This is a genomic window from Tateyamaria sp. LSS28 (assembly GCF_059611725.1).
Genome location: NZ_JCAPFI010000005.1, coordinates 338,506 through 394,164, shown reverse-complemented (window position 1 = coordinate 394,164; position 55,659 = coordinate 338,506). Strand labels below are relative to the sequence as shown.

Below are 55,659 nucleotides of genomic sequence, written 5' to 3'. Positions count from 1 at the left end.
TAAAACTTGCCGAGGCGTTTGGCGCCAAGGGCATCATCTGCTCCGATCCGGACGACCTGGATGAAGCAATCATGGAGATGATCAACCACGATGGACCCGTCCTGTTCGACTGTCTGGTTGAGAAACACGAAAACTGCTTCCCGATGATCCCATCAGGCAAGGCGCATAACGAGATGCTGCTGGGCGAGGCCGAGACGCAGGGTGTGATTGATGCCAAGGGGAGTGTTTTGGTTTGATGCAGCGTAGTGTGGTTTCGGTAATCTCAGCAGTTTTCGCACTGTCTGCATGTGACGCGCCGGCTCCTTCAAAGGACGGTCAATCATCCCGCGCCCAAATCTCGTTCATCGACGACCCGCAACTGAAGCAACATTCAAATGTCAAGCTAGATGCAAAGACACGCGCCGCATTTGAAGATTTCAAAGCGGAACCCAACGCTCACGGCGCATTCTATGTGCCACGAGACGGCAGAAGCTGGGGATGGCACAGAAACACCGCCACTGCGGCGGATGCCAAGAAGACAGCCAAGGTGACATGTGAGTTCTTTGCGAAGCGGACCTGTATTCTCTATGCGACATGGGAGGGTGGTTCGACAGATGCGCTTGACGCCCTGCCCGCGCAATACAAAGAGAGACTAGGCAAAGCGCTTCGAGAGAACCGCCTTGGCAACGACTTGGCGTTGGCGGTTTCTCCCATTGGGTCGTATGGGTGGTCATGGAATTACGGGTTTGACGCCGAGGCGAAGGCCAGTGCGCTAAAGCAGTGTAATGAAAGCGTCGACAAGCGGCGCCCAAGTTTCGATCCGCCGCAACGAGAAGCCTACGAGCAGAACGGCGTTTTCGATTGCCGCATCCAATTGTTCTTCTGAAGCAACCTCGAAAGACACCGCCATGTCCGCACTAAAGATCAAAAAAGGCTCCACCAGCCACTCCGCATACAACCTACGCCCCACCTTTTCGGACGTGGAAGAACGACACACCTTGGCGGTACTGGTCGAGAACGAACCAGGAGTTCTAGCCCGTGTCATTGGCCTGTTCTCGGGGCGGGGCTACAACATCGAAAGCCTGACGGTGGCCGAGGTAGATCACACCGGCCATCTGTCCCGCATCACAATTGTGACCACTGGTACTCCGCAAGTGATCGAGCAGATCAAGGCGCAGCTGGGACGGATCGTATCTGTGCACGAAGTCCACGACCTTACAGTCGAAGGACCGTCTGTTGAACGGGAACTGGCCATGTTCAAAGTCTCGGGCCAAGGTGAGAAACGCGTGGAAGCGCTGCGCCTGGCTGATATTTTCCGCGCCAACGTGGTCGACAGCACTCTGGAAAGCTTCGTGTTTGAGATTACCGGCGCCCCGGACAAGATTGACGCTTTTGCTGACTTGATGCGTCCACTTGGGCTGGTAGAGGTGGCACGGACGGGCGTTGCCGCCCTGCCCCGTGGCGACTAGGCAAAGGGTTCGCCCACCTTCAGCAAACGCTTTTCATAGGGTGTTAACTCATCTTCCGTACAGTATCCCGACGCGCGCGCTGCGGCCTTTGCGGCGCCAATGCTCGTACCGAGATGCTCATAGATCATGCGCACGACCCGGTCATTGCTCAGTGTCTCTTGCACGGTACGCGCCACGTACCCAACCCAGACATTGTTTTCAAAAGATGTCACCCGGCTCAGGTAATTGAACGATGCTGTGTGAGACCCCCGACGCGAGATCAGTGCACTCACGCCGTCTTCCTGACGCAAGACCAACCCACGAAACTCGCGCGCCTGCCGCGTGATGGGCATTCCCTGCACACCCAAGGCTGCTTTGGTTTCGTACCCCCGCACAATCGTGGCCCCGTCATCTCTGAAGACGCGTACCAGTCCCGTCACAAATCTGTCGGTGTCCAGAAAGCTGGCCCGGACGAAACGATAAAACCCACTAGGAAACAGGTTCTCATCAATCAGCCCAACCCCGGCGCCGACAAAATCCTTAAGGAGCGGACCGGTAAGTGGATCAGAACCTGACATAATGTTTTGCACAGGTTCAAGCAGCACGCGTGCATCAACATCAAAGAAGTCACAGATGCGTGCCAAGACATCAGGCCGCGGAAAGCTCTCTCCAGAAAGATAGCGATTGAACTGTGTCCGGTTGATACCCAACTGGCGGGACAGCTCGGAAATGGACGGATAGCTTTCGGCAAGAATCCGCAAGTTTTCACCGAACATGCTGCGCAATTCCGCCGGTGATCTGCGCGTTTCAGGCATAGTTGTCTCTTCGTTTTGTGCTCGAATCGGAATGTAATCGTTAATCCGACGCCAATCCGAGCCACTTGCTCAAAACGTGACGCCAATTCGCATCAAAGGTGACGCAAAACTGCTTCTGAACGATACTGTTCCAGACACAAAATGCAAGCGAACGTTACCGACTTAGACATGTCGTAAATGTCTAGAATTGAGTTTGATAAAAACTGTCTAACTCTGGGTAGAGCAATGATTGGTGTCATCCTTTGGAGCGATCCAACAACTGAGAAAGCAGTCATCTGGTGTGAGGACCACGGCGACCTCGCTTTCCTGTCGCGAGACGATTGTGACTCACTGCCGGAAGCATTCTTTGATGTTGGCGACATGGTCGAGTTTGATGCTTTTGCCGAACGCAATCTACGCAAGGTACGGCGCGCGCATCTGCTGCAGCAAAACCATGATACAACCCTACCCGACAGCCTGCACCGAATCAGACACGAGAAACGCGCACTTGTCGATGTCACGGACTCGGCAGAAATCATTCCTTTCCGCCTTCCTTCCAAAGCCCGTCCAGCTCCGGAGCGTATGCCGCAACAGTTGCGCAGTGTCTAAACCTTAGACAACATGTCGGGCACGGAAAAATTCTGTCGAAAATCTGCGCACCTCAACCGCCGTGACACATACCTTGTGTGTCAAACAGCAGGTGGGGAATGCGAATGGAAACGACAACCCTGAGTTCAGTGCGCCGCCCGATTTCGTCTGCACATGGCCTGCCGAACGAACACTACACCAGCCCGGCTGTGTTCGAGGAGGAGCGCGAGGCGCTTTTGATGGCAGGCTGGTCAGGTTTGGCCGTTGCGGCGGACGTTCCGACACCGGGCGATACCGTTCCGCAGACCTTTCTTGGGATTCCCTTGCTCCTGATCCGGGACAAGTCGGGTACAGTACGCGTGTTTCACAACATCTGCCGCCACCGGGGCATGATCCTGGTCGATGCTCCCCGCAAGATCGAAGGGGCCATACGCTGTCCCTACCACAGCTGGTGTTACTCAACCGAAGGACGACTGGTTTCAACACCCCATGTGGGAGGACCTGGTCAGAACACCGCCGATGGGATCGACAAATCCTTTCTAGGGCTGATCGAGGTGCGCAGCCACGTGTGGATGGGCGTCGTCTGGATCAATTTGTCTGGCGATGCTCAGCCCTTTGAAGAGGCCAACGCAGATTTGCTTGCCCGTTGGATTGAGTTTGACAAACCATTGTACCACGGGGGCGAAGACAGCCATTTCCAACTCAGCGTGAACTGCAACTGGAAACTTGCGGTCGAGAACTATTGCGAGAGCTATCACCTGCCGTGGGTACACCCGGATCTCAACACGTACTCGCGGCTCGAAGATCATTACCACATCGAAGCCCCCAATAGATACTCAGGGCAAGGCACGCGCGTTTATCGGCAATTATCTGGTGACGACAATCGCACATTCCCAGACTTCGAGGGATTGAGCGACAAGTGGGACACTGCGGCGGAATACATCACAGCCTATCCAAATGTGCTGCTAGGTGTGCATCGCGATCATGCCTTTGCCATCATATTGGTCCCACAGGGCCCAGGGCAAACGACCGAAAACGTCCACCTGTATTACGCGCAGCCTGACACCGATCCCGCTTTGAGGATGCGCAACGCCGCGCAGTGGAAGCAGGTTTTCGAGGAAGATATTTTTGTTGTGGAAGGTATGCAGCGCGGCCGTCAAACACCGGCGTTTGACGGCGGTCGCTTCTCACCGGCGATGGATGGGCCGACGCACCTGTTCCACACCTGGGTTGCAGAACGGATGATGGCCCATCGCGCGGCGGCCAACGCTGCCGAATGAATGATCTTGAGCAGCGTCTTCTGGCGGCACATACCGATGGCAAACACGCTACTTTGGTCGGTCTGTATCAAGAGGCTGCGACTGCGGCGCCGTCGGAGAATGAACGCGCCTTTTTGCTGACGCAAGCACACGTCTTTGCCTTGGACACGGCACATCCGGATGCCCCGCTTCTGCGTCAAATGCTGATCGACATGGGGCGCGAAACACCGCTTTAACGCGCACCTGCCGCCATTTGCGCATAGATGTGCCAGGATGCGTGCCCAAGCCACGGCAGAACGATCACCAGCCCAAGCAGTCCGGGTAGCATCGCCAGAAACAACAAAACCACGATGACAGCCGCCCAACTTAGCATGGGGACAATGTGGGCCTGCACATGCCCCCAACTGGCGAGGATTGCGGTCATGTAATCCACCTCGCGCGCCAGTAGCAGCGGCAGGCCAAATACGCACATCGAAAAGAAGATAAAGGCAAAGATGCCTCCGACAACGGTGCCAAGCGCAATCATCATCAAGCCATCTATGGTCAGGAAAACATCAAACGATGTCGTGACGTTCACCATGGGTTTGAGGCCCAGAAACAGTGCGAAAATCATGTGCCCCAGAAAAAACCAAAACAGCAGCGCAACCACCATCAGCATGGACAGCCATGGCAGTTGTCTCCCCCGTTCTTCCCGCAGCTGTGCAAGGATTACGCCGATGCCCGCAGGTTGCCCCATCCCGATCCGCCGCGACACTTCGTAAGTTCCAAGTGCACAAAGTGGAGCCACGAGAGGAAACCCGAAAACGGCCAAGATCAGCCAGAACGTGTGACCGGCCCACATTGTCAGTCCAATCAAGCCCCAACCCGCAATGACCGAGGCAATCCCGGTCAACAGACCAAAGCCCGGCGCTGCCCGGAAATCACTCCAACCCGCAGATAATGCATGGCGAATAAATGCAGGCCGCGGCGCATCAAATGGCGGCACACCTGCCGGGAGGCTGGGATACGGATTCGCTTCCATTACATGAGACCCTCCATTCCGGGACGGCGCGCAGGCCAGTCCGTCATATCGTGCCATGCTTGTGCCAATCGCAGCAAGAGCGCGTCGCTGCCCCGGCGTCCAATCAATTGTAGTCCCATGGGCAGATCGCGCGGACCACCAAAACCGGCCGGTACACACACAACAGGCAAGCCAAGCAAACTCGCAGGCACCACGACTTCCATCCAGCGGTGATATGTATCCATCGCCGTGCCACCGATCTCGCGCGGCCAATCAATTGAAACGTCGAAAGGCCACATCTGGGCCGATGGCAGTACAAGCACATCGTAGCTTTCGAACAAGGCCGTGGCGGCCCTGAACCAGCTTGATCTTACCACACTGGCCCTATGCACTTCCATCGCAGACAAGGTGAGACCGCGTTCGATTTCCCAGATCGCCGTGTCTTTCAATTGATCGCGCTTGGCTGGGTCGGCGTGAAGAACCTCAAGGTTCCCGGCGACAGCCCAACTGCGCAACGTAATCCAGGACGACCAAATCGCATCGCGATCAAACGGTGCAGTCAGGGCGTCCACTGTGATGCCCAACCCTTCCATCTCCGTCAACGCCGCTTTGCACAGGTCCAACACACCAGCCTCCATGGGCAACGCGCTGCCCCAATCGCCCAACCAGCCAATGCGTAAGCCGTCGGCACCGCCACCGATCTGTGGCAATGCGGGCGGCGCATCGACACCATGCGGCTGGCGTGGATCGGACCCTGTCATCGTATCCAGAAGGGCTGCCAGATCGCTCGGTGTACGGGCCATCGGCCCATTTGTGGAAAGCTGATGCAAGAAGCTATCGCCCATCGGTTCCGACGGCACGAGGCCCCAGCTTGGCCGCATTCCATACACATTGTTCCATCCCGCCGGGTTGCGCAGAGACCCCATCATGTCCGAGCCGTCGGCGACGCTCAGCATCCCGGTGGCCAAGGCCACCCCTGCCCCACCAGACGATCCACCCGCGCTGCGTTCAGTATCGTAAGGGTTGCGGGTTGCGCCAAAGACCGGGTTGACGCTGTGCGACCCCAGGCCAAACTCCGGCGTATTTGTCTTTCCGATGATGATGGCTCCGGCAGCACGCAACCGGGCCACCATGATATCATCGGATTGCGCCACCTGCCCGGCAAACAAAGGTGACCCCATAGAGGTCGGCAGGCCCTTGGCGTTTGCCAGATCCTTGATAGCCATCGGGATGCCATGCAACCAACCTGCCTTAGTCGCTGCATCAGCCGCGCGCGCCTCGGACATCAAAGCGTCGGCATCTCGCAACGACACAATCGCGTTGACCTTTGGATTGATTGCAGAAATGCGATTAAGCGTCTGCTCCATGAGCGCTTCTGCAGTGATGTTGCCCGCATCCAACTGTGTCCGCAGTGCGAGCGCACCTTGCTGGATCATGTGATTGGCCTCCCTTCGGGTTGGCAGGCCAAAGGCGGGTTACTCCGCCTGCGCCTCTGCCCGGGACTTGCCCGATACATCCAAAGCTAACGTGGCCGCCATCAACCCATCAAGGTCTCCGTCCAGAACACCCTTGGTGTCAGACGTCTCGTAATTGGTCCGCAGGTCTTTCACCATCTGGTAGGGCTGCAGAACATAGGACCGAATCTGGTTGCCCCACCCCGCATCGCCCTTGTTCTCATGCATCTCGTTCACAGCAGCATTCCGGCGGTCCAACTCCATCTGATAAAGGCGGCTTTTCAACGCCTTCATCGCAATGTCGCGGTTCTGGTGCTGGGATTTTTCAGAGCTGGTGACGACAATACCCGTGGGCGCATGGGTGATCCGCACCGCCGAGTCGGTTGTGTTCACGTGCTGCCCGCCCGCGCCGGACGACCGGTAAGTGTCGATGCGAATGTCGGCAGGATTCACCTCAATCTCAATATTGTCGTCCACCACGGGATAGACACCGACGGAGGTAAAGCTGGTGTGGCGTTTCGCGGCACTGTCAAACGGGCTGATGCGCACAAGTCGGTGCACGCCGCTTTCCGACTTTAGCCAACCATAAGCATTCTGGCCGCTGATCTTGTAGGTGGCCGACTTTATGCCAGCCTCTTCCCCCGCGCTTTCGGACTGCAGTTCAACCTTGTAGCCCTTCTTTTCCGCCCAACGGACATACATCCGCGCCAGCATTGCGGCCCAGTCACAGGATTCTGTTCCGCCCGCGCCCGAGTTGATCTCAAGGAAGGTGTCGTTGCCGTCAGCCTCACCATCAAGCAGCGCCTCAAGCTCTTTCTGAGCCGCCGTTTCGGCCAGTGCCTTAATCGCAGCTTCCGCGTCAGCGACAACCTCGTCATCTTCCTCCATCTCACCCAACTCAATGAGTTCGATATTATCTGCCAGATCCTGCTTGATGCGATCATGCGTTTCCATGGCATCCACAAGCATCTGGCGGTCACGCATCAGCTTTTGCGCAGCCTCGGGATCGTCCCACAGGTTGGGGTCCTCGACACGCGCGTTGAACTCTTCCAGCCGGTGCTGAGCCGTTTCAACATCCAGCCGCTGAGCCAACAAAGCCACCGACTTTTCAATCTCTTCGACGACATTCTGAATTTCGGCGCGCATGTCTCATCCTTCTTGGCAGAGCTTCGAGATAGCCCATGCAAGACTGCGCGACAAGATCAGTTGGAGTGCTCCGGACGGTCAGCTTAGTACAGACCGCCCGAACTCAGCGTACCGAAGTTTGCCTTGGGGCCTACAACTGCTTTCTTGCCGGTCGAGGTGGTCACCTGACGGCCACCGCTGCCCACTTCTTCGAACAAGGGCAGATCAGCGCCCATCGCAAATCCACCATCGAAAGTGATGCCGAACGTCGGCTCAAACCCATCCCGGAAACACTCGCTAACCACGTTGTCGCCTGCCGCCGCATCGCTCAAACGCGCACCGGAAAAGCGGTCGATTTTGATGAACATGCATTCCTCAGGCACATCGAATGAACCGCCACCATACTTAGCAATCGCTTCTTGCATGAAGGTGTTGAATACGGGGCCACACATACCGCCGCCAGACGCGCCCTTGCCAAGGCTGCGCGGTTGGTCGTAGCCAATGTAGCAGCCTGCAACGATGTCGCTGGAAAATCCGATAAACCAGACGTCCTTGGCGTCGTTTGTGGTCCCTGTTTTACCGGCAATTGGAACTGGAAGGTTCACGCTTCGTGACGCGGTGCCGCGATCGACCACGCCCTTCATCATCGATGTCAATTGATAGGCTGTCACGGGGTCCATTACGCGCTCGCGATTGGATACCACCCGCGGCGCAATGCCCGGATCAAGGCTGGCCAGTTGCGTGCAGTCACGGCACTCACGTTCATCATGGCGATAAACGGTGCGACCAAACCGGTCCTGAACCCTGTCAATCAGCGTGGGCTGCACCCGTTCACCACCGTTCGCGAACATCGCGTAGGCCGACACCATCTGGTACAGGGTCGTTTCTTCGGACCCCAGCGAGTTGGCAAGGAACAGGCGCATGCGGTCATAAACGCCGAAGCGCTCTGCATAGTTGGCAACAATGTCCATACCGACCTCTTCCGCCAGACGGATGGTCATCAGGTTCCGCGACCGCTCGATACCCGTGCGCAGCGGCGTGGGGCCGTAGAACTTGTTGGACGAATTGCGCGGGCGCCACAAACCCTGCGGTGTGTTGATCTCGATCGGGGCGTCCACGACAATGGTGGCCGGGGAATACCCACTGTCGAGGGCGGCCGCATAGACAAACGGTTTGAAGGACGACCCAGGTTGGCGTTTGGCCTGTGTTGCACGGTTGAAGACCGAGTTCTGGTAGCTGAAGCCACCCTGCATGGCGATCACGCGGCCTGTGTTCACGTCCATGGCGACAAAGCCACCCTGCACGCGCGGCACCTGACGCAAAGTCCAGCGGATGAAAGAGCCATCATTGTCCGCGGTCATGGCCCGCACATGCACCACATCGCCGACCTCGAAATTGTCAAAGAAATTGCCCTGAATCCATTTGATGTCTTCGCGTGGAACAACCGCGGCGGGGTCGCTGTCCGTCCACCCTTCGATACCAACGCGCAGCTGCTGGTCTTCGACCTCCAAGACGACAGCGGGTCGCCATACGCCGTTCAGGTCAATGTCACGGGCAACCGAAACACCTCTGAGGGCCTCTTCCCAGTTTTCAAGCTGATCCGCTTCGATGCTTTTGCCAGTGCCGCGCCAGACGCCCTGCCCCCGGTCATAGCTTTCAAGCTGGCGCCGCAATGCATAGGCCGCGATGGGTTGCATCTCGGCATCGATGGTCGCCCGCACGGTGTAGCCACCGGTAAAGAATTCGCCCTCACCGTAGTCCTCGCTCAGCTGCCGACGAATTTCGTCAGTAAAATAGTCACGCGGCGGCAGTTCAGCCTTGAAGCTCTCGAAGTCGCCGTTTTGCACGGATCGCAGCGGCATCGCCACCTCTGTCTCGTACGTGACGGCATCGATATATCCGTTCTCCATCATCTCTTTCAGAACGAAGTTTCGACGGGATAACAGTCGATCCGCACGTCGCACCGGGTGAAAGTCCGACGGTGCCTTGGGTAAGGATGCGAGAAAAGCTGCCTCATGCGGCGCCAATTCGGTCAGGGTCTTGTTGAAATAAGTCTGACTGGCTGCAGCTACGCCGTAGGAGTTCTGACCAAGAAAAATCTCGTTCATATACAGTTCGAGGATTTTTTCCTTGCTCAGCGCCTCTTCCACGCGGGCGGCAAGGATGATTTCCTTGATCTTACGCTCAGCTTGCCGGTCGCCGGACAGCAGGAAATTCTTCATCACCTGCTGAGTGATCGTCGACGCGCCGCGGACATCCCGCCCGCGACTGCGTACGGCATCGTATGCGGCAGCGCCAATACCACGAAGGTCATAACCGTCATGCGAATAAAAATTCTTGTCCTCGGCCGAGATAAACGCCTGTTTCACCAGGTCCGGAATCGTCTCGGCCGGTGCAAACAGGCGGCGTTCTTGGGCAAACTCGTCAATGATCTGACCTTCACCCGAATAGATGCGGCTGATTGTGGCCGGTTGATATTGGGCCAACGACTCGTGGCTGGGCAAGTCCCGGCCATACATCCAGAATATGGCCCCAATCGACAACGCGACCATGGCAATGCCCATCGTTACGGTGGTGAAAATCCCACCAAAGAAGGAAAGAATGAACCGAAACATGACCGCTCGCACCTGTTTTCAACGGTTGCTTTTGTTCCGGTATACGCGAGGGCGCGGACAGGGTCAAAAGCGAACGGCAGCGCGATATCGCCGATGTGAACGACTACTGTCGGATCAGCGGTTGCATTGCCAGATCATCATCCCGCCATTGCAGAATGCCCGCCGCCAATGCTTCGACCATGACCGCGCGCCAAACAGGGTCGCGCAAGTTGGCAAGGTCACGTTGGTCCGACAGAAATCCGACCTCGACAAGGACAGATGGGATGTCTGCGCTCTTGAGCACGGAGAACGCTGCCTCGCGCCGCGGGCGTTTGTTCATCGGACCACCTGCCGCGGCCATATTGTCGATAAGTGCCGTCGCCAAAGTTTCCGTGCGGGGCATGGTTTCGGTGCGTGCCAAATCCATCAGAACCGAGGCAACCTGATCATCCGTGCCACTCAGGTCTACGCCAGCCAGAATATCAGCACGGTCATGCTGCGCCGCCAATTGCGCTGAGGCCGCATCACTTGCTTCGTCGGACAGGGTATACACCGTGGCACCTCTTGCCTGACCCTGGCTCAAGGCGTCGGCATGCAAAGACACGAAAGCATCCGCACCGACCTGATGCGCCAAAGCAACTCGGCCTGTCAGAGAAACGAACGTGTCCGTGTCGCGGGTCAATACAACTTCGATACCTCCAGCCCTGCGCAATGCGTCGCGCAAGGCCAATCCAATGCCCAGCATCAGTTCTTTTTCGCTGGTGGTCTCGCGCACGGCCCCCGGATCGATCCCCCCATGACCCGGATCGATGACAACCACGAAACCGTCTTCCAGCATTCCGGGCGGTTCGTCTGCAGCCTGCACCCCCCAATCGGCATCACCCGGCGGGCCCGCCAGTTCCGCGAATTCCTGTGCCGAAACCTCTTCCAATGCGATATTCAGAACTGCTCGACCCGAGGAAGGATCGACAGGCATTGCAATTTCTCTCGGCACCATCGGGGCGTTCAGATCCAACACAAGCCGCGACCAGCCAGGTTTGAAAGCTCCAAAACGAATAGCTGAAATGCGGCCCGGCTCTGGTAACAAAGCCTCTGGCGAAACACCGGAGAAATCCACCTCTCGGAAATCAACAACGAGCCGCGCCGGGTCTGACAACGAAAAGACACGGAAAGGCACGCCCTGGCTCAACGATAATGTCAGATCAGTCGAACCAAACCAGCCGTCAGAAATCTCACTTTCAGTGACATCAACTCGCGCCAGACCGGACAGGTCTTGCGCTATGGCCGAGAAGGCAAAAAACCACATCACTACTGCGATCAAGATCGCCCGCATCGCCACTGCCCTTTTCGTTTTGCGTGCAGCATAGCGGCACCCGCTCCTCGCGGGAATCCCCGATTAACGCCCATCCATGAATGTTTTCAGTCGGCGCAGGCCTTCCGCAATGTCATCTGTTGTACGCGCGTAAGAAAAACGCAGGGTCTGGTGCCCCCGGACGGGATCGAAATCAAGGCCCGGTGTTACAGCAACCCCTGCCTCGTCCAGTATCCGCGCTGCAAATGCACGGCTGTCATCGGTCAGGTCCGACACATCGGCGTAGACATAGAATGCGCCGTCAGGTGGTGCGATGCGGGTAAACCCGGCGTTCGGCAATCCTTCCAGCATCAGGGCACGATTTGTGCTGTAAACATCTAGATTTGCCTCCAGCTCGTCCGTTGCATCCATGGCAGCAAGTGCGGCCACCTGACTGGCATGAGGCGGGCATATGAACATGTTTTGAGCCAGGCGCTCAACCACGCGCACGTGATCCTCGGGCACCACCATCCATCCGGCACGCCAGCCTGTCATCGAGAAGTACTTGGAAAACGAGTTGATGACATAGACATCGTCACTGACATTCAGCGCACTGACGGCTTTGGCTTCATATTCGATGCCGTGATAGATTTCGTCGCTGATAAAGCTGGCTCCGGCCTCTTGCGTGGCTCCGACCAGACGCGCCATGGCGGCGCGGTCCAACATTGTCCCAGTGGGATTGGCCGGAGAGGCGACAAGCAAGCCCCGTAAATCATGGGTCGCAAAGTCATCGGGCACAGGTTGATAACGGTTGGCGGCGGCCGTCGGCAAATCGACCGGCGTCAGACCCAGGCCCGTCAGGATTTGCCGGTAACTGGGATAGCCCGGTGCACCGATGCCTACACGATCCCCGCTGTCAAACAACGCATTGAATGCAAGGATAAAGCCGCCCGACGCACCCGAAGTAACAATCACACGGTCCGGGTTCAGATCGATGTCATACCAGTCGCCATATAGTCGTGCGATGCGCGCCCGCAGCGCAGGCAGACCCAAGGCAACGGTGTAGCCAAGAGGCCCGTCATTCATTGCGTGATCCAATGCGCGGATCGCCGCCTTAGGTGCACCGGTCCCAGGCTGCCCTACTTCCATGTGGATTATATGGCGGCCGGCGGATTCCGCGGCTCGCGCGGCCTCCATCACATCCATCACAATGAAGGGATCGACATCGCTGCGTCTTGAGGTTCGCATGGCGTCTCCTATGATCGAACCATGACCTTTCATACCCTGGCGCGGGTGGCGTCAATCCTGATCGTGTCGCTGGCGCTTGCCTTGCCTGCGCGCGCGGTAACCTTGTTGCGAGATGCAGACATGGAATACGCGCTGGCGCAAGTGGCCGCGCCCGTGCTCAAGGCGGCTGGTTTGAGCGCGTCACGCACCAAAATCCTGGTGGTCAATGACAGTTCACTCAATGCGTTTGTGATCAGCAACGATGCGATCTACATCCATTCGGGCCTGATCAGTCGGATGGACCGGGCAGCAATGCTGCAGGCCGTCATCGCACACGAGGCCGCGCATATCGCAAACGGGCACATCACGCGCCGGATCACCAATCTCGGCAACGCGCGCACTGCCGCAACGCTCGGCCAGGCATTGGCAATCCTTGCAGCCGCCGCGGGCGCTGGCGAAGGTGCGGCAGCAATCAGCCTCGGCAGCCAAAGCGCGGCACAGCGCAACTTTCTAAGCCATACCCGGGCTGAAGAGACCGCCGCCGACCAATCGGGCGCACGATACTTGCGCAGTTCAGGCATCGATCTGGGTGGCATGCTGGATGTCTTTCGCCTGTTCCGCGGTCAAGAGATGCTGAGTGCCAGCAGGCAGGACCCCTATGTTCGTTCCCACCCTTTGAGCCGCGACCGCCTGCGCACCATCGAAGGGTTTGCAGCGGCATATGGTAACTCTGGCACCTCAGACTCCGCCACGTGGGACTATTGGTTTGCGCGCGCAAAGGGCAAACTGACATCCTTCACCCGCCGTCCAAGTTGGACACTGAACCGATTGGGAGAAAGTGGCTACCGCGACATTGCATTGATGCGTGAGGCTGCTGCACGACACCAGAACTCGCAAACACGTCGCGCGATTGCTGCCATAGACAAAGCCATCGCTCTGCGTCCGGAGGATCCATTCCTGTACGATCTCAAGGGCCAAATTCTGATGGAAACTCGACAGTTCGCAGCAGCAGCGAATGCGCACGGTCGTGCAGTACAGTTGCGCCCGAACGATGGGCTGCTGCAGGCCGGGTATGGCCGTGCGCTTTTGGCCAGTGGAAATGTCAGCGCGGCCCTGCCAGCTCTCGAACGCGCACGTCGCATTGATTTCCGAGATGGATCAATGTTGCGCGATCTAAGCGTAGCTTATGCGAAATCCGGCCAGCGCGGCATGGCGTCACTTATCACTGCCGAGCGCTACGCCCTGCGTGGTCGGCTCGAAGATGCCGGTATTCATGCAAAGCGGGCCACCGGCCTCCTGTCAGAAGGGTCTGGCCCTTGGCAACGGGCACAGGATGTGGTCCTTGCATCTGAACGCGCAGAAAAGCGCAAGAAACGGAGATAGAGCATGTTCTTCCGCCCCCTCGCAGCAGCCTCTTTTGCCATGGCGCTCGCCTTACCCGCCCAAGCGCTTGATCTGAGCCAGATGACTGACGAAGAGCGGCAAATTTTCCGTGAGGAAGTGCGCGCGTATCTGATGGACAACCCGCAGGTGATTATGGATGCGGTGCAGGTGCTGGAGGAACGGCAGACTGCGGCACAGGCCCAAGCCGATCTTTCACTGGTGTCCGACAACGCCCAAGACATTTTCAACGACGGCTTCAGCTTTGTCGGCGGCAACCCCGATGGGGACATCACCCTGGTCGAGTTCCTCGACTATCGCTGCGGGTTCTGCAAACGCGCCCATGGTGAGGTTGCCAAACTATTGGAAACAGATGGCAACATCCGCCTGATTGTCAAAGAATTCCCAATCCTTGGAGAACAGTCGCTGCTTGCCTCGCGATTCACTATCGCAACCAAACAAATTGCCGGTTCAGAGGCCTATAAGAACGTCAGCGACGCTGTAATGGAAATGTCAGGGGATGTATCGATGCGCACGCTGCGGCGCATGGCATCGACCTTTGGCCTCGATGCCACCGCGATCGAAGCGCATATGGACAGCGAAGCGGTGACGGATGAAATCCGTCGCACCCGTGCCCTGGCCCAAAGACTGCAGATCACCGGCACGCCTACATTCGTCCTGCAAGACGAACTTGTGCGCGGCTTCCTTCCCTTTGATGAGATGCAGGCGCTGGTCGACGAAAAGCGGGGATGACCCGCGGAAGTCTTCGGGGCGCTCAGTTCTTTCAAAAATAAGGCCTATTCTGCCGCTTGCGCCTCGGCTGCGCTTGCGGCGTCCAGTTCCGCCGCTTTTTTCTCGACCTCGTCGACGATGTGATCAACCATCTGATCGTTATCCATCCGGTGGCTTTGTTTGCCTGCCAGATAAACCATCCCGTGCCCGGCCCCGCCGCCCGTAAAGCCAACGTCCGTCATGAGCGCTTCACCCGGCCCGTTCACAACACAGCCAATGATGGATAGGCTCATCGGCGTCTTGATATGCGCCAACCGCTCTTCCAGCACCTCAACCGTCTTGATCACATCAAAGCCTTGCCGTGCGCAGGATGGGCAAGAGATGATGTTCACACCTCGGTGGCGCAGACCAAGTGACTTGAGAATTTCGTAACCGACTTTGACCTCTTCCACCGGATCGGCAGACAAGGACACGCGGATGGTGTCGCCGATGCCCATCCACAGCAGGTTGCCAAGGCCAATCGCGGATTTGATGGTGCCGGACATCAAGCCACCCGCTTCGGTGATCCCAAGATGGATCGGCGCATCCGTGGCCTCGGCCAACTTCTGATACGCCGCGGCCGCCATGAACACATCAGACGCTTTGCAGCTGATCTTGAACTCGTGAAAGTCGTTGTCCTGCAAGATCTTGATGTGATCGAGACCACTTTCCACCATCGCGTCGGGTGTGGGCTCACCATATTTCTCGAGCAGGTGCTTTTCGAGTGACCCGGCATTGACACCGATGCGGATGGAACAATTGTGGTCGCGCGCGGCCTTGATGACCTCTTTGATCCGGTCTTGCGACCCGATGTTGCCGGGATTGATACGCAGACAGGCGGCACCTGCCTCGGCCGCTTCGATCCCGCGCTTGTAGTGGAAATGGATGTCAGCAACGATTGGCACCGGGCTGTCAGCGACGATCTCTTTCAACGCGTTGGACGACGCCTGATCCGGGACCGAAATACGCACGATGTCCGCGCCAGCTTCTGCTGCCGCCTGCACCTGCGCCACCGTCGCCGCGACATCGGTGGTCAAGGTGTTGGTCATGGTCTGGACCGTGATCGGCGCATCGCCACCAACCGGCACCGATCCCACCATGATCTGACGGCTTTCCCGACGGTAGATGTTACGCCACGGACGGATATGGTTAAGCGACATGAAACACCCTGTTCAGCATCGGCGGTTGTCTTGGAAGATAGACAGGAGAAAGCACCCCGGCAATGGGGACGCGAATGACTATTCGCTGATCGCTGTGGATGTTGCTTGTGCTTCGGCGTAGCGGGTCAGTCCCTCATCCGTGCTGACATCAACAGGCAGATACGTCTCTTTCAGACCTGCAATCTCCAGCGGCAAGTTGGATGTCACAGCGCCAGTCGGGCCAACCGGACCATAGAACTTGTTGTTCATTGCGAAGTAGATTGCACCACTCTCGCCAGTGCGCAACGTGGGCGCTTCTTCGGTCAGGGGCGCTTCCCATGTGTCGCCCGCCTGCATCGTTGCTTCGTAGATCACGGTACCATCGGCGGCACGCACGCGAACCCAGGACGGGCGCACGGCAACCATTGTCAGCGCAGGCGCAGTTTCCTCGACCACTTGCGGCACGGTAGGCGCAATTGCCTCCGCCAGGGCGCGATCTACCGCCCCGATAAGCGGCGTATTGTCCGCCGGTTCAGGCGCAGCAAAAGTCCCAATCTCGCGCGGGTCCAAAGTGGCGATTGGCGCATCACGCGCGACAAGCACAGGGACATCCAGCGCTTGCGGTCGGTAAAGACGATCCAGCGCATCCGCACGCGGTGTATCAATCGTGGGTCCCTGCTCGGTCTGGTCCAGGTTTGAGCCGCTCAATGGATCAAGGTCGGACAGAACCACCGGCGTTTGATCCACGGGCGCAACTTGTACGCGCTGCACCTCCTGCAGGACAGAATAGCCGCCAAACCCGATGCCGCCGATCAAAGCGAGCAGCACAAGAGACGATCCAACGGCGCGTGGCTCGATCCTCGACCAAACGGCCTCGCCTGTCGGAACGAACGGGGTCGCAGGTGCCGCAAAAATATCCGCGCCATGCGGCTTTTGCAGCCGATCCTCGCGGGCAGCTTTCTTGACCACAGAAGCTTCGGCAGACATGCCATGAGCAACGGCAAAGCCGCTTTCCGCACAGAACGTGTGAAATGAACGATCGGGGTCCATGTTCAGGTAGCGGGCATAGGACCTGACATACCCGGCAATGAAGCCCGGAGTGTCAAACGCATCAGGATCACAGGCTTCTATGGCAGCGATATAGCTTGCCTTGATCCGCAACTCACGTTGAACATCCAGTAGGGATTTGCCCATCGTTGCACGTTCGCCGCGCATGATGTCGCCTAGGCGCAACTCAAAGTCGTCAAAGCCCTTTGGCTCGACGTCTTCTTCAACTTTAGCGATGTCGGATTTCCGCCCGATCATACAGCTGCCCCGTTATGCCAAGTGATGACAAATCGATCCCACACGATTCGCTTCACCTCTGTTGTTTAACAGACGGTAACATATGGCAACGTTATTTGCGAATATTAGTGAATTATCCTGCGCTCTCGGCGCGATTTAGCGCACAATGAGACCACAGTTTATCCATAGCTTTTACAAGCGCATCGATCTCGTTCGGACCGTGCACCGGCGATGGAGTAAATCGCAGCCGTTCGGTGCCGCGTGGGACCGTCGGGAAGTTGATCGGCTGAACATAAATACCGTGCTCTTCCAACAGCATATCGCTGAGCATCTTGGTGTGAATAGGGTTACCGACCATGACAGGAACGATGTGACTGCCGTGATCGATAATGGGCAAGCCCATGCCTTTCAGTCGCAATTTCAACGCCTTGGCTTGCACCTGATGGTCCGCGCGCAGGTTTTCAGCTGTTTTCAAGAACGCAACCGATGCAGCCGCTCCGGCAGCGACGGCGGGTGGCAGCGACGTCGTAAAAATAAATCCAGGCGCATATGACCGGATCGCATCGCACATCTTGGCCGATGCGGCGATGTAGCCCCCCATAACCCCATACGCCTTCGCCAGCGTGCCGTTGATGATGTCGATGCGATGCATCACCCCGTCACGCTCAGCAACACCTGCACCACGCGGACCGTACATGCCCACGGCGTGCACCTCATCGATATATGTCAGCGCGCCGAATTCGTCGGCAAGATCACAAATCTCTTCGATTGGTCCAAAATCGCCATCCATCGAATAGATGGACTCGAATGCGATCAGTTTGGGCGCATCAGGATCGTCAGCCTCCAAAAGCTCCCGCAGATGCTCGACATCGTTGTGGCGGAAAACACGCTTCGCACCACCGTTACGACGCACACCTTCGATCATCGACGCATGGTTCAATGCATCCGAATAAATAATAAGGCCCGGAAAGAGCTTAGGGAGCGTGCTTAATGTCGCGTCGTTGGCGATATACGCGCTCGTGAACAGCAGCGCCGCATCCTTGCCGTGCAGATCGGCAAGCTCGGCCTCAAGCCGCTTATGGTACACCGTCGTGCCCGAAATGTTGCGCGTCCCGCCAGAACCGGCACCGGTCGCATCAATCGCCTCATGCATGGCTTGCAGCACAATGGGGTTTTGACCCATGCCAAGATAATCATTGCCGCACCACACCGTGATCGGTGCCTTGGTGCCATCAGGCCGCGTCCATTCCGCATGCGGGAACTGGCCCTTCTGACGCTCGATATCGATGAAGGTCCGGTAGCGGCCTTCGTCGTGCAGGCGTTGCAGGGCGGTGTCCAATTTGGCGGTGTAGTCCACGCGAGGCTCCATTTTGGTCTTTGCGTCTATGTTATTCCGCTGACGCAGTATTTAGAATGAATATAGACAGCGAGATTGGGCTTCAATGCTAATCAAATGCGCGTCATGTCGCAGGTCTGGTATTCCCCACCCAGGCAACCTGCGCTTTGACCCAGATCAACCACTGGACACTGCTCCGCTGCACCGTAGTGTTGCGGCAGCAGTCAAACCAAAGGAAACCCCATGACCCTCGACGCCGTTCTGTCCCGCATCGATGCTGATCTGCCCCAAGCGACTGAACGGTTGCTGGAGCTTTTGCGCATCCAGTCGATCTCGACCGATCCGACATTTGCGGATCATTGTCAGACCGCGGCGGACTGGTTGGTGAGGGATCTGCAAAGCATTGGCATCACAGCAGAAAAACGGGAAACACCGGGGCACCCTATGGTTGTGGGTCACGTAGAAGGCGACGGACCGCACCTTCTGTTCTACGGGCACTACGACGTACAACCTGTTGATCCGTTGGAACTTTGGGATCGCGACCCGTTCGATCCACAGATCGAAGAAACGGCCAAAGGGCAAGTCATCCGGGGGCGTGGATCATCTGATGACAAAGGTCAGCTCATGACCTTTGTTGAAGCATGTCGCGCCTGGAAGTCCGAGCACGGCGCCCTGCCATGCCGCATTACCTTCTTCTTCGAAGGCGAAGAAGAATCAGGCTCTCCATCATTGGTTCCGTTCATGCAAGAGAACGCAGAAGAGTTGAAATCCGACCTCGCCCTGATCTGCGATACCGGCATGTTCGAGTCCCGCGTACCGTCCATCGTCACAATGCTGCGGGGATTGCTAGGCGAAGAGATCACGATCACCGCCCCCGACAAGGATCTGCATTCGGGCATGTATGGTGGGGTCGCAATGAACCCGATCCGTGTACTTACCCACGTCCTTGCCTCACTGCATGACGATCAGGGTCGCGTTACGGTCCCTGGGTTCTACGACGGCGTACACGAATTGCCGGATGACATTCGCAGCCAATGGCAAGGCCTCGCCTTTGACCATGGCACGTTCCTCGGCGATGTGGGTTTGTCGGAACCAGCAGGCGAACAGGACCGTACCCCAATTGAAATGATTTGGTCCCGCCCGACCTGCGATGTGAATGGTATCTGGGGCGGCTACACAGGCGACGGGTTTAAGACCGTGCTGCCATCCAAGGCGCACGCCAAAGTGTCTTTCCGCCTTGTTGGCGATCAGGACCCGCTCAAGATCCGCAACAGCTTCAGACAGATGGTGGAGGACGCCCTGCCCGCCGATTGCGAGGTTGAATTCTCAGGCCACGGAGCCAGCCAGGCATCGACGACAGAAACAACCGACCCGGCCTTCGAAGCGGCGCGTGTTGCGCTCACGAATGAATGGAATGTCCCTGCCGCCTATGTCGGCTGCGGTGGCTCGATTCCGATCGCAGGTCATTTCCAAGACATTCTCGGCACCACCCCCATGCTCGTCGGCTTCGGCAAGGATGACGATCAGATCCACTCGCCCAACGAAAAATACGACATGGAGAGCTTTCACAAAGGTATCCGCAGCTGGGCTCGTATCCTCGACGCTCTGACATGATGACGTTCACGACTGCCGAAGACGTCACCATCGCCCATGATATACAAGGCGATGGGCCTCCGGTTCTGCTTCTACACGGTTTTCCGCAAACCAGGGCCATGTGGCACGCCATTGCGCCACAACTGGCCCAGGACTTCACCGTCGTCACCGCCGATTTACGCGGCTACGGTGCCAGCACCAAACCAGCGCAGATGGAGGATATGAGCTTTCGCAACATGGCCACTGATCAACGGGCGCTTATGGAACATCTCGGCTTTGATCAATTCCACCTCGTCGGTCACGACCGCGGCGCGCGCACCGCACATCGCATGGCTTTGGATAGTGCCAACAGCGTCCTGTCCCTCACCTTGATGGATATTGTACCGACCCATTTGCTGCTGAACGAGGTGACGCAGCAGTTTGCGCGCGCATACTATCACTGGTTCTTTCTGGCTCAACCTGCACCGTTTCCGGAAACGCTGATCGGCCATGATCCCGATGCCTATTTCGAAAGCTGCCTAGCCGGTTGGGGCGGTGGTATGGACGGGTTCGACGCTGACGCGCTTGAGGCGTATCGCACGTCATGGCGCGATCCCGATTGCATCCGCACGATGTGCAACGACTACCGCGCCGCCATCGACGTTGATTTCGACCTCGACGCGTCCGATCTTGGGCGATCGGTCGATTGCCCTGCCCTTGTCCTCTACGGCGCAGACGGCGTTATGGGACAATCCTATGACGTGGCAGCCACCTGGGCGGATCGGCTGACAAACATGCAAGCGAAGGGGCTGCCCGGCGGACATTTCTTCCCAGACACACACTCCGTGGAGACCGCAAAGGCCCTTACCGATTTCTTGAGTTCGCAAAAGTAAGGCGCAACTGCCGGTGCGCCCCGCACGTCAAATCACGCCCACAAACCTCTCGGGCAACACATACTGGGTAGCATAGTCCGGGCGGTCGAAATGATAATATCCAGTATCGCCACGCGGTTTGAAACTGCGCTGCATCTTCCGACGCAACGGGCGCATGTCGAACTCATCGACCATTTCGAGCTTGGCGAAGTCTTCGAAAACCTCTCGATCCTCCCCCCGCGCTTCTGCAAACCAGTGGCGACCTATCGAGGCTTCCTTGACAGATGCATTCACCTCATCGGTGACCGCATTGCGGTGATCCATCACGCCGACATATGCACCGAAATCACAGAACTTCAGATGCATCAGGTACAGATCGTCTGGTGTGAACAGCTTGTCGGCCTGCGTGAAATGCCCGCCCCGCGCGATCTTGACTGGGGCAGAGATGATGCAAGGCTTCGAATAATGCGGTGCCGGACGCACATGACGGCGCGGGCCAATGATGTGATCTGTGATCTCGTCCTGTTCGAGATCGATGCGATGGATCACCTCAAGACCAAGCGGCGTCAACACGCGACCATCAGGCGCATCTTCCAGAAAATCCAGCAACGTACCGCCCGCCTCTGGGTCACGCACGACCAGTTCATCCACGTCACCAACGATCACATGACGGTAGTAGCGCCGTAGGCCCCCAACGAGGTTGTTCAGTAGTCCCCAACGCTTGATGTCGAAATTCTTGTGCGGGTCCCCAGGAATGCCGACGATGTTGCACCCGGCGGCCAGCTCGGCCACTTCGGCACCACGACCGTGATTGATGACATAGCAATTCTCGCGCCCAAACATCTCACCGTAGTGGCGCAGCCACGCTTTCAAGAAAAACGCGTCATCGCGCACCATGGTCACGACGGCCACTGTCTGCATCTGCTAAGGTCCTGCTCAAAGGGTTATTTTTGCGCACCCTATCGCAAGGACCCGGCCAAGAGAATCGTTATTTTGCCCCTGAGGCTGCGCATGACACTGCCCCCAGACTTTCCCACGACCGGCCTGCATGTCAGGCGTTCGGGTGAAACGCCGATCACGGGCTATCAGGTTATCGGAGAACGGTCATCGGGCACGAATTTCGTCAAGCGCTTGTTGGGCCGGAACACAAACCTAGTACCAACCGAAGCACTGGGCTGGAAACATGGCTTTCCCCACATGATGGCGATCCCGTCGGACTTGGCAGTGATCGTCGTCACACGGCGGGCTGACACATGGGCGCGGTCCATGTTTTCGAAGCCATGGCACACGACACCCGCCATGCAGGCCATGGCTTTTTCAGAGTTCATTCGCGCACCATGGGACACGATCATTGACCGTCCCCGATACTTCGAAGGGCTGGTCCCGGAAGGCAGTGTCGGCCTGCCTTTGCAACACGACAGGCATCCGGCAACGGGCGCACATTTCGAAACACTGTTTGCCCTGCGCACCGCAAAACTCAACGGGATGTTGTCGCTCCTGAACCGTGACTGCACTTGCGCCATTCTCCGTATGGAGGATGCGCAAGAACAACCACAGGCAACACTTGCTGCTTTGACCTCCAGTCTTGGCTGTGCTCAACCGCATGCCGAATACCGCCCCGTCATCAAACGGCTTGGCTCAAAATTCAAGCCAGCCGTTGCAGATCGCCCCGCCCTGCCCGACCGCTGGAGCCCAGAGGACATGACGCACCTGCGCAGCTCTGTAGACACAGACCTCGAAGCGCAATTGGGCTACATCTACTGATCCTCTTTCATCTTGCCAGGTAAACTTCGGGGAGCGCGAGGGGCTGGCCCCTCGTTCCACCGCAAGGCAATCACAGAGCAATCAGCATGGCTTGGAGGTTGGGAAAAGTGGCGCGGTTGACGGGGCTCGAACCCGCGACCCCCGGCGTGACAGGCCGGTACTCTAACCAACTGAGCTACAACCGCGCATTTTGCCTTTCGGCGTGCCCATTCCTCCGGGACCAGAGAGCAGCAGTGGCGCGGTTGACGGGGCTCGAACCCGCGACCCCCGGCGTGACAGGCCGGTACTCTAACCAACTGAGCTACAACCGCCCGCTGCGTTTGGCGGGTTTATGATCAGCCCCCCGCCCCGTCAAGCGTCTTTTCCCGCTTGGCAGTCGAAATCTGCTGCCAGAATGTCAAAGGCGGCACCAGACCAACGAAACGGCACCATGCGCACCGTCGCCCCAAGCAGTGTTTCGTCGTGGGGGGTGCCCTCTTGTCCTCCCATGCGGACATAGAAGCGGCGGGCACGCGCATTGTCGGCAATCACAACCAGACGCAAGGCGGTGGCGCCCTCTTCCACCAGACACGCAGCCATCATCTTCAGCAGCCGCGCACCAACACCGCCGCTGCGCGCGTCCGGATCGACGTGCAGGTTGTCCAGAAGCGGCACATCCTGCCGCACCACGGCGGCGAACCCCAGCACAGCATCGCCGTCTTCGGCCAGCAAGATCAACCGGTCGGCAGGCCAGCTATCCCACCGCGCGCGCATATTGTCATCAAGCGGCGCACCCAGGGCCTCTGCCGGAACATATGGCGCATAGGACGCCCGCCAGCTTCGCGCGTGCAAGGCCGCAAGCACAGGTGCATCTTCTGGCCCCGCACGGCGCAAGCGTACCGTCATTTGTCCGGCAGTGGAATGAACTCGCTTTCATCCCCGGGCGGTAATTGAAACCGGCCATGCGCCCAATCGCCCGCGCGCCAAGCCTCCTTGGCCGCATCAACGCGGTCCTGTGATGACGCCACAAAGTTCCACCAAATGTACCGCGATCCCTCCAACGTCGCTCCACCAAGAAGCATCAGTCGCGCGCCCTGCTCACCTGCCGCCAGCGAAATGGCGTCTCCGGGACGAAAAACCATCATCTGCCCCGCGTTGTAGACATCTCCGGCTACAGTCACCGACCCTTCGACGACGTAAACACCACGATCCTCATGGTTGTCGGGCAAAGGAATACGGGCGCCTGCCTCAAGAACAGCGTCCGCATAAAACATCTCGGAAAACGTCTGCACGGGCGCCGTCTCGCCCCACGCGTCCCCGAGGATCAGGCGCACCTCTTTGCCTTCCCCTTCCAGAAACGGCAGCGTGTCCTTGGGCGCGTGCTGAAAATCGGCCGGATCATCCTCGGCGTCCTTGGGCAAAGCAACCCAAGTCTGAATGCCGAACAGATTATGCGGTTTCTTGCGGATCTCGCCATCCGTGCGTTCAGAGTGTGTAATCCCGTGGCCTGCCACCATCCAGTTCACAGCGCCCGGTTCGATCCACTGATCCGTGCCAAGGCTGTCCCGGTGATGTATTTTACCTTTGTAGAGGTACGTGACAGTGGCCAACCCGATATGCGGGTGCGGACGGACATCAATGCCTTTTCCAGTCACGAACTCCGCCGGCCCCATCTGATCAAAAAAGATGAACGGGCCCACCATCTGCCGCTTGGGCGCTGGCAAGGCGCGGCGCACCTCGAACCCACCCAGATCACGGGCACGCGGCACAATAACAGTTTCAATTGCGTCAACGGCATCCCCTTTGGGGCAATCGGGATCAAGGGCCGGGTTCCAGCTCATGGCATGTCTCCTTACGCGTCATATGATCAAGATAGTTGGGGTATGCTGACCAACAAGCAATTGTCGTCCACGGCCCCTGTGCATCCAAGCACGATCGACGGCGGCCATGCCCGCATCACAACTCGAGATTGATTCAAAGCGCAACTTCTACGAGTAAATTCCTTTGTGATAGGATCAACCTCCCGTATAACGAGCGCAGGTACCCACAATTGCAGGTACCCAGAAAACAGAGGATAATATGAAGACTTTAGTATGTTTCACAGCGGCTTGTGCAGCCGTTGCAGGGCCGGTTTGGGCCGATAGTATCGTACCCACAGACATGGCCCCCACCTGTGTCGTGTCGTCAGACACGATAAACGGCTGGTTCGCCGGAGGGGCAGTTGCAGAAAACGCTGCCGTCGACGCCCCGGACTCCGTCACATTTACATCGACGTACAACGACGACCCTGACAGATGCGATTTCTACACTTGGGGTGCGCAGATGTTCCTCTGGCTGACATCTACAGACGGCACCAAACTGGTACTGGACAGCCCAAATTTCTTCACGATTGCCCCCGTCGACAGCAGCGGCAACCGCGTGTTTATTGAAAACACCGCATCCACCCCAACGGCTTTGCAGGTCCGCAGTGAAAAGGCTGACACACCTGCCGGTGACGATATTGGCGAAATCGGCCAGGCCGGATCATCCGGTGTCCTGATGTCGCAAGACAGTTCCTTGGTCTACTACGGGCTGGCGGCGAACGATGCCTATGCCTACTTCCTGACAGGACAGAAGGATCCGACCTCGAACCTCGCGTCCAAAACGACCTTTCCATACACGCAGGCAGATCTGACCGACTTGCAGACCTACATGAGTGACAGCTGGAGCGGCACCACACTTCTGACTGGCAATCAGCTGGCAATGGAACTCAAGACGTCGTGGGTTGAAGCCAGCACGCTCTCGGACAGCAGCACCTACCTGACGATTGAGGGTACGATTCCAAACTTCGTCGCGAATGCCGACAACACGGCCATGTCCGTCGATGCAACAACCCCCACCAAGACCGTGATACTCGCCCTCACCGGCATGCACGTTGTGGGCACGGTCCAAGATCACCCGGAATTTGTCTGGGCGACGTTCGAACACTACAACAATGCGCCCGACGCGCCCTATTACTACTTGGCGGATGACGGCACGATCACCCTGAACGATTTTGACAGCAATCACGACTTTCTCTTCATGGCCGAAAGCGGCGCGCAGGACGGTGCCAACATCGAATGTATGAAGGCCAACAAAGATGGCACGATTGCAGTCAATGTCAGCGGTACCGGAGAGCCGGTTTGTGAAGGCGGAATCGTCCCGTCGAATACGGTGCGCGAATATCCTTGGGGCAGCCTTGCCAATGATCCGTCAAGTGCAACGGTCACCAACAACACTCTGTTGCTGTCGATCAATAACTCGGTGCGCAGCCAATTGGCGACGGGTGACATTCGCGCAAACTATATCCAGACCGGCAGCGTCTGGACAACGACACCTCCGAGTGGCGGCGCCGCACCAATTCCCAACCAAACGGCGAACCAGGCCCTGAACCTGCGTGGTTCGACCACCATCGCGAACATGACGATGGAGACTTACACGCAAGGGACCAACTGCTTTAGCTGTCACAACCTGACAGAAGGCACGCCAAACAGCTTTGAAGCGTTCGGTCTGTCGCACGTCTATTCCGAGATTGAGCCGCTGAAACCGGCCCAATAAAATACCGGACGCCGCGCACATATGCGCGGCGTCCAATCGCGCCTCGTGGCACAGACGTCATCCGCTCCAATTGACAAGCATTGGTCAAGACAACGGCTTGCCCTGCAACTGCAACGCCGTCCGTTCCATATCCGCCGCCAAAACGATCAGCCGCGCCACTTGTCGGGCTTCGTCTGACTGAGCGACCTCGAATGCCGCATATTCCAAAAGGTGTGCCGTGACGGCCAACACGGCACTAGTTCTGCCCTCCTGCGGCAGGTCATCCAGCTCACGCAACAAGCTTTGAACGTAGGTGCCCAGCGGCTGACTTTGACTCTCGGTTTCCAGCATGTCCCGGGCCCTTTGAACACATGTTTGATGACTGTATTTTATGAGCGATACCAACAGCCTGTCATGTCACGCAGTTACGTGACAGCCATCAAGGCAAAATAAGCCCTGCCCCGATCCCCTTGACCGCCGCGGTTGTTCGATCAGTCACCCCCAGCTTGGAAAAGATGCGGCGCACCAGAGTATCCACTGTATGAGGCGACAAAAGCAGAATGTCCGCAATACTGCTGTTAGACTTGCCACGTGCAATCCACCGCAGGATTTGGCGCTCGCGCGGGGACAGGTCAACGCCGGAAAAAGACGTCGGGTTCAACTCGCAATACCGGATATGCCCCGCTTGTGCGACAACCTGAAAATCCAAGACAAGCGCATCGCTTGGAAAATCACCAGCCGCATTCACGCCTAAACCAACATAGCCATTGCGCACCCCCGGGCCAAAAACCTGGAATGCAAGACCATCGCCCACGCCCGCATCGCGCATGTCGTTCAGGTATCGCTTCTGATCTACGGTCAGGCGCACAAGATTGCGAATGTTCGACCATCGGAATGGGGCCGTCACGCTTTGCGCAAATTCAGTGATCGGGTCGATGGTATAGAGCTTCTGCTCGACATAATGACACACCCACTCCTCGGAAAAACCATCTGCATTCACGTTCACCGCATCCTGCGCGCGCACATCTCCGGTAAAATGGTGATAACTGACCTTGGTGATGCCCCGGTCGTGAAAATAGCGCAACAACAGCGCCCACAAGGCACCCGTATCCGTTTCAGCCCGAATGGCCTCCAAGGCAGTATGTGTCATTGCAATCCCTTAACTTGAAAACAGGCGAGCACGCCCAGGGCCAAGATCGCCGCCATCCCAGCTCAAATCAGAGATTTGATAACGCCACTGCACGCTTTCAATGCGAACAAGTCACTCGATGCCAAACGAATGTGAGTGAGGCGCAGACAGGCAACAGGACTGCAGCACAACGAACCCAACACGATGGCTCTGCCCCAAAATTATCTTGGCGCAACAGATCAGTATTCCTATGCTTGGTCCATTTTTAAAAAGGGAACTGATTATGCTTCAATATTTTCGTGAAACCGCCACCGGACACTCCATGACCAATGCCTATCTTCTGTCCGTTCTCAGTTTTTACGCCTATCATCAACCATCCGTCGTCAACGGCAAATGGTCGGATGTTATACGGGCTCAAGTGCGGGCACTAAGTGATCCGGACGACAAGGCAGAACTGGAAACGGTAGAGTCCAGCGGGTCAATTACCTCAATCTTCGACGTCGAAGTGGCAATTGTCGCCACCAGTCGGGTGATCTTTGTTGTCTTTCGCGGCAGCGAAAGCAACCCGCAGGACTGGATCAGCAATATCAACCATCGCATGGTGGATGTTCCCACGCATTTAGGCGGGGTGACCAACGTGCGTGTCCATCGCGGTTTCTGGGCGTCCCTCAATTCGCGCTATCCTGAGATCTTCGCCAAGGTGAAGTCACGCCGCAACAACAACCAAAAGGTGTTTCTGACTGGGCACAGTCTTGGTGGTGCGCTCGCAACCCTTTGCGCATACCGATTTGCCCGAGCCGAACCATTACCCGTCGACGGCGTATACACGTTCGGCGCCCCTCGCGTCGGAAATCACAAGTTCCGCGATGCCTACGAACACCATGTCAAAGGCCCTACATTCCGCTGGGTAAACAACAAGGAATTCGCGGCTTATCTGCCCATATCCGACAACTTCGGCGTGGACGAAGTATACTACCATGTCGGCCAACTGAATTTCATTGAACCGGATCAGTCCGTGACACTGGATCGCGATGAACAGATCCTTGACGCCATCCCAAGCCTCTCAGTTATCAAGGACCACGAATTGCAAAGGACCTGCCAGATTCTGCGCAAACATCTGAGTAAAAAGACGCGTGAAAGTCCCACGGACCCTACGCATCTTGTTTACAAGGATCCCGCGCGGGCCCTGTCGATCGTGTAGGCAGCGCCTCGGGTTTCAGTGCATTTTCGAGGCTAAGAACGTATTCAAAATCGCTGACAGCCATTGTTCGGGCGACGGTCTCGGTGGGCCATCGGCACGGCTGTCACCACAGCCAAGTTTACTCGTTGTCGAAACACTGTAGAGGGACGGAGGATATGGTGGGTCGTGAGAGGCTCGAACTCCCGACATCTTCGGTGTAAACGAAGCGCTCTACCAACTGAGCTAACGACCCGTTAGACGCCTCTTAGCGCAAGGTTGTCAGGACCTTCAACCCCCTTCTGCAAGACAGCTCTGTGACCCGTTCGACATGTGGTAGATCACACCCTGCCCACCCGGCAGATCGGCAAAGGCCGCAGGCTCAAGGCCCAGATAGTGACACCGCAGGATGCGCGACGTAATCCCGTGCGTCACAATGACCGTGGGTGCGTTCAATTCTGACAAAAACGCACCGGTGCGGGCATAGATTCCTTCCAAACCCTCGCCGCCGGGTGCGTGGTCATACCACTCCATCCCGTCACCCTGGTCGAACAGGTACGGCACCTCAGCAGCGATCTCGGTCCGCATTTTTCCGGTCCAATCCCCCAACGTGATCTCGACCAGACGCGAATCCTCCTGGGCACCCTCGATCTTGCGGCCCAACGCAATCCGCGCCGTTTCACGACACCGCCCCAGCGGGCTGACGCGATACCCCCATCCGGTCAGATCACGCTTGGCCAACAACCGTCCCTGCGCTTTGGCCTGCGTACGGCCAAGATCGGTCAGAGGGCTGTCTGCCGCGCCCTGCATACGCCCAATACGGTTCCACTCGGTTTCGCCGTGGCGCAGGATCAGAAGATCGGGATACCTCATCCCACCCGGCTACCCCTGCAAACGGGTCTTCACAAGGGGCAACAACCCCTCGACAACCGCGCGGATCGCGGGCGCATGCCTGCTGCGCGGATGCAGGATGCACCACAAGGGGCGCACACGCCGTCTGGCAGTAGTCACAGGCAGATCTTCTGTCTTGCACAATGGCAACCACGCCTTGCCCAAACCCTGGCGCACAGCTGCATGTGCCGCATCCACATCCGAAACACGCAGACAGACAGCCCCGGGTTCAGCCTCTGACCATTGGGCTTGGGGCAAATGCGCCATCTCTTCCACATAACCCACCCAATCGCCGCAACCCGCGACCACAAACGGCACGTCACAGATCTTGCGCGCGACAGCATCCCCCTCGTCTCGCGGCTCGGCCATCCGCAATGCAATATCTGCTTCACCGTGCATCAGGCGAAGATTTGAGTGATCCGACAACAGGGACAGCCGGATATTGGGGGCCTTTTCGGACCAGTGCCGCACAACTGGCAACACAGCGCTTTCAACGATCCACGGCACTGCAGTGATACAAACCGAACCAGTCGGCCAACCCTGCCCCGACAGCGCATTGGCCGCCGCCGCCGCTTCGGCCTGCATCCGGTCGATATGAGACAACAACAGGGTCCCCTCTGCCGTTGAACCTGCGTCCGCACCTCGCCACAGAATATGACCCGTGACCTGTTCCAGCCTGCGCACACGGCGCGCAACCGTGGTTTCATGCCGTCCCATTTCGTCGGCTGCCTTCGCAAAGCTGCCAGCGCGCGCAACAGCCTGAAGTGTTCGAAGATCGTCCCAGTCCCAATCCTGCATTTTTGCAACCCATTACCTTGAAGATATCCATTCACACCGGATTTTCGCAGGTCGATACAGGTACTGACAACGGTGGAGCCGGTAAATGCCCTACCTGATCCTTTTCGAAGATGCGCCAGACCACGATCACGTGCGGGCGCAGTACATGCCGGATCACTTGGCATTCCTGACAGCGCACGCAGATGCAATTCAATCTGCAGGCCCGTTATTTGATGGTGATATCGCAGCTGGCGGCGCATGGATTGTGAATGTCGGATCCATGGACAAAGCACGTTCACTGGTCGAAGCGGACCCATTCTGGCCGACCGGCTTGCGCAAATCTGTTCGCATCCTGCGGTGGAACCACGTGTTCGCCAACGGTGTGGCCATGCCGCCGAAGGCAACATAGGCGGCCCATCCACCGCACTGCCTGCTCACTCACAAGATGATGTAAGGCACATGGAAGCCAATAAAGGAGGGGTGGTGGGTGATAACAGATTCGAACTGCTGACATCTTCGATGTGAACGAAGCGCTCTACCACTGAGCTAATCACCCAAAGTCCGCGCGTCTTAGCCAACTGCACCAAACCATGCAAGGCCCCGGAGGGCAAAATCCTACTCGGCTGCGGCCTTGTCTGACGTATCGGTTGTCTTCGTGACTGTCGTGGTCTCGTCCGTTTGCGTGGCAGCCGGTGTGTCGTTCTGACGAATGCGCGCAACAAACATGCGGCCTGACGCCAACTTCTTCTCGCGATTGATCTTGACCTTGCCCATCGGATGCAGATTCAGCGCGCGCCCGTCTTGCAGAGCCTCGCCGAGAACTGCCAAAGTGGCTTCAACCGCCGGTTTGACATCTTTCTTTTTCATGCCGCTGCGCGCAACAACCGCATCAATCAACTCTTTCTTACGCATCATCGGTCCTGCCACCACCGGAGTCGGTGCATCCACAACAACGGGTGCCGCTGTGGCCGCCTTTGTTGTGGCTGTGGACGGCTTGACCGAGGTCTCGGGTTTTGTGGCCACTGCCTTGGACTTGGTCGTTATCGTCTTCGGCTTTGTTGCAGAGCTGCGCGTCGACGTAGTCTTGGTTGTGGTTTTTGTTGTGCGGGTTGCCATTTTGGCCTCTTCCGTTCTGGACTGCTTGATCCCTGCATAGCGCGGAACGGTGACTCAATCCATAAGTTAGCAACAAAACAATAAAAGGAACTTCGATTGTCGCGGTTTTGGCAACAGAATTGACCAAGCACAACGGTTAAATAGGCACAAAAAAGGCGCGCAAACAAAAGCTTGCGCGCCGATCTTCATTTCAGACTGATCAGTGGGCAGTTGCGCCCGCACCAGTATCGCGGGCAGCGGCGGCCGCGGCCGCGGCTGCTTCTTCGGCTGCCTCGTCCCATTCAATGGCGTCCGGTTTCGACACCAAGGCACGTTTCAACACCTCGGTCACGTGGGTGACGGGAATGATCTCAAGCCCCTCTTTCACGTTGTCCGGAATGTCGGCCAGATCCTTCTCGTTCTCCTCAGGAATGAGAACGGTCTTGATCCCGCCCCGCAAGGCCGCCAGCAGCTTCTCTTTCAAGCCGCCGATAGGCATCGCATTGCCGCGCAGACTGACTTCGCCGGTCATTGCAATGTCCCTGCGCACAGGAATACCAGTCAGGACAGACACGATCGAGGTCACCATCGCCAGACCCGCAGACGGGCCATCCTTGGGGGTCGCACCATCCGGCACGTGTACGTGGATGTCGGTCTTGTCGAACAGCGGCGGCTTCACCCCGATATCGGGGCTGATGGACCGCACATATGAACTTGCCGCGTCGATCGACTCCTTCATCACGTCACCGAGTTTACCGGTGGTCTTCATCCGACCTTTGCCCGGCAGCTTGAGCGCCTCGATGTGCAGCAGGTCGCCCCCCACCGATGTCCAGGCAAGCCCGGTGACAACACCGATCTGATCATCCTGTTCGGCCAGGCCGTAACGATGCTTGCGCACGCCGAGGAAATCGTCGAGATTTTCAGAGGTTACAACAACCTCTTCAACCTCTTTCTTGACGATCTTGGTCAGCGATTTCCGCGCCACCTTGGCGATCTCGCGCTCCAGGTTCCGCACGCCCGCCTCGCGGGTGTAGTAACGGATGATGTCGCTCAGCGCCTCATCGGTCAGTTCAAACTCCTTGGCCTTCAGACCATGGTTCTTGATCTGCTTGGCGATCAGGTGTTGCTTGGCAATCTCGCGCTTTTCGTCCTCGGTGTAGCCGGCCAGCGGAATGATCTCCATCCGGTCCAGCAGCGGCCCAGGCATGTTGTAGCTGTTCGACGTGGTCAGGAACATCACGTTCGACAGGTCATATTCGACCTCAAGATAGTGGTCGACAAATGTGCTGTTCTGTTCCGGATCCAGTACCTCCAACATGGCCGACGCCGGGTCCCCGCGGAAGTCCTGACCCATCTTGTCGATTTCATCGAGCAGGATGAGCGGGTTCGTCGTCTTGGCCTTTTTCAGCGCCTGAATGATCTTGCCAGGCATCGAGCCGATGTAAGTCCGGCGGTGACCGCGAATTTCGCTCTCATCCCGCACGCCACCCAGCGAAATGCGGATGAATTCGCGCCCCGTCGCCTTGGCAACCGACTTGCCGAGCGAGGTTTTACCCACGCCGGGAGGGCCGACCAAACACATGATCGGGCCCTTCATCTTTTTCGAGCGTTGCTGCACTGCCAGATATTCGACGATCCGTTCCTTGACTTTCTCAAGGCCATAGTGGTCGGCATCCAGAATGGCTTCGGCCTTGCCCAGATCCTTCTTCACACGGGATTTCACGCCCCACGGGATCGACAGCATCCAGTCCAGATAGTTGCGCACCACGGTGGCTTCGGCGGACATGGGCGACATGTTCTTGAGCTTCTTCAGCTCAGCCTCAGCCTTGTCCTTGGCCTCTTTCGACAGCTTAGTTTCGGCAATTTTCTCTTCGAGTTCAGCGACTTCGTTCTTGCCGTCCTCGCCATCGCCCAGCTCTTGCTGGATCGCTTTCATCTGTTCGTTCAGATAATACTCGCGCTGCGTCCGCTCCATCTGGGATTTCACGCGGGTCTTGATCTTCTTCTCGACCTGCAGAACAGACATCTCGCCCTGCATCAGGCCATAGACCTTCTCAAGCCGCTCGCTCACCGCCAGTGTCTCGAGCAAGTCCTGCTTCTGATCAACCTCGATGCCCAGATGCCCAGCCACCAGATCGGCCAGTTTCGCAGGCTCGGTCGTCTCCCCAACAGCGGCTAGTGCCTCTTCGGGAATGTTCTTTTTCACCTTGGCATAGCGCTCGAACTCATCAGCGACGGACCGCAGCAGCGCTTCGGTCGTCGCGATATCTCCCGGCATCTCGGTCAGATACTCGGCACGCGCTTCAAAGAAGTTGTCGTTGTCCAGGTATTCGGTGATGCGCACCCGCGCCTGCCCCTCAACCAACACCTTGACGGTGCCATCGGGCAGTTTCAGCAGTTGCAGCACATTCGCCAGCACCCCGGCTTTGTAGATGCCAGACGCTTCCGGGTCGTCAACGGACGGGTCAATCTGGCTCGACAGCAGAATCTGCTTGTCGTCAGCCATAACCTCTTCCAGCGCGCGGACCGACTTGTCGCGGCCGACAAACAGCGGCACGATCATGTGGGGGAAAACCACGATATCGCGCAGCGGCAGCACCGGGTAAGAGGCGTTCAAAGGCTCTTGCATGCTCTTTTCCTTATCATTGGCAAGACAGCGTGGCCCCGCTCTGCGGCAACCTTGTGCTGTCTCCGTGCTTCGGACTTTCTGATCTGTGATCCCAGCCCCTCGGTTTCAAGGTGTATCCTGACGTGGCAACGACAAGGGTGCAATGGCCCCCGGCAAACTGTCCCCAGTTTTTTGACACAATTTGTCGTGGAAAAGCAGCTCCCACCCCCAAGATACGGCATTCGCCCAGCGCTCTGCGGCACTCCGCACGAACACATTTGCTTGATCTTTAGGCAACAAGGCGACCTCACCGCTTTGACCAAGCCCATTCCTATCTAAGCCCGCTCCGCTATCGGCTGCCCTTCTCTGCCCAGGCATGGCCCTGCCTTCATTTGGTTGTGCCGTTGCACGCGTTGCCTCATGAGATCCCGAAGCTGCGCGTAAGGGCGCATTTTCGCACAGGGGGGCAGTGCGTCGCTTGTCGCCGGGGATGGTGGGCGGGGCGTCGTGGCGCGCCAAGCGACACGCGCGCCGTCTCTCATCAGTCACACCAGAGTCAGGACCGCCAAGACGGATACTGAGAACCAAACAAACGAAAACACAACAAATGGCATGGCGGTCCCTCCCCAGGGTGCGTGACTGCATTCAATATAGGCCACGCATGCAGTCCGCACGATGGGGGAATTCCTGACCATCGGTCCCCGCTGCGACACCGAGATGGGCATTTACCTGTCACTCAGCGCCTCCCCCATAGTCACGGCACAAGAAAACGACTCCCTTATTACGGGAATCCGCTGCTACACTTTCACCCTGCGCGGTGATTCCCGCGTTTTTTTTGAAATTATTTTTGGGAGCAGATTATGGGATTTCCAGCAGACTACGCGAAAGCGATGGAAAAGCAGTTTGGATTTCAGGTCATGTGGCCGCCCAACAGGTTGGTGCAGATCGGGGACTACGGCACCATCCACGGCGGTAAGGGCAAGGGCGGAGCGTTCACCAAACTCGGTAACATTGCACGAGACTTCAACCTCGCGTTTGAAACCGAAACCAGCGCCCGGGTCGAAGTGGAGTCGCTGCAATCGGACGGTGTGTCGATCGTGAACGCCACCGCCGATGGCGGAGGCAAGGTCGACGGCGTGGATTTCGCCGTCCAACTGTCTGTCCACTTCGAAAAGAAGAACAGCATGGTCTACAACGGCTCCGGCATGGTCCTCAGGTCTATGAAGGACATCGGGTCCATCGGAACCAAATTGGCAAGGAAACTGGCCTCCGGTGACTGGAAGAAGAACTATCTCGTCGTCACCGATGTACACGAGACGGAAGGCATGACCGTCTTGCTGTGCCAGACAAAAAACACCCAGGTGACATTGGGTGGCTCGGCGTCGCTCACCACTGGCGACATCGGCAAGGCCTCCGCCAATGTCGAGGTGATCTCAAACCAGTCTTCGATTGCACACTACATCGCGTCGACGCCGACCACACCACTTCTCAAGGCGCGTGCAGTCAACAAGAAGGGTCTGAAACTGCAGAACGATATGCTGACAAACGGGGCGCTGGCAGGCACCAACGCCATTCCGCTTGAGGATGGCGACACGTTCGAAGAGGTCCTTTTCGACTATTGCGATCTGGACCACTTGCCAAACGCCGACGGCGATTGACACAAAAACAGGTCAGAGCGGCGGGATATCACCTTCCGCTCTGCCCGCATGAAACGCGGCCTGCCACGCCTCGAACGTCCCCGCAGCAATTGCGCCGCGCATCCCTGCCATCAACTCCTGATAATAATGCAGGTTGTGCCATGTCAGCAGCATGCCCGAGATCATCTCCTGCGCCCGGAACACATGATGCAGATACGCGCGGGAGTAGTTGGAACATGCGGGACAGGTACAATCCTCATCCAAAGGACGCGGATCATCGGCGTGACGCGCATTCTTGATGTTGACCACACTGCGACGGGTAAAGACCTGCCCCGTCCGCCCGGACCGTGAGGGCAGCACGCAGTCCATCATGTCAATGCCACGCGCAACTGCGCCTACAATGTCATCCGGCTTGCCCACCCCCATCAGGTAACGGGGCTTGTCCTGCGGCAATTGCTCCGGCGCATAGTCCAGGCAACCAAACATCGCCTCCTGCCCCTCGCCGACGGCCAGACCACCAACGGCATAGCCTTCGAACCCGATCTCCTTCAGGGCGTCGGCACTCTCGGCCCGCAAATCTTCCTCAAGCCCGCCCTGCTGAATGCCAAACAGAGCATGACCAGGTCGGTCGCCAAACGCATCGCGGGACCGCTGCGCCCAGCGCATCGACAGACGCATACTCTCTGCAATCCGGTCGCGATCGGCGGGCAAAGCCGGGCACTCATCGAAACACATCACGATGTCCGACCCCAGCAGCCGCTGGATGTCCATGGACCGCTCGGGCGTCAGGGCATGCTTGGACCCATCAATATGCGATTTGAAGGTCACCCCCTCCTCGGTCAGCTTGCGCAGGCCCGCCAGGCTCATCACCTGGAACCCACCACTATCGGTCAGAATGGGGCGATCCCAGTTCATGAACTTGTGGAGCCCGCCCAGACGGTCGATCCGCTCAGCCGTCGGGCGCAACATGAGGTGATAGGTGTTGCCCAGCAGGATATCGGCTCCGGTGGCGCGCACACTCTCGGGCAGCATCGCCTTGACGGTGGCGGCCGTCCCTACGGGCATGAAGGCTGGCGTTCGGATCTCGCCCCGCGGCGTGGTGATGGTGCCGGTGCGGGCGCGGCCATCGGTGGCATGCAAATCAAATGAAAAACGGGTCATGGCCCCTCATGCCGCGCAGATGCAGAAATGCCAAGACCCGCTGGGAAGACGCACAATCACCACGCAATCGCCCAACCTGTGTACGATTTATGAACAAGTTAGGACAAATTGCTGCGATAGGCCTCCGGTTCAAACTCCTTTCCCGGTGAGGGAGATGATCTGTCAACAAGACACAAGGCCTTGTCATGCCCACCCCAGAAGAAAACTTCACGACGACAACGGTCGAAGACGTCGACAACACCCAGGGTTGGACCAGTATCACCACCAGCGTGGACAGTTCTGGCCTTTTCATGATCAGAACCACGCTCATGGACAGCGGCAGCGCGGTGTTCGAGGCGTTTCTTGGGCCGCAACGGCTGAGCCAAACGGTCACGGATACGGCAGCCAACGACGCCGATTGGGACAGTCGCTCGACCGAGTGGAACTGGTTGGGTCAAAAAACCGCCCGGACCATCAACTATGACAATGGTGACCAACGGATCGAACGGTTCGATGAAACCACCGGCGCACGCACAGAGCGCATCGAGATAGACGGGAACGACGACAAGCCGTGGGCCTCGCTTACAACAAGCTATGATGCCGCGACCGGCGCACGCATCGGCTCGGAAAAGGTGCTGGACAACGGCCGCATCGAGACGCTGACGTTCGACGCAGATACAGGCACCCGCACCAGCCGCACCATCGCCGATGGCGGCGATGACAATCCCTGGCAATCCAAGTCACTGACTTACGACGCGGACACCGGACGGCTGACAGAGCGTGAAATCGTTTATGACGACGGTCGCAGCGACACCATCACTTACCAGAATGGCAGAAAGACCTCTCAGGTGCTGACCGACGGGGACAATGACACTTTTGACTGGGTGACCCGCGAAACCACCTACGATGCCAACGGGCGCATCGCCCTGACCGAAGAGGTCCGCGACGATGGCGACCTGATCGTCGAATCCTATGCGGGCGGGCGGCTGACAGAACAAACAACTTACGACAACTCGGGCGACGAAGCCTGGCATGTCGAAGAGATCGCGTTCAATGCCGCCGGCGACGTCGTCGACACAACCTACTACGATGAGTCGGGCAATATCCTGATCTTCTGATCCCGCGCACTTGTCCGCCCCTAGGGACAACCACAAAGATCATACGCCGCCCTATCACAGGGCGGCGTTTTTTTGGGGCCAAGCCATCCGGCTTGCATTTTGCGTGGGCTTCATGTCTGCCCAAGCAAAGCCTGTCCGTTGTGAGCAGACCTCGCCCACGCTACGGTGCTTAAAAATACTCAACAAAAAAATGGGGACAACATGGACACGTTGAACTTCGGCTGGGAAGAATGGATGTCACTGCCCGAACTGGGACTGCCCGCTCTCAAGGCCAAGATCGACACCGGCGCGCGCACATCCGCGCTCCATGCCCACGACATCGAAGTGTTTGGCCCCGCGAAGCAACCCAAGGTCCGGTTCAACGTCCACCCCATCGCGGGCAAGGATCATGTGTCGATCACCTGCTCGGCCCCGATCCTCGACCGGCGCGAGGTCACGTCCTCCAATGGCGAAGCAGAACTGCGCTATGTGATTGAAACCCGGCTGGACGTGGGCGGACAATCCTGGCCCATCGAGGTCACGTTGACCGACCGCTCCTCCATGACCTCACGCATGCTCCTGGGGCGTCAGGCGTTGCAGGACCACATTACGATCACGGCCTCGGAAAAGCGGCTGCAACCCGAACTCAGCTATGATGTCTACCACTCCTCGGCGATGCGGAAAGTGGCTCCGGCGCGATCCCTGCGCATCGCCGTGCTGAGCCGCGAAAACAACTACTCGACGCGCCGATTGGTGGAAGTGGGCGAAGCGCGCGGCCACACGGTCGAGGTGATCGATACCACCCGCTGCTACATGGCGATCAATGCCATGGCCCCAGAGGTGCATTATGACGGCAAGCGCCTGCCGCGCTATGACGCCGTTATCCCCCGCATCGGGGCGTCCATCACTGCCTATGGCACTGCCGTCATCCGACAATTCGAAACGACCGGCACCTATTGCGTGAACGGCAGCGCCGGGATCACGGCCAGCCGGGACAAGCTGCACGCCCACCAAATCCTCGCCTCAAAGAAGATTGGCATGCCCACCACGGCCTTTGCCGCGTCGCCCAAGGACACGGCCAACATTATGGGGCTCGTCGGCACCGCACCCGTGATCGTGAAACTGCTGGAAAGCACCCAAGGCAAAGGCGTTGTGCTGGCCGAAACCAAGAAGGCGGCGGAATCGGTGATCGACGCGTTCCGGGGCCTGCGCGCCAACTTTCTTGTGCAGGACTTCGTCAAGGAAGCGGCGGGCGAAGACATCCGCTGCCTCGTCGTGGACGGCAAGGTCGTGGCCTCGATGAAGCGCACCGGGGCCGAGGGTGACTTCCGCTCGAACCTGCACCGCGGTGGCAGCGCCACATCGGTGCGGATCAGCAAGGCAGAACGTGAGGCCGCCGTCCGGGCCGCCCGGGTATTCGGGCTGGGCAAGGCGGGCGTAGATCTCCTGCGGTCCGAAAGCGGCCCAAAGGTGCTGGAAGTAAATTCAAGCCCCGGCTTCGAAGGGATCGAAAACGCGACCGGCAAGGACATCGTGGGCAAGGTCTACGACATGATCGAAGCACGCGTGAAACCACGCCCGGTGCGACGGCGCAGTTGATCCCCCCTTGCGCCAGGCCAGGATGCCGAAAAGCAGGGCTGATCACTAACGTTTCAACTGATACGTGATCCAATTGCTCCTGTTCGCGTGCCGATCATAGACCGCCCGCGCACGGTAGTTGGTATCGGACGTCATCCAGCGCACCACGTCCCACCCCTGCTCTTTCGCATAGGCGCCGACGCCCTCGATCATTAGATCGACGACACCCTGCCCGCGTGCCGCAGGAGCCACGAACATATCGTCGATGTAACCGCCGATAGCCGCGTCCATCGGGCGCTCGAAAGACCGGAAGTGGACAAAGCCGACCAACTGCCCATGCGCATCCGCAACAACAAAGCACCGCGTTTGCGCTGACGGGTCGTGTATCCAAGCCCAGACGCGGTCACGCATCTCAGACGTTTGCCGCGCCCCGCCGAATGCGCAATAGGCTTCGAACAGCATGTCCCATTGCGCGCGATCACGCGCTTCTGCCCACCGCAGTGTCACTGCCACGCCAGCCTCCATTGCTTGGTGCATTTTGCAACCTCCGACATTTGGTCGCCAGCAACAAGTGAATGACGCAACGAGCGGATGGGCCACAGCACGAATACATCAAGTCACACGCCCTTTACCGGCCACGCCCCGTTCCCTATATAAACACTCAGGAACAAGTCCGGGGATCCCATGAACCAGCCCACCGAACAGATGGAAGGCGCGCCGCTGATCGCGCCCTCGTCAACCGACCACCCTTTGCATGAGGCCGTGGTCGAAGCCTGCCGCACGGTCTACGACCCCGAAATTCCGGTAAACATCTTTGAGCTTGGCCTGATCTACACGATCGACATCAATGCCGAGAACGAAGTGAAGGTGATCATGACGCTCACGGCACCCGGTTGCCCCGTCGCAGGCGAGATGCCGGGCTGGGTTGCAGACGCCATTGAACCGCTTCCCGGTATCAAACAGGTCGATGTGGAACTGACATGGGAGCCGCCTTGGGGTATGGAAATGATGTCGGACGAAGCAAGGCTCGAACTCGGTTTCATGTAAGAAGCGTCACAAAACCATCACGAACGCATTGAGAAACCGTCATATCGGCGCTTCATCCTGCATGGATAAACACCGTCGAAGGATTCTCAAATGCGACTTGCTGCTGCCTGCATTCTGCTTACCACGACCCCTGCCACCATTATGGCCGAAACGGTCGCCATCGATTACGGACCCCGTCCTGCCTACCTGATCGATAAACTTCCCGAAGGCGATCTGAAGACAAAGCTGCAAAGTTGTCAGAGCCAGACACCCGCCAAGTCGGACTTTTCAATTGGCCACCGCGGCGCACCCATGATGTTTCCCGAACACACGGTGGAATCAAACGTCGCAGCTGCGCGGATGGGAGCCGGTATCCTCGAATGTGACGTGACCTTTACCAAGGATCACGAACTGGTCTGCCGCCACGCGCAAAACGACCTGCACACGACAACCAACATCCTTCTGACCGATCTGGCCAACACATGCGCCACCCCCTTCTCGCCCGTCAGCGGCGATGAAGAGGCGACCGCCGAATGCCGCACATCCGAACTGACGCTGGCCGAGTTCCAAACGCTCACTCCCAAAATGGACAGCGCAAACAAGGCGGCCACTACAGCGGAAGAGTACCAAGGCGGCATCGCAGGCTGGCGCACCGACCTTTACACAGACGGCGCACAACTGATGACACATGCCGAATCCATCGCGCTGTTCAAGTCCCTCGGTGCCAAGTTCACGCCCGAACTGAAATCACCCTCGGTCGACATGCCGCATAACGGCTTCTCCCAAGCCGACTATGCGCAAAAAATGGTCGACGAATACAAGGCTGCAGGCGTCCCCGCCTCGGATGTCTGGGTGCAAAGCTTCGACCTCAACGACGTACTTTACTGGATTGAAAACGAACCGGAATTCGGCGCACAGGCTGTCTATCTCGATGACAGCTACAACGTTGATGGCTTCGACCACAACGATCCCACCACCTACCCGGACAGCATGACCAGCCTCTATGAACGCGGCGTGCGTTACATCGCGCCACCGATGTGGATGTTGGTCACAATGGAAAACGGGCAAATCGTGCCCTCAGCCTACGCCAAGGAGGCCAAGGCTGCCGGTCTGAATATCATCACATGGACGCTCGAACGCTCAGGTCCTCTGGGCAATGGCGGCGGCTGGTACTTCCAGTCGATCAGCGACGCGACCACGCATGACGGTGTGTATTATGAACTGCTGGATGTGCTGGCGCAGGATGTTGGCGTTGTCGGCGTCTTCTCCGACTGGCCCGCCACGGTGACGTATTACGCCAACTGCATGGGCCTGTAACCCGTACCCGGCGCCATCCCCGCGCGCTTCTACAGGTCTGCAAAGGGCCGCCGATCCCCCGGCGGCCCTTTTTTGCTGGTTTCACAAACGACGCAAAACCCACATCAGCACCCGGCGTCGGCGCTGACTGCGCTTGCGAATTCGCTCCTGCTCTTGCATTTTTGCAAACAGGTCCTGTTCTTTTGCGTAAAGGCTGTTCATTTCCATTGACTTATAAGGGTGCAGCATAACCACTCCTTTCGTTGATAATGACCATATGGCAGCAGCAGCGCGGCATTGTCAGACCCCGGATTCGCACCTACATTTGCAATCATGCAAATCACTGACTGGACAGACTACGGATTATTCGCCGCCGTCGCCCGCCACGGCTCGCTCGCGCGCGCAGCCCGGGAAACCGGGCTGAGCCAGGCCACCCTGTCACGGCGCATGACGGCGCTGGAACAACGCACAGGCCGCAGGCTTTTTGCCCACGGCGCTGCGGGCTACACCCCCACGACAGAAGGACGCGCCCTTCTCGAACGGGCAAAGAAGATGGAGGCCGCCGCCCGTTGCATCGCTCACTGGTCCGCGGAACAATCCGGCGCCCCGCGCGTGCGCGTCTCTGCTGGCACCTGGACCACGCTCTACCTCAGCCGGAACCTGTCCAGCTACTGGACCCGAAGCGATCGCTGGACGCCCGAATTTGTCTCCTGCAATCTCGACATGGATATCGAGCGGCGCGAGGTGGATATCGGCATCCGCAACCGCCGCCCCGATCACGATTGGCTGGCCGGACGGCGCACAGGCCACGTCGAACACGCCGTCTACGCCGTGTCCGAAGACGTTGAAGGATGGATCGGCCCGAGCGACGATACAGCCACCCTGCCCTCCGAGGCATGGACAGTCGCCAATCACGGCTCTGAACTGGTTGCCGTCTCGAACGATCCACAAGTCCGCATGGCACTGGCGCAAAGCGGCGTGGGCCGGGTTGTCCTGCCCACCTTCGCGGCCGACACAGCCCCCGGTCTGACCCGCGTCTCAGGCATCATCGAGGCCCTCACATCAGAGGAATGGCTGGTCTGCCACCAGGACACCCGCCACGACCCAGCCATCCGCGCAGCACTCGACGCAATCGCCGGTGTGCTGGCTCGCCCACGCCCCTTGCGGGACGACGCCGAAAGCCCTACCTTAAACGTCGGATAAGCAGTGAGGCGCCCATGTTCTCGATCCCCGGCAAAAACGCCGTCAGCATCACCCCCCGCGCCGCCGCGCAAATCTCCAAACTGATGGAGAAAGAGGGCCATTCGGGCCTGCGCATCGGCGTGAAAAAGGGCGGCTGTGCAGGCATGGAATACACCATGGAATACGTGGACGAAGCCGACCCGAACGACGAAACCGTCGAACAGGACGGCGCGCGGGTGATGATCGCGCCCATGGCGCAGATGTTCCTTTTCGGCACCGAAATCGACTACGAAACATCGCTTCTGGAATCCGGTTTCAAGTTCAACAACCCCAACGTTACCGACGCATGTGGCTGTGGCGAAAGCATTTCGTTCAAGGACGTGGACGCGCTCGCCGCCGAGCAAAACGCACAATAGAATGGCCGTCAGCGCCGAAGAGATCGACCACGCGCTCGACCTCTTCTCCGGCCTCGGCCCTCTCAGCACCCGCAAGATGTTCGGCGGCCTGTCGATCTACTGTGACGGCATCATTTTTGCCATCCTGATGTCAGACGGGCGGCTCCTGCTCAAAGGTCAGGGCAAGATGCAGGACAGGTTTGAGGCCATGGGCCTCGACCGTTGGGACTACAAGCGCAAGGACGGCAGCGACACGCATATGCCGTATTGGTTCCTCCCTGACAGCGCCCAGGATGACGCCGACGAAGCAACAGACCTCGCCCGCGAAGCCCTGACGTATCTATAAGGCGCGCGCGTTCATCGCGTACCCTACACACGCGCCTCCCGCGCCAGCGTTTCTTGAAAGACCCGCATGAACGCCACGCGCTCCGCCGCCATTCCGCGCGCCGGCGCTGTATTGAGCGTATCGGCCATGCCAAACAGTTTCACCCTGAAATGGTCGAGGGCAAAGGCGGCATCGTCCAACGCCCGCGTCTCTGCCAAAGGATCATTCCCTTCCACCAATCCGGCTCCCATCTGACCAGCCACATTAAAACAGCGGGAAATGCCAATCGCGCCCAAGGCCTCCAACCGGTCCGCATCCTGCAAAACCTGCGCCTCCAGCGTCTCGCAAGGATGACCGGCTGAATAGCTATGCCCCAGAATGGCATGGGCAACTGCATCCTGCCGCGGCAATCCACGCGCCGCCATCCAGGCAACGGCATGCTCGGCAGAAAGGGCCGCAGCTTGCGTCCGGCGCGGGTCATCTTTGGGGACATTGACGATGTCGTGCAGATAGGCGGCAATCAAAAGCACCTGGCGATCTACCGGCGTGTCCAAGGCCTCTGCAATCCGCTGGCAATTCGCCCAAACCCGCCGCACATGCCAGATGTCGTGCGCCCCGTCCGTCTGCTCTTTCCACTGCGCCGCAACCTCAGCTTCAAGTTCAGCCTGTAAATTCATGATTTTCCCTGAAGATGCACATAGGTCTCTTCAAACCGCGCGCTCAAATGATCCCCCGCCAACATCACCTCGTCGGACCCTTCCGGAGCCACGTTTGTGTCATAGGTCGGATTGAAGAACAGCGGGATGGAGATGCGCTCGGCCAGCCCACCGACAACCCGGTGCGGTGTCGCCTTGACCTGCCCACCGGTCCAGAATTCCAGCATCTCACCGAAGTTGATGATGAACTCACCCGGCGGCGCACTGACCGGGATCCACCCACCGCCCCGCTTGCGCACTTCCAGCCCGGGCGATCCATCCGTCGCCAGCAGGGTCAGACAGCCATAGTCTGTATGGGTCGCAATCCCGAAATCCTTGGCCCCTGCCCAGTCGGGCCGCGCCGGATAGAAATTTCCCCGCAACAGCGCCATGGGCGTCTCGAACGCCCCGTCGAAATGCGCCGGATCAGCGCCAATGGACCCTGCAATGGCGGTCAACAACCCCTTCGCAACGCTCAAGGCATCCCCATAATACCTTGAAATTACGCTCTTAAATACGGGATCATCCGGCCACAAGTTCGGCGCATAGAACCGCTTGTCCCCAAGGGGATGCCCCTCTGGCAACTGAAACCCCACATCGAAAAACTGCTTGTAGTCAGGGTTGGCATTGGGATCGACCTGCTCCGATCCGGGCGCACCCCAGCCCCTGTTCGACCCGGTGCGGGCCATATCAACCGCCCGCTTCTGCGCCTCGGGCAAGTGAAAGAACGCACGATAGGTCTCGATTGCCTCCTCCACACGTGCAGCCGACAACGCGGTGTTGTGCACGGTGGCAAAGCCCACCCCGGTCGCTGCTTCGCCCAAAACCTTCAGGCTCTCTGCTTCGCCAGCAGCCAATGCCGCCGCATCCAAACGTGGGATCATGTCATGCCCTCCATGCTGCGCGTGCAGCCCTAGCGCAGCCACACCCGCGATGCTAGGACCAAGGCAACAAAACCGGAGAGAGACATATGCGGCGCACATTGGCAGCAGGCAACTGGAAGATGAACGGCACCCCCGAGATGTTGGCAGAGCTGGCCACGCTCACCGGCGGTGCGTCGGACAATGCACCACAGATCATCATCTGCCCCCCCGCGCCCCTGCTCACCCGCGCCGCCGATGCAACAAAAAACAGCCCTGTCGACATCGGCGGCCAGGACTGTCATGCCAGTGCCAAGGGCGCCCATACCGGCGATGTCGCCGCATCCATGCTCAAGGACGCAGGCGCCAGTGCCGTGATCGTCGGCCACTCCGAACGCCGCGCCGACCACCACGAGACCAACGCGCAAGTCCGGGCCAAGGCCGAAGCAGCCTACGCCGCGGGCCTCACCGCCATCATCTGCATCGGCGAAAGCGAAGAAGAACGGCTGGGTCCCGACTGCCTCGATATCATCGCCGCCCAACTCGATGGCTCGACCCCAGACAATGCCACGGCAGATAACACCGTGATCGCCTACGAACCCATCTGGGCCATCGGCACCGGACGTGTGCCCACGATGGAACAGATCGTGGAAACCCACGACATGATCCGCGAAAAACTGACCGCGCGCTTCGGCAGCCAAGGCGAAAACATGCGTGTTCTCTACGGCGGCTCGGTCAAACCCACAAACGCAGCCGAAATCTTCCAGGCCGAAAACGTCGACGGTGCCCTTGTCGGCGGTGCCTCCCTCACGGCGTCCGACTTCCAGCCGATCATCGACGCACTGGCGGCCTCATAGTCTTCTTCTGGCTACAAATACCTCGGGGGGTTTGGGGGGCAGAGCCCCCCATCAGCACAAATGAATCGCGTCGCCGCAAGGCGCCCTTTGGATCAGCGCTCCGTCACTGCACGATAATCTCCGGCCCCATCATCAGGGTCGGCAACCAGATCGAAATGGCCGGAATATAGGTCACCATGATCAGGAAGACGAAGAGGACGGCCAGGAACGGTAATGCCGCCCGGACGACCCGCATCATCGGCATCCCCGCCACGCCTGAAGTGACAAACAGGTTCAGCCCCACAGGCGGCGTGATCATCCCGATCTCCATGTTCACCACCATGATGATGCCCAGGTGAATGGGGTCGATCCCCAACTCAATGGCGATGGGAAAGACCAGCGGCGCCACGATGACCAGAAGGCCCGATGGCTCCATGAACTGTCCGCCAATCAGCAGAATCACGTTCACGATGATCAGGAACACGACGGGGCCAAAACCCGCATCCAGCATCGCCCCGGCAATCTGCTGCGGGATCTGCTCATCTGTTAGAACATGTTTCAGGATCAAGGCATTGGCGATGATGAACATCAGCGTGACCGTCAGCTTACCCGCCTCGAAAAACGCGTGCTTGGTGTCGCGATGCACCAGTGCCAGCGGCATCCGGGCAAAGTCCGTGGCAATGGAAACAGGGTTCAAATCCAGCCCGCGCACGACCCGCTCGGCCACAGCGCTCAAGGCCGCCAGGGCAAAGCCGATCAGCGCGGATGTGGTCAGGTCGAGGCCACCCGACACCAGCCAGATGATGACCCCAAGCGCCAGCCCGCCCATCAGCGTGATGCCGGTGAAGTTGCCCGCCCTTGGCGCGACCTTCGAAAACGGCCCCATGTCGCGGTAGATGAAACTGGCAATAAGGAAGGAATAAACGGCTGCTACGGCGGCGGCTTCGGTGGGCGTGAAGATACCACCATAAATCCCGCCCAGAATGATGATGATCAGGAACAGACCACCCGACGCGGCCCCGGCGGAGGAGGCAACCTCGCCCCAGCCCAGCCAGTCCCCCTTGGGCAGGTTCTTGATCTTGGCGATGGCATAGATCGTGACCATCAGCATCGTGCCTGCCATGAGGCCCGGAATGACGCCCGCAAGAAACATCCGCCCCACGGACACATCCGTGGCCGAGGCATAGACCACCATCACGATGGACGGCGGGATGAGGATGCCCAGCGTGCCCGCATTGGCGATGACGCCCGCCGCAAAATCCTTGGAATAGCCAACCTGCCGCATACCCGCGATCACGATGGAGCCGATGGCAACAACCGTGGCTGGCGATGACCCGGACAGGGCCGCGAACATCATGCAGGCGAACACGCCCGCAATGGCCAGACCGCCGGGGAAATGGCCCACGACCGCGATGGAAAACCGGATGATCCGTTTCGCCACCCCACCCGTCGACATGAAGGTCGAGGCAAGGATGAAGAAGGGGATCGCCAGCAGCGTGTAATGCCCCGCCATCGCCTGAAACAGTGTCTGCGCAATCGAGGCGAGCGACGTGTCGCTCAGCACCAGCAGGAACACGATCGACGACATGCCCAGAGCCACGGCAATCGGCACGCCGATCAACATCATCCCCACGACGAGGGTAAAGAGAATTGCAACTTCCATAGTCTCAGTCGTCCCGGTTCAGGTGTTTGACGTCTTCGATGGCGTCTTCGGCCTCGTGGCTGACGATCAGGCTGGTGGTTTGTCCCCGCCAGACCCTTACAGTCGCCTGCACGAAACGAAACAGCAGCAGGCCCATGCCGAATGGCAGAATGGCGTAGGGAATGAAGCGCGGAATTTTCTCGTAGGCTTCACCCTCATTCATCAGAGGTTCGATCCATTTCAGCCATGTGGGATGCGGAATATCGACCGTCTCGTACCACCCGCGATAGGACGAACGCTTCATCTCTTCGAACCCGGTGGGGAACCAGCGGCCCGTGGTCTGCGGCAGGTTGGCGAAGTTGGCCCAGTAGTCCCACGCGCCCTTGAAGACGAGGAAGGCGTAGGCGATGCAGATGGCACCTGCGACCAATGCGATAACACGGCGGACCGGAGCAGAGAACAGGTTGATGACGGCATCAACGCCAAGGTTCGCGGTGATCTTGACCGCATAACTGACACCGAACAGCACCAGCCAGGCAAAGAGGAAGGTCACCATCTCGAGGCCCCAGATCAGGCCTGTGTTGTAGCCGTAGCGCAGCACCACGTTGATGAAGGTGATGAGTGTCATCAAGGCCAGCAGGATCGCGATGGCCGTTTCTTCGATTTCGTTGACCCAGCGGCCAAAGCCCGAGCCGGGATCATAAGCGCCTGCCATGGTCCTGCCCCCTTCCCCAAATTTTCAAGAAAAGATGGGCCCGGCGGATGTCCCCGCCGGGCCGCGTCGCGCGACCTTTAGTTGGTCGCGGCGTTGATGGCTTGCGCCGCGTCGATATTGTCCTGGCCTACGTCGTCCTTGAACTGGTCCCAAACGGGTTTCATCACGGACACCCAGGCGTCGCGCTGTGCGGCGTCCAGCTGGCGCACAGTACCACCGGCGTCGATGATGGCCTGCTTGGCCTCTTCATTGACTTCGAAGGCTTGCGTGTTGCGCGTCGTGGTCACCTCTTCGACGATTGTGGTCAGCTGGGCACGTGCGTCGTCGGGCATGCTGTCCCAGAAGTCCGTGGACGTCGCGACGAGGTAGTCGATGATGCCGTGGTTCGTCTCGGTGATCCCATCCTGCACCTCGAAGAACTTCTTGCCGTAGATGTTGGACCAGGTGTTTTCCTGACCATCCACAACGCCGGTCTGCAGCGCGCCATAGACTTCGGAAAAGGCCATGGGCTGGGGCGAGCCACCGATGGCCGCCATCTGCGCCTTGAGCACGTCGGAGTTCTGGACGCGGAACTTGAGGCCGTTGGCATCCGCAGGTGTCATCAGCGGCTTGTTGGCCGACATCTGCTTCATGCCGTTGTGCCAGAACGCCAGACCCAACAGGCCGCGGCGGGTCATCGATTCCTTCATCGCCTGACCGGTTTCGGAGGCCTGGAATGCGTCAACGGCGTCGATGTCCTTGAACATGAACGGCAAGTCGAAGATGCGGAATTGCTTGGTGAACTGCTCGAACTTCGACAGCGAGGGCGCAGCCATCTGAACGTCGCCCTGCAGCAGCGCTTCGAGCACCTGATCGTCGTTGTAGAGGGTCGAGTTCGGGAACACTTCCATGCAGGCGGTGCCGTTCATTTCCTCGTTCACGCGCTCTTGCAGCAGCGAGGCGGCGATGCCCTTGGGGTGCTTGTCGGTGTTGGTGACGTGGCTGAACTTGATGACGATTTCGCCATCGTCACAGGCAGCGGCCACGGCGCCTGCGCTGACGGTCAATGCCAGGGCGGCGGCGGTCAGGAATTTCATTGTCTGTCTCCTCCCAGAGATCGTGTTTTTGGATGTGTCCCCGCGGGGACAGCGATTTGGATAAAAGCAGAGCGTACGGTGGGGTACATAGAAGGAAGTTTTTAACTTCTTTCGTCGCCATCTTATTTCCTATTTTTCAATATCTTAAAGAACACTTTGAAAGGTATTCAGGTGTTGCGCGCTACCTGTGTGTGCGGATTTTCGCACTGCCCCACGCAACACTGTGTGGAAATCCGCACAGTGTTAGCGCCGATAGTCCTCGGGCCGAATCCCGTACTTCTTGAGCTTGTCGTAGAAGGTCTTGCGCGGAAGTCTCAGCGTTTCGGCAGCCGCGCTGGCATGCCCGTTCTGTCGCCCCAACGCCGCCACGAGTAGTGATCGTTCGACCCGCGCCATCTGCTCTGCCAACCCGAGATCCACGGCCTTGGACGCATCCTCGGGCATACCCAGCACAAAGCGCATGGCGGCACTCATCAGCGATCGCGCGTTGCCGGGCCAATCCTGTGCCATCAGGGCGGCCATATGATCCGGGGCCAGTTCCGGCGGGGTCAGACCCGCCTGCTCAGCCGCCTGGGCGACATAGTGGCGGAACAGGATCGGGATGTCCTCGGGCCGTTCGCTCAGTGACGGAATGCGGATCGGGAACATCTCGATCTTGTAGTAAAGATCGGCGTTCAAAGCGCCCTCTTCTACGGCTGTGCCAAGGTTGCGTGTGCTGCCAGCGATCAGTCGCGGGCCTTCGCCTGCCTCCAGCGCTTCGAGCAGGGCGAGTTGGCTGGCATGGGGCAGCCCGGTGACTTCATCCAGAAACAGGCTGCCACCCTTGGCCTTGTCCATAGCCTCGGCCAGTGCGCCCGGGCGCAGATCGGCGGCGGCGCGTTTGACGAAGGGCGCCTTGGACCGAAGGGAGCTGAGGTGAATGACCTCGGCCACCTTGGAAATGCCCGTACCAGGCGCGCCGGTCACCAGAACCTCGGTCTCGAGCGGCGCCAGCAGGCGCACGCGGTCGCGCAACCCGTTGGCAAGATCGCTTTCGCCAAAGAGCATACGGGCGGCCGGATCACCGCTTTCCACCAGTTGCCGCAGGCGGCGGTTTTCCAGAACCAGGGCGCGGGTTTTCAAGGCACGTTCAAGAACAGCCAGCAACTCATTGGGTTCACAAGGTTTTTCGAGGAATCCAAATGCGCCGTCGCGCATCGCCTGCACCGCCATGGGAATATCACCTTCACCCGTCAGCAGGATCACCGGCAGGTCCGGGTCGATCTTGCGCGTGTGCGCCAACAGGTGGAACCCGTCACGCCCCGGCATCCGAATGTCCGACAGGATCACACCGTCAAAGTCGCGTGCAATGTGATCCTTGGCGACCACGAAAGAGCCCGCAGGGATCGGCTCAAGATCTGCAAGCTCCAACGTTTGGGCCAGCGCGTCACGCACGGCGGCGTCGTCATCGACAAGCAGCACCCGAGTGGTCATGCGGCCGCCTCTTGCGTCCAGGGTTGCAGATCGACCGTGAACACAGCGCCGTCCGGGCCATTTGCGCCGTGGATTTCGCCCCCAAAGCTTTGCACGATGCCGTACGAGATCGAGAGACCGAGCCCCATCCCTTCGGACGCGCCGACCTCTTTAGTGGAATAGAACGGGTCGAACACCCGGTCCGGCGTTTCGATGCCGGGGCCGGTGTCGGAGATGATGACTGATGTGTTTTGGATGTCGATGGTCAGAGCGCGTATGTCGCGCCCGGCCATGGCATCGACGGCATTCGAGATCAGGTTGACGAACACCTGACCCAACCGCACCTCGCCCCCCGACACCCAGACGGGTGCATCGGGCAGGTTGACCACAAGCGTAACATCCTCGTTCCTGATGCGGGGCGTGGTCAGTTCGACGGCGCTTTGCACCACTTCGACAAGATCCACGCGCAGCGCAGGTTCGCTTTCCTGCCGGGCAAAGGCGCGCAGGTTCTTGATGATGCGCCCCATGCGGCGGGCCATATCGGCGATGCGGCCGAGATTGTCCTCGGCCCGGTCGGGCTTGTCGCGCTGCAGGAAGGCTTGGGCGTTGTCGGCATAGGTCTGGATCGCCATGAGCGGTTGGTTGAGTTCGTGGCTGAGCCCCGCGCTCATCTGCCCCAAGGCGCTGAGTTTGCCCGCCTGGACAAGGTCGGCCTGCGCCTGTGCGAGGGCGGCTTGCGCCTCTTCCCGCTCCTCGGCCTCGCGCCGCAGCTGGGTGTTGGTGTCCGACAGCGCGGCGGTGCGTTCGGCCACGCGTTGTTCCAGTTGCGCATTCGCTTCGGCCAATGTGCGGCGCCGTTCGGTGGCAAGGAACAGCAGCGCACCGAAGGCAAGGCACAGCCCGGCCACCGCTGCGGCCTGCAGCGTGGCGAGGCGGCGCGCCGGTGCTACGTCTACCAGTGCCTCACCCGTCATGCCGATCACCGGCAAGGGCCGCACAAGGTGCAGGGCATTTTGCGGCAGGTACGGCCCCCAGCCCAACTGCCAGACCTCATGTCGGCCCAATTCGTAGCTGTAGAAGGGCAGCGCCGGGCCGGTAGCCGGTTGTAGTCCGGGGCCCTCATCCGAGCGCTGCCAATAGACGATTTCGGAACGGTTGGTGATGAACACCCGGTCGCGCGCATCCGTAAAGAACACCGCCGGGTTCGACCCGACCCAATCCCATTCGATCCCGGCCAGGTCTGCCGTCACAACCACGATGCCAGTGATGCGGGATCGCGCATCAAATACGGGTGCGGCATAGGCAAAGACGCGGGTGCCTTGGGCCGTACGCCCGTTGCCCCATCCCAGCGCCCCTTGCGCCGCCCGCGCCACCAGCGGTGCGATGTCGAGCCCCGGTTGATCGGGCCGTGCGGCCGCCAGCACGAGGCCGTCTGCGTTCGTCAGGCGGATGTCCTGCGCCGCCGTTTTGTCTGCAATTTCAAGGAACAGCGCTTCGGCCTGGCGGACATCTTCCCCGGCGAGTGCCGCGTTGACACGGGGGTGATCGGCCACCAGAACAGCCAGTTCACGGTAGCGCTGAAGCTGTCCGGTCAGCCGGTCCGAAGCCAGCGCAAGATCCGATTGTCCCTGCCGGGCCAGCTGGTCAAGCGCCTGGAAATACCCGTACCGCCACACGCCCATTGCCGCCGCCGCAACCAACGCAACAAAGCCCAGCACCACACTGATCCGTCTGATGTATCCGTTTCCCATGACGGCCACATTATCCGCGTGCGCAAAGGCTTGCCAAGGCGCGTCGGGCCTGAGACATCTGCCCCATGTTGATCCAGTCCCCGCATGAGCCCGCTTTTGTTCAAGACCCATACGCCTTTTACGACCGTGCGCGGGCCGACGGCCCGGTGCTGTTCTGGCAGGACTACGGGATGCACGCGGCCTTTGACCATGCCACCGTGCATGCGCTGTTGCGCGACCGGCGGTTGGGCCGTGCCGTACCCGGGCGCGGGGCCGCACCCGCCCACTTGACCGAATTCGATGCCGCGGAACGCTATTCGCTGCTGGAGTTGGAGCCGCCGGAGCACACCCGCTTGCGCAGGTTGGTCTTGCATGCGTTCACATCGCGCCGGATCGCAGGGCTGGAGGACGACATTCGCGCCATCTGCGCTGATCTGCTGGCGGGGTTGCCCGAGGGGCAATTCGACCTGATCCCGACCTATTGCCAATTGGTGCCCGTCCGCGTGATCGCGCGCCTGCTGGGTGTGCCAGAGGAGATGGGCCCAGACCTGTTGAGCTGGTCGTCCGCGATGGTGGCGATGTATCAGGCGGGGCGGACGCGGGTGATCGAGGATGCGGCGAACGCGGCGGCCAAGGAGTTTTCGGCATTCCTGCGCGGCTATATCGAGGAGCGACGGGACGATCCCCGCGATGACCTGATCACCGAGTTGATCGCGGCAGAGGAAGACGGCCAGACGCTGAACCACGACGAGATGATCGGAACGTGTATCCTGCTGCTGAACGCAGGGCACGAGGCGACGGTGCATAGCTTGGGCAACGCCGTGAAGGCGCTGGTCGAGACCGGACAGACCGATGCACTGGCCCCGGGCCGCGTGGACAGGACGGTGGAAGAGGTCATGCGCTTCGACCCGCCGCTGCATATGTTCACACGGCACGTCTATGAACCCATCGAAGTGGGTGGGCACAGCCTTGGCCCCGGCGACGAGATCGCCCTAATGCTGGGGGCAGCGGGCCGCGACCCAGCCGTGTTCGACGCGCCTGAGCAGTTCAACCCGGCGCGGGTCAAGAACACCCATGTCGCCTTTGGCGGCGGACTGCATTTCTGCGTGGGCGCCCCGCTGGCCCGGCTCGAGATGCAAATCGCCCTGCCCATGTTGTTCGAAACGATGCCAAACCTGCGCATTACCGAAGCCCCGAAATACGCAGACAGCTACCACTTCCACAAACTCGACCGGCTGATCGTCAGCCCGTGAGTCGAGACCGGGTCAAGGGTGGCCGCAGGCCACCGCCAGAGGCGGCTTGTCCTTGACGCGGGCGCGACTCACATCACACTTGATCAGGTCTGCTGAAGGCGCAAAGCGCCTTCAGCGACCTCTCAGCAAAACTTTCCACACCGCCCAACCCACGCGACATCAAAATCAAAGTGTCGCGTGTCCACTTGCTGAATGTGAAATGCGCGGTAGCGCTCTATTTGGCTACGTTTCCAAAGGGAGCATCGTGGTGGATTTGATCTCTTCCATCGACAAAAGCGCTGTCACGTTGTGCACCCGCACCTCCGATATCAGCGCCTGGTAAAACGCATCATAGGCGCGGGCGTTTTTCACCCGCACTTTCAGAATGTAGTCGATGTCGCCCGCCAGCCGATGCGCCTCCTGCACCTCCGGCCGCTCCTGCAGCGCGCGCAGGAACTTGGCCTGCCAGTCGGCCTCGTGTTCTGATGTGCGGATCAGGACAAAGAAACAGGCCTCGAACCCCAGCGCCTCTGCATCCAGCACAACGGTCTGCTGACCGACCACGCCCGCCTCGCGCAGCTTGCGAATCCGGTTCCAAACGGGGGTCTTCGAAGACCCCACTGCCTTGGCAATATCGTCCAGAGACTGGCTGGCATCACGCTGCAGCTCGGCCAGAATTTTGCGATCTACCTCATCGATGCGAACAGACATTCCAAAGCGCTCCAAATCGGGAAACAGGTGTTCTGCACCTGCACAGAGACAGAACAATCATCCTTATCTGCGCCGCTGTCTAGCAGAAAACCGGGATAATTTCCTATATTGGGGGTCAGTTTTACGGGATCGAGGCCGATATGAACCATTTCCCCATCTTCCTGAATACCGCCGGACGGCGGATTGTGCTGTCGGGCGGCGGCGATGCGGCGCTGGCCAAGCTGCGCCTGCTGATGAAGACGACGGCCCATATTACGGTCTTTGCGCCAAACGCCGATAACCAGATCAAGGCATGGGCCCAGGACGGCAAATTGCGCCTGATCGACCGCGCCATGGAGCCCGGCGATGCGATGTGCGCAGCCCTCTTCTATGCCGCCGATGAAGATGAGGTGGAAGACAAGCGCACCGCGGCTATTGCCCACGCAGATGGCGCGCTCGTCAACATCGTTGATAACCTCGCCGACAGCCAGTTCATCACCCCCGCTATCGTGGACCGTGATCCTGTTACGGTCGCCATCGGCACCGAAGGGGCCGCCCCGGTGCTGGCCCGTGCGATCAAGGCCGATCTGGAGGAGCGCTTGCCTACGTCCCTCGGCACCCTCGCCCGCATCGGCAAGGCGTTCCGCAAGGCGGCGGACGTCCTGCCCTTTGGCCGCCCGCGCCGCGACTTCTGGCGCGACTACTATTTCAATACCGGGCCCAAGGCGATGAGTGATGGCGAAGAGGCCGTGCAGCCCGCCCTTGATGGTCTGCTGGCGGATCATCTGATGCGCGACACCCGCAAAGGTCACGTGGCCTTTGTCGGCGCAGGCCCGGGTGATCCGGAGCTGCTGACCCTAAAGGCCCGAAAAGCCTTGGATGAGGCAGACGTGGTGATCTACGACCGCCTAATTTCGAAGGAAATCCTGGAGCTTGCCCGCCGCGAGGCCACGATGATCGACGTGGG

General features: G+C 58.9%; 56 protein-coding genes and 4 tRNA genes (2 of these 60 cut by a window edge). 26 read left to right on the top strand and 34 right to left on the bottom strand.

Annotation, left to right across the window (positions count from 1 at the left end; genetic code table 11):
• The 3 genes in view from AC53L6_RS17650 to ilvN are tightly spaced (at most 22 nt apart) and all read left to right on the top strand, a layout consistent with a single transcriptional unit that may run on beyond the window.
• A protein-coding gene (locus AC53L6_RS17650) for an acetolactate synthase 3 large subunit (RefSeq protein ID WP_496908791.1) crosses the window boundary here: on the top strand, positions 1-236 show its 3' portion. Its footprint begins 1,516 nt before the window's first position; the window shows 236 of its 1,752 coding nt (coding positions 1,517-1,752); the start codon falls outside the window, past its left edge; it ends in the stop codon at positions 234-236.
• Positions 236-865 (top strand): hypothetical protein, encoded by a 630-nt coding sequence (locus AC53L6_RS17645; protein WP_496908790.1) that lies wholly within the window; start codon positions 236-238, stop codon positions 863-865. The genes AC53L6_RS17650 and AC53L6_RS17645 overlap by 1 nt, the downstream gene beginning before the upstream one ends.
• A gap of 22 nt (positions 866-887) precedes the next feature.
• Entirely contained in the window at positions 888-1,448 is a 561-nt protein-coding gene (gene ilvN, locus AC53L6_RS17640; RefSeq protein ID WP_299207102.1) for an acetolactate synthase small subunit, read from the top strand.
• Here the strand turns inward: ilvN and AC53L6_RS17635 are convergent.
• Positions 1,445-2,203, bottom strand: coding sequence for a helix-turn-helix domain-containing protein (locus AC53L6_RS17635; RefSeq protein ID WP_299605918.1), 759 nt, complete (start codon positions 2,201-2,203; stop codon positions 1,445-1,447). The genes ilvN and AC53L6_RS17635 overlap by 4 nt on opposite strands.
• Positions 2,204-2,467: 264 nt before the next feature.
• Here AC53L6_RS17635 and AC53L6_RS17630 point away from each other — a divergent pair, with 264 nt between their 5' ends.
• From AC53L6_RS17630 to AC53L6_RS17620, 3 genes are all read left to right on the top strand, one after another.
• Entirely contained in the window at positions 2,468-2,830 is a 363-nt protein-coding gene (locus AC53L6_RS17630; RefSeq protein ID WP_496908789.1) for a hypothetical protein, read from the top strand.
• Between the two features lie 98 nt (positions 2,831-2,928).
• Positions 2,929-4,089, top strand: a complete 1,161-nt coding sequence (locus AC53L6_RS17625) for an aromatic ring-hydroxylating oxygenase subunit alpha (RefSeq protein ID WP_496908788.1) — start codon at positions 2,929-2,931, stop codon at positions 4,087-4,089.
• On the top strand, positions 4,086-4,304 hold the full coding sequence (locus tag AC53L6_RS17620) for a hypothetical protein (protein ID WP_299207110.1): 219 nt from the start codon (positions 4,086-4,088) through the stop codon (positions 4,302-4,304). The genes AC53L6_RS17625 and AC53L6_RS17620 overlap by 4 nt, the downstream gene beginning before the upstream one ends.
• On the opposite strand, the gene AC53L6_RS17615 is transcribed toward AC53L6_RS17620, so the two are convergent.
• The 6 genes from AC53L6_RS17615 to AC53L6_RS17590 form a co-directional block, all read right to left on the bottom strand.
• A complete protein-coding gene (locus AC53L6_RS17615; protein ID WP_299774500.1) occupies positions 4,301-5,089 on the bottom strand; it encodes a DUF2189 domain-containing protein in 789 nt (262 codons plus the stop codon). The two genes, AC53L6_RS17620 and AC53L6_RS17615, sit on opposite strands and share 4 nt — an antisense overlap.
• Positions 5,089-6,504, bottom strand: a complete 1,416-nt coding sequence (locus tag AC53L6_RS17610) for an amidase (RefSeq protein WP_496908787.1) — start codon at positions 6,502-6,504, stop codon at positions 5,089-5,091. Before AC53L6_RS17610 ends, AC53L6_RS17615 begins: the two co-directional genes overlap by 1 nt.
• Before the next feature lie 39 nt (positions 6,505-6,543).
• Positions 6,544-7,668: a peptide chain release factor 2 gene (prfB, locus tag AC53L6_RS17605; RefSeq protein WP_299207116.1), complete on the bottom strand. Its 1,125-nt coding sequence runs from the start codon at positions 7,666-7,668 to the stop codon at positions 6,544-6,546.
• An 83-nt stretch (positions 7,669-7,751) separates the two neighbouring features.
• The gene (locus AC53L6_RS17600) at positions 7,752-10,262 is read right to left on the bottom strand and encodes a penicillin-binding protein 1A (RefSeq protein ID WP_496908786.1); all 2,511 of its coding nucleotides are present in this window, start codon (positions 10,260-10,262) and stop codon (positions 7,752-7,754) included.
• 103 nt (positions 10,263-10,365) lie between these two features.
• The gene (locus AC53L6_RS17595) at positions 10,366-11,574 is read right to left on the bottom strand and encodes an N-acetylmuramoyl-L-alanine amidase (RefSeq protein WP_496908785.1); all 1,209 of its coding nucleotides are present in this window, start codon (positions 11,572-11,574) and stop codon (positions 10,366-10,368) included.
• Positions 11,575-11,637: 63 nt separating this feature from the next.
• Positions 11,638-12,780: a pyridoxal phosphate-dependent aminotransferase gene (locus tag AC53L6_RS17590; RefSeq protein ID WP_496908784.1), complete on the bottom strand. Its 1,143-nt coding sequence runs from the start codon at positions 12,778-12,780 to the stop codon at positions 11,638-11,640.
• A 21-nt stretch (positions 12,781-12,801) separates the two neighbouring features.
• On the opposite strand from AC53L6_RS17590, the gene AC53L6_RS17585 reads away from it, so the two are divergent.
• Both AC53L6_RS17585 and AC53L6_RS17580 read left to right on the top strand, forming a co-directional pair.
• A complete protein-coding gene (locus AC53L6_RS17585; protein WP_496908783.1) occupies positions 12,802-14,142 on the top strand; it encodes a M48 family metalloprotease in 1,341 nt (446 codons plus the stop codon).
• 3 nt (positions 14,143-14,145) lie between these two features.
• Positions 14,146-14,892, top strand: coding sequence for a DsbA family protein (locus AC53L6_RS17580; RefSeq protein ID WP_496908782.1), 747 nt, complete (start codon positions 14,146-14,148; stop codon positions 14,890-14,892).
• A 44-nt stretch (positions 14,893-14,936) separates the two neighbouring features.
• On the opposite strand, the gene ispG is transcribed toward AC53L6_RS17580, so the two are convergent.
• The 3 genes from ispG to hemA form a co-directional block, all read right to left on the bottom strand.
• Entirely contained in the window at positions 14,937-16,070 is a 1,134-nt protein-coding gene (gene ispG / locus AC53L6_RS17575; protein WP_496908781.1) for a flavodoxin-dependent (E)-4-hydroxy-3-methylbut-2-enyl-diphosphate synthase, read from the bottom strand.
• A 78-nt stretch (positions 16,071-16,148) separates the two neighbouring features.
• On the bottom strand, positions 16,149-17,354 hold the full coding sequence (locus AC53L6_RS17570) for a helix-turn-helix domain-containing protein (RefSeq protein ID WP_496908780.1): 1,206 nt from the start codon (positions 17,352-17,354) through the stop codon (positions 16,149-16,151).
• Positions 17,355-17,466: 112 nt separating this feature from the next.
• Positions 17,467-18,690, bottom strand: a complete 1,224-nt coding sequence (gene hemA / locus AC53L6_RS17565; RefSeq protein WP_496908779.1) for a 5-aminolevulinate synthase — start codon at positions 18,688-18,690, stop codon at positions 17,467-17,469.
• Between the two features lie 222 nt (positions 18,691-18,912).
• Between hemA and AC53L6_RS17560 the strand changes: the two genes are divergently transcribed.
• Positions 18,913-20,283, top strand: coding sequence for a M20/M25/M40 family metallo-hydrolase (locus tag AC53L6_RS17560; RefSeq protein WP_496908778.1), 1,371 nt, complete (start codon positions 18,913-18,915; stop codon positions 20,281-20,283).
• On the top strand, positions 20,280-21,134 hold the full coding sequence (locus tag AC53L6_RS17555) for an alpha/beta fold hydrolase (RefSeq protein WP_496908777.1): 855 nt from the start codon (positions 20,280-20,282) through the stop codon (positions 21,132-21,134). The genes AC53L6_RS17560 and AC53L6_RS17555 overlap by 4 nt, the downstream gene beginning before the upstream one ends.
• Before the next feature lie 27 nt (positions 21,135-21,161).
• On the opposite strand, the gene AC53L6_RS17550 is transcribed toward AC53L6_RS17555, so the two are convergent.
• The gene (locus AC53L6_RS17550) at positions 21,162-22,034 is read right to left on the bottom strand and encodes a glycosyltransferase family protein (protein ID WP_496908776.1); all 873 of its coding nucleotides are present in this window, start codon (positions 22,032-22,034) and stop codon (positions 21,162-21,164) included.
• A gap of 90 nt (positions 22,035-22,124) precedes the next feature.
• Here AC53L6_RS17550 and AC53L6_RS17545 point away from each other — a divergent pair, with 90 nt between their 5' ends.
• Positions 22,125-22,877, top strand: a complete 753-nt coding sequence (locus tag AC53L6_RS17545; protein ID WP_496908775.1) for a hypothetical protein — start codon at positions 22,125-22,127, stop codon at positions 22,875-22,877.
• A gap of 108 nt (positions 22,878-22,985) precedes the next feature.
• Here the strand turns inward: AC53L6_RS17545 and AC53L6_RS17540 are convergent.
• From AC53L6_RS17540 to AC53L6_RS17525, 4 genes are all read right to left on the bottom strand, one after another.
• Positions 22,986-23,062 (bottom strand) — tRNA-Asp (locus AC53L6_RS17540).
• 49 nt (positions 23,063-23,111) lie between these two features.
• Positions 23,112-23,188 (bottom strand) — tRNA-Asp (locus AC53L6_RS17535).
• A 40-nt stretch (positions 23,189-23,228) separates the two neighbouring features.
• Positions 23,229-23,762: a GNAT family N-acetyltransferase gene (locus tag AC53L6_RS17530; RefSeq protein ID WP_496908774.1), complete on the bottom strand. Its 534-nt coding sequence runs from the start codon at positions 23,760-23,762 to the stop codon at positions 23,229-23,231.
• Positions 23,759-24,697 (bottom strand): pirin family protein, encoded by a 939-nt coding sequence (locus AC53L6_RS17525; RefSeq protein WP_496908773.1) that lies wholly within the window; start codon positions 24,695-24,697, stop codon positions 23,759-23,761. Before AC53L6_RS17525 ends, AC53L6_RS17530 begins: the two co-directional genes overlap by 4 nt.
• Before the next feature lie 238 nt (positions 24,698-24,935).
• Between AC53L6_RS17525 and AC53L6_RS17520 the strand changes: the two genes are divergently transcribed.
• A complete protein-coding gene (locus AC53L6_RS17520; RefSeq protein ID WP_496908772.1) occupies positions 24,936-26,432 on the top strand; it encodes a hypothetical protein in 1,497 nt (498 codons plus the stop codon).
• Between the two features lie 84 nt (positions 26,433-26,516).
• On the opposite strand, the gene AC53L6_RS17515 is transcribed toward AC53L6_RS17520, so the two are convergent.
• On the bottom strand, positions 26,517-26,762 hold the full coding sequence (locus AC53L6_RS17515; protein WP_299602860.1) for a hypothetical protein: 246 nt from the start codon (positions 26,760-26,762) through the stop codon (positions 26,517-26,519).
• Positions 26,763-26,850: 88 nt separating this feature from the next.
• The gene (locus AC53L6_RS17510) at positions 26,851-27,561 is read right to left on the bottom strand and encodes a helix-turn-helix transcriptional regulator (RefSeq protein WP_496908771.1); all 711 of its coding nucleotides are present in this window, start codon (positions 27,559-27,561) and stop codon (positions 26,851-26,853) included.
• Positions 27,562-27,766: 205 nt separating this feature from the next.
• Between AC53L6_RS17510 and AC53L6_RS17505 the strand changes: the two genes are divergently transcribed.
• The gene (locus tag AC53L6_RS17505) at positions 27,767-28,741 is read left to right on the top strand and encodes a lipase family protein (protein WP_299748600.1); all 975 of its coding nucleotides are present in this window, start codon (positions 27,767-27,769) and stop codon (positions 28,739-28,741) included.
• Between the two features lie 156 nt (positions 28,742-28,897).
• Here AC53L6_RS17505 and AC53L6_RS17500 read toward each other — a convergent pair.
• The 3 genes from AC53L6_RS17500 to AC53L6_RS17490 all read right to left on the bottom strand — a co-directional run bounded on the left by AC53L6_RS17500 (position 28,898) and on the right by AC53L6_RS17490 (position 30,406).
• Positions 28,898-28,973, bottom strand: a tRNA-Val gene (locus tag AC53L6_RS17500).
• 35 nt (positions 28,974-29,008) lie between these two features.
• Positions 29,009-29,590, bottom strand: coding sequence for a histidine phosphatase family protein (locus AC53L6_RS17495; protein ID WP_496908770.1), 582 nt, complete (start codon positions 29,588-29,590; stop codon positions 29,009-29,011).
• Positions 29,591-29,599: 9 nt separating this feature from the next.
• A complete protein-coding gene (locus tag AC53L6_RS17490; RefSeq protein WP_496908769.1) occupies positions 29,600-30,406 on the bottom strand; it encodes a LysR family transcriptional regulator in 807 nt (268 codons plus the stop codon).
• Between the two features lie 85 nt (positions 30,407-30,491).
• On the opposite strand from AC53L6_RS17490, the gene AC53L6_RS17485 reads away from it, so the two are divergent.
• Positions 30,492-30,794 carry a YciI family protein gene (locus tag AC53L6_RS17485; RefSeq protein WP_496908768.1) on the top strand — a complete coding sequence of 101 codons (303 nt, stop codon included), beginning with the start codon at positions 30,492-30,494 and terminating at the stop codon, positions 30,792-30,794.
• Between the two features lie 72 nt (positions 30,795-30,866).
• Here AC53L6_RS17485 and AC53L6_RS17480 read toward each other — a convergent pair.
• Positions 30,867-30,941, bottom strand: a tRNA-Val gene (locus AC53L6_RS17480).
• Between the two features lie 59 nt (positions 30,942-31,000).
• Complete coding sequence (locus tag AC53L6_RS17475; protein ID WP_299602876.1) at positions 31,001-31,252, bottom strand: DNA-binding protein; 252 nt, start codon at positions 31,250-31,252, stop codon at positions 31,001-31,003.
• Between AC53L6_RS17475 and AC53L6_RS17470 the strand changes: the two genes are divergently transcribed.
• The gene (locus tag AC53L6_RS17470; protein WP_299602878.1) at positions 31,251-31,541 is read left to right on the top strand and encodes a hypothetical protein; all 291 of its coding nucleotides are present in this window, start codon (positions 31,251-31,253) and stop codon (positions 31,539-31,541) included. The two genes, AC53L6_RS17475 and AC53L6_RS17470, sit on opposite strands and share 2 nt — an antisense overlap.
• A 159-nt stretch (positions 31,542-31,700) precedes the next feature.
• Here AC53L6_RS17470 and lon read toward each other — a convergent pair whose 3' ends face one another.
• Positions 31,701-34,109, bottom strand: a complete 2,409-nt coding sequence (lon, locus tag AC53L6_RS17465; RefSeq protein WP_496908767.1) for an endopeptidase La — start codon at positions 34,107-34,109, stop codon at positions 31,701-31,703.
• 839 nt (positions 34,110-34,948) lie between these two features.
• Here lon and AC53L6_RS17460 point away from each other — a divergent pair.
• Positions 34,949-35,746, top strand: coding sequence for a hypothetical protein (locus AC53L6_RS17460; protein ID WP_299702896.1), 798 nt, complete (start codon positions 34,949-34,951; stop codon positions 35,744-35,746).
• Positions 35,747-35,758: 12 nt separating this feature from the next.
• Here AC53L6_RS17460 and tgt read toward each other — a convergent pair whose 3' ends face one another.
• On the bottom strand, positions 35,759-36,886 hold the full coding sequence (tgt, locus tag AC53L6_RS17455) for a tRNA guanosine(34) transglycosylase Tgt (RefSeq protein ID WP_496908766.1): 1,128 nt from the start codon (positions 36,884-36,886) through the stop codon (positions 35,759-35,761).
• Between the two features lie 185 nt (positions 36,887-37,071).
• On the opposite strand from tgt, the gene AC53L6_RS17450 reads away from it, so the two are divergent.
• The gene (locus tag AC53L6_RS17450) at positions 37,072-37,983 is read left to right on the top strand and encodes a hypothetical protein (protein ID WP_496908765.1); all 912 of its coding nucleotides are present in this window, start codon (positions 37,072-37,074) and stop codon (positions 37,981-37,983) included.
• 201 nt (positions 37,984-38,184) lie between these two features.
• Positions 38,185-39,561 (top strand): 30S ribosomal protein S6--L-glutamate ligase, encoded by a 1,377-nt coding sequence (rimK, locus tag AC53L6_RS17445; RefSeq protein WP_299602892.1) that lies wholly within the window; start codon positions 38,185-38,187, stop codon positions 39,559-39,561.
• Between the two features lie 45 nt (positions 39,562-39,606).
• Here rimK and AC53L6_RS17440 read toward each other — a convergent pair whose 3' ends face one another.
• Positions 39,607-40,053, bottom strand: a complete 447-nt coding sequence (locus tag AC53L6_RS17440; RefSeq protein ID WP_496908764.1) for a GNAT family N-acetyltransferase — start codon at positions 40,051-40,053, stop codon at positions 39,607-39,609.
• 171 nt (positions 40,054-40,224) lie between these two features.
• On the opposite strand from AC53L6_RS17440, the gene AC53L6_RS17435 reads away from it, so the two are divergent.
• On the top strand, positions 40,225-40,587 hold the full coding sequence (locus AC53L6_RS17435; RefSeq protein ID WP_496908763.1) for an SUF system Fe-S cluster assembly protein: 363 nt from the start codon (positions 40,225-40,227) through the stop codon (positions 40,585-40,587).
• 90 nt (positions 40,588-40,677) lie between these two features.
• Positions 40,678-41,883: a glycerophosphodiester phosphodiesterase family protein gene (locus AC53L6_RS17430; RefSeq protein WP_496908762.1), complete on the top strand. Its 1,206-nt coding sequence runs from the start codon at positions 40,678-40,680 to the stop codon at positions 41,881-41,883.
• An 81-nt stretch (positions 41,884-41,964) separates the two neighbouring features.
• Here AC53L6_RS17430 and AC53L6_RS17425 read toward each other — a convergent pair whose 3' ends face one another.
• Entirely contained in the window at positions 41,965-42,111 is a 147-nt protein-coding gene (locus AC53L6_RS17425) for a hypothetical protein (RefSeq protein ID WP_299206417.1), read from the bottom strand.
• Positions 42,112-42,195: 84 nt separating this feature from the next.
• Here AC53L6_RS17425 and AC53L6_RS17420 point away from each other — a divergent pair, with 84 nt between their 5' ends.
• From AC53L6_RS17420 to AC53L6_RS17410, 3 genes are read left to right on the top strand one after another with little or no spacing between them, the layout of a single operon-like run.
• Entirely contained in the window at positions 42,196-43,065 is an 870-nt protein-coding gene (locus AC53L6_RS17420; protein WP_496908761.1) for a LysR family transcriptional regulator, read from the top strand.
• Between the two features lie 14 nt (positions 43,066-43,079).
• Positions 43,080-43,460, top strand: coding sequence for a HesB/IscA family protein (locus AC53L6_RS17415; RefSeq protein WP_299206421.1), 381 nt, complete (start codon positions 43,080-43,082; stop codon positions 43,458-43,460).
• Position 43,461: 1 nt separating this feature from the next.
• Entirely contained in the window at positions 43,462-43,785 is a 324-nt protein-coding gene (locus AC53L6_RS17410; RefSeq protein WP_299206423.1) for a TfoX/Sxy family protein, read from the top strand.
• A 23-nt stretch (positions 43,786-43,808) separates the two neighbouring features.
• Here the strand turns inward: AC53L6_RS17410 and AC53L6_RS17405 are convergent, their stop codons facing one another.
• Positions 43,809-44,441: an HD domain-containing protein gene (locus AC53L6_RS17405; protein ID WP_299206425.1), complete on the bottom strand. Its 633-nt coding sequence runs from the start codon at positions 44,439-44,441 to the stop codon at positions 43,809-43,811.
• A complete protein-coding gene (locus AC53L6_RS17400) occupies positions 44,438-45,343 on the bottom strand; it encodes an isopenicillin N synthase family dioxygenase (RefSeq protein ID WP_496908760.1) in 906 nt (301 codons plus the stop codon). Before AC53L6_RS17400 ends, AC53L6_RS17405 begins: the two co-directional genes overlap by 4 nt.
• Before the next feature lie 86 nt (positions 45,344-45,429).
• Between AC53L6_RS17400 and tpiA the strand changes: the two genes are divergently transcribed.
• Positions 45,430-46,176, top strand: coding sequence for a triose-phosphate isomerase (tpiA, locus tag AC53L6_RS17395; RefSeq protein ID WP_496908759.1), 747 nt, complete (start codon positions 45,430-45,432; stop codon positions 46,174-46,176).
• A 103-nt stretch (positions 46,177-46,279) separates the two neighbouring features.
• Here tpiA and AC53L6_RS17390 read toward each other — a convergent pair whose 3' ends face one another.
• The 5 genes from AC53L6_RS17390 to AC53L6_RS17370 form a co-directional block, all read right to left on the bottom strand.
• Positions 46,280-47,818 carry a TRAP transporter large permease gene (locus AC53L6_RS17390; RefSeq protein ID WP_496908758.1) on the bottom strand — a complete coding sequence of 513 codons (1,539 nt, stop codon included), beginning with the start codon at positions 47,816-47,818 and terminating at the stop codon, positions 46,280-46,282.
• Positions 47,819-47,822: 4 nt separating this feature from the next.
• Positions 47,823-48,512, bottom strand: a complete 690-nt coding sequence (locus AC53L6_RS17385) for a TRAP transporter small permease (RefSeq protein WP_472727757.1) — start codon at positions 48,510-48,512, stop codon at positions 47,823-47,825.
• 77 nt (positions 48,513-48,589) lie between these two features.
• Entirely contained in the window at positions 48,590-49,588 is a 999-nt protein-coding gene (locus AC53L6_RS17380; RefSeq protein ID WP_496908757.1) for a DctP family TRAP transporter solute-binding subunit, read from the bottom strand.
• 243 nt (positions 49,589-49,831) lie between these two features.
• A complete protein-coding gene (locus AC53L6_RS17375; protein ID WP_496908756.1) occupies positions 49,832-51,061 on the bottom strand; it encodes a sigma-54-dependent transcriptional regulator in 1,230 nt (409 codons plus the stop codon).
• A complete protein-coding gene (locus tag AC53L6_RS17370) occupies positions 51,058-52,791 on the bottom strand; it encodes a sensor histidine kinase (protein ID WP_496908755.1) in 1,734 nt (577 codons plus the stop codon). The genes AC53L6_RS17375 and AC53L6_RS17370 overlap by 4 nt, the downstream gene beginning before the upstream one ends.
• A 65-nt stretch (positions 52,792-52,856) precedes the next feature.
• On the opposite strand from AC53L6_RS17370, the gene AC53L6_RS17365 reads away from it, so the two are divergent.
• A complete protein-coding gene (locus AC53L6_RS17365; protein ID WP_496908754.1) occupies positions 52,857-54,023 on the top strand; it encodes a cytochrome P450 in 1,167 nt (388 codons plus the stop codon).
• A gap of 222 nt (positions 54,024-54,245) precedes the next feature.
• On the opposite strand, the gene AC53L6_RS17360 is transcribed toward AC53L6_RS17365, so the two are convergent.
• Positions 54,246-54,713, bottom strand: a complete 468-nt coding sequence (locus AC53L6_RS17360) for an Lrp/AsnC family transcriptional regulator (protein WP_299549142.1) — start codon at positions 54,711-54,713, stop codon at positions 54,246-54,248.
• Positions 54,714-54,853: 140 nt separating this feature from the next.
• On the opposite strand from AC53L6_RS17360, the gene cysG reads away from it, so the two are divergent.
• A protein-coding gene (gene cysG, locus AC53L6_RS17355; RefSeq protein ID WP_496908753.1) for a siroheme synthase CysG crosses the window boundary here: on the top strand, positions 54,854-55,659 show its 5' portion. It continues 598 nt past the right edge of the window; the window shows 806 of its 1,404 coding nt (coding positions 1-806); the start codon lies at positions 54,854-54,856; the stop codon falls past the right edge of the window.

Excerpts from the sequence above, each read along its gene's own strand:
- AC53L6_RS17450 (WP_496908765.1), top strand. The coding sequence starts at position 37,072 with ATGCCCACCCCAGAAGAAAACTTCACGACGACAACGGTCGAAGACGTC.
- AC53L6_RS17460 (WP_299702896.1), top strand. The coding sequence starts at position 34,949 with ATGGGATTTCCAGCAGACTACGCGAAAGCGATGGAAAAGCAGTTTGGA.
- AC53L6_RS17555 (WP_496908777.1), top strand. The coding sequence starts at position 20,280 with ATGATGACGTTCACGACTGCCGAAGACGTCACCATCGCCCATGATATA.
- AC53L6_RS17600 (WP_496908786.1), bottom strand. The coding sequence starts at position 10,262 with ATGTTTCGGTTCATTCTTTCCTTCTTTGGTGGGATTTTCACCACCGTA.
- AC53L6_RS17580 (WP_496908782.1), top strand. The coding sequence starts at position 14,146 with ATGTTCTTCCGCCCCCTCGCAGCAGCCTCTTTTGCCATGGCGCTCGCC.
- AC53L6_RS17485 (WP_496908768.1), top strand. The coding sequence starts at position 30,492 with ATGCCCTACCTGATCCTTTTCGAAGATGCGCCAGACCACGATCACGTG.
- AC53L6_RS17525 (WP_496908773.1), bottom strand. The coding sequence starts at position 24,697 with ATGAGCTGGAACCCGGCCCTTGATCCCGATTGCCCCAAAGGGGATGCC.
- AC53L6_RS17570 (WP_496908780.1), bottom strand. The coding sequence starts at position 17,354 with ATGATCGGGCGGAAATCCGACATCGCTAAAGTTGAAGAAGACGTCGAG.
- AC53L6_RS17545 (WP_496908775.1), top strand. The coding sequence starts at position 22,125 with ATGACACTGCCCCCAGACTTTCCCACGACCGGCCTGCATGTCAGGCGT.
- AC53L6_RS17400 (WP_496908760.1), bottom strand. The coding sequence starts at position 45,343 with ATGATCCCACGTTTGGATGCGGCGGCATTGGCTGCTGGCGAAGCAGAG.
- AC53L6_RS17520 (WP_496908772.1), top strand. The coding sequence starts at position 24,936 with ATGAAGACTTTAGTATGTTTCACAGCGGCTTGTGCAGCCGTTGCAGGG.
- AC53L6_RS17530 (WP_496908774.1), bottom strand. The coding sequence starts at position 23,762 with ATGACGGTACGCTTGCGCCGTGCGGGGCCAGAAGATGCACCTGTGCTT.
- AC53L6_RS17405 (WP_299206425.1), bottom strand. The coding sequence starts at position 44,441 with ATGAATTTACAGGCTGAACTTGAAGCTGAGGTTGCGGCGCAGTGGAAA.
- lon (WP_496908767.1), bottom strand. The coding sequence starts at position 34,109 with ATGCAAGAGCCTTTGAACGCCTCTTACCCGGTGCTGCCGCTGCGCGAT.
- AC53L6_RS17615 (WP_299774500.1), bottom strand. The coding sequence starts at position 5,089 with ATGGAAGCGAATCCGTATCCCAGCCTCCCGGCAGGTGTGCCGCCATTT.
- AC53L6_RS17515 (WP_299602860.1), bottom strand. The coding sequence starts at position 26,762 with ATGCTGGAAACCGAGAGTCAAAGTCAGCCGCTGGGCACCTACGTTCAA.
- AC53L6_RS17470 (WP_299602878.1), top strand. The coding sequence starts at position 31,251 with ATGCCGCTGCGCGCAACAACCGCATCAATCAACTCTTTCTTACGCATC.
- rimK (WP_299602892.1), top strand. The coding sequence starts at position 38,185 with ATGGACACGTTGAACTTCGGCTGGGAAGAATGGATGTCACTGCCCGAA.
- AC53L6_RS17590 (WP_496908784.1), bottom strand. The coding sequence starts at position 12,780 with ATGCGAACCTCAAGACGCAGCGATGTCGATCCCTTCATTGTGATGGAT.
- tgt (WP_496908766.1), bottom strand. The coding sequence starts at position 36,886 with ATGACCCGTTTTTCATTTGATTTGCATGCCACCGATGGCCGCGCCCGC.
- prfB (WP_299207116.1), bottom strand. The coding sequence starts at position 7,668 with ATGCGCGCCGAAATTCAGAATGTCGTCGAAGAGATTGAAAAGTCGGTG.
- tpiA (WP_496908759.1), top strand. The coding sequence starts at position 45,430 with ATGCGGCGCACATTGGCAGCAGGCAACTGGAAGATGAACGGCACCCCC.
- AC53L6_RS17360 (WP_299549142.1), bottom strand. The coding sequence starts at position 54,713 with ATGTCTGTTCGCATCGATGAGGTAGATCGCAAAATTCTGGCCGAGCTG.
- AC53L6_RS17510 (WP_496908771.1), bottom strand. The coding sequence starts at position 27,561 with ATGACACATACTGCCTTGGAGGCCATTCGGGCTGAAACGGATACGGGT.
- AC53L6_RS17585 (WP_496908783.1), top strand. The coding sequence starts at position 12,802 with ATGACCTTTCATACCCTGGCGCGGGTGGCGTCAATCCTGATCGTGTCG.
- AC53L6_RS17410 (WP_299206423.1), top strand. The coding sequence starts at position 43,462 with ATGGCCGTCAGCGCCGAAGAGATCGACCACGCGCTCGACCTCTTCTCC.
- AC53L6_RS17475 (WP_299602876.1), bottom strand. The coding sequence starts at position 31,252 with ATGAAAAAGAAAGATGTCAAACCGGCGGTTGAAGCCACTTTGGCAGTT.
- AC53L6_RS17635 (WP_299605918.1), bottom strand. The coding sequence starts at position 2,203 with ATGTTCGGTGAAAACTTGCGGATTCTTGCCGAAAGCTATCCGTCCATT.
- AC53L6_RS17390 (WP_496908758.1), bottom strand. The coding sequence starts at position 47,818 with ATGGAAGTTGCAATTCTCTTTACCCTCGTCGTGGGGATGATGTTGATC.
- AC53L6_RS17430 (WP_496908762.1), top strand. The coding sequence starts at position 40,678 with ATGCGACTTGCTGCTGCCTGCATTCTGCTTACCACGACCCCTGCCACC.
- AC53L6_RS17620 (WP_299207110.1), top strand. The coding sequence starts at position 4,086 with ATGAATGATCTTGAGCAGCGTCTTCTGGCGGCACATACCGATGGCAAA.
- AC53L6_RS17385 (WP_472727757.1), bottom strand. The coding sequence starts at position 48,512 with ATGGCAGGCGCTTATGATCCCGGCTCGGGCTTTGGCCGCTGGGTCAAC.
- AC53L6_RS17595 (WP_496908785.1), bottom strand. The coding sequence starts at position 11,574 with ATGCGGGCGATCTTGATCGCAGTAGTGATGTGGTTTTTTGCCTTCTCG.
- AC53L6_RS17435 (WP_496908763.1), top strand. The coding sequence starts at position 40,225 with ATGAACCAGCCCACCGAACAGATGGAAGGCGCGCCGCTGATCGCGCCC.
- AC53L6_RS17380 (WP_496908757.1), bottom strand. The coding sequence starts at position 49,588 with ATGAAATTCCTGACCGCCGCCGCCCTGGCATTGACCGTCAGCGCAGGC.
- AC53L6_RS17490 (WP_496908769.1), bottom strand. The coding sequence starts at position 30,406 with ATGCAGGATTGGGACTGGGACGATCTTCGAACACTTCAGGCTGTTGCG.
- AC53L6_RS17630 (WP_496908789.1), top strand. The coding sequence starts at position 2,468 with ATGATTGGTGTCATCCTTTGGAGCGATCCAACAACTGAGAAAGCAGTC.
- AC53L6_RS17495 (WP_496908770.1), bottom strand. The coding sequence starts at position 29,590 with ATGAGGTATCCCGATCTTCTGATCCTGCGCCACGGCGAAACCGAGTGG.
- AC53L6_RS17425 (WP_299206417.1), bottom strand. The coding sequence starts at position 42,111 with ATGCTGCACCCTTATAAGTCAATGGAAATGAACAGCCTTTACGCAAAA.
- ispG (WP_496908781.1), bottom strand. The coding sequence starts at position 16,070 with ATGTCGCTTAACCATATCCGTCCGTGGCGTAACATCTACCGTCGGGAA.
- AC53L6_RS17550 (WP_496908776.1), bottom strand. The coding sequence starts at position 22,034 with ATGCAGACAGTGGCCGTCGTGACCATGGTGCGCGATGACGCGTTTTTC.
- AC53L6_RS17610 (WP_496908787.1), bottom strand. The coding sequence starts at position 6,504 with ATGATCCAGCAAGGTGCGCTCGCACTGCGGACACAGTTGGATGCGGGC.
- AC53L6_RS17365 (WP_496908754.1), top strand. The coding sequence starts at position 52,857 with ATGTTGATCCAGTCCCCGCATGAGCCCGCTTTTGTTCAAGACCCATAC.
- ilvN (WP_299207102.1), top strand. The coding sequence starts at position 888 with ATGTCCGCACTAAAGATCAAAAAAGGCTCCACCAGCCACTCCGCATAC.
- AC53L6_RS17645 (WP_496908790.1), top strand. The coding sequence starts at position 236 with ATGCAGCGTAGTGTGGTTTCGGTAATCTCAGCAGTTTTCGCACTGTCT.
- AC53L6_RS17625 (WP_496908788.1), top strand. The coding sequence starts at position 2,929 with ATGCGAATGGAAACGACAACCCTGAGTTCAGTGCGCCGCCCGATTTCG.
- AC53L6_RS17415 (WP_299206421.1), top strand. The coding sequence starts at position 43,080 with ATGTTCTCGATCCCCGGCAAAAACGCCGTCAGCATCACCCCCCGCGCC.
- AC53L6_RS17370 (WP_496908755.1), bottom strand. The coding sequence starts at position 52,791 with ATGGGAAACGGATACATCAGACGGATCAGTGTGGTGCTGGGCTTTGTT.
- AC53L6_RS17560 (WP_496908778.1), top strand. The coding sequence starts at position 18,913 with ATGACCCTCGACGCCGTTCTGTCCCGCATCGATGCTGATCTGCCCCAA.
- AC53L6_RS17420 (WP_496908761.1), top strand. The coding sequence starts at position 42,196 with ATGCAAATCACTGACTGGACAGACTACGGATTATTCGCCGCCGTCGCC.
- AC53L6_RS17375 (WP_496908756.1), bottom strand. The coding sequence starts at position 51,061 with ATGACCACTCGGGTGCTGCTTGTCGATGACGACGCCGCCGTGCGTGAC.